Here is a 57,671-nt window from a genome sequence, read left to right on the forward strand (position 1 = left end):
CCAGGACAGGCGTACCGGCGTCTCCGGCCGGGAGGTGCTCCCGCGCCGGCAGGGTGCCGGGAGAAGAGTCGGTTCGCATGGGAACGACTCTGGTCAAGCGCCCTGTTGCACCCATGTGGTGGCACTGTGCTGTGCCTGTGAGTGCGATTGCCAGTTCGTTTCGGGGTCCGGCTGCGGGGCCGCCGGGGCAAGCGCGGGCAGATACAGGGTGAACACCGTGCTGCCGGGAACGCTGTCCACGGTGACGGCACCGCCGTGCGCGGACGCGACGGCCTGCACGATGGCGAGCCCCAGGCCGGTGGACCCGGTGGACCGCGACCGCGCGGAGTCGCCGCGCGCGAACCGCTCGAAGACGTGCGGCAGCAGGTCCGGCGGAATGCCCTGTCCGTTGTCCTCGACGTCCACGCACATCCACGGTCCGCGCCGCTGGATACGGGCGGTGATGGTGGTCCCCGGCGGGGTGTGCTTGCGCGCGTTGCCCAGCAGGTTGACCAGCACCTGCTGGATTCGGGCCGCGTCGGCTGCCACCAGGGCCGGCTCGTCGGGCAGGTCGAGGCGCCAGTTGTGGTCCATGCCGGCCGCGCGCGAGTCGCTGATGGTGTCGACGACGAGCGGGATCAGGTCGGTGTGCTCGAACTGCAGCGGACGGCCCGCGTCCAGCCGGGCGAGCAGCAGCAGGTCCTCCACCAGGAGGGTCATCCGCCCCGCCTCGGACTCGATACGGCCGAGGGCGTGCCGGGTGTCGGGCCCGACCTCCTCCCGGCCGCGCCGGGTCAGCTCGGCGTAGCCGCGGATGGAGGCGAGCGGGGTGCGCAGCTCATGGCTGGCGTCGGCGACGAACTGCCGTACCCGCATCTCGCTCTGCTGGCGGGCGTGCAGGGCGCCGTGCACATGGTTGAGCATGCGGTTGAGCGCGGCGCCGACCTGGCCGACCTCGGTGTGCGGGTCGCACTCGGACTCCGGGACCCGCTCGCTGAGGTTGACCTCGCCGGTGTGCAGGGGGAGTTCGGAGACGCGGGTGGCGGTGTTGGCGACCCGGCGCAGCGGGCGGGTGGCCACGCCGACCATGACGGTGCCGGCGAGGGAGGCGGCGATCAGGCCGGCGGCGGTGACGCTGATCTCCACGAGGATCAGCGTGCTGATCGTGCTGTCGGCGTCGGCGGTCGGGATGGCGACGTAGTAGTCGCCCTTGTTCCCCTCCACGTAGACGACCTGGTAGCTGCCCAGACCCGGGAGGTCGACCGTGTGTGTCTTCTTGTCCTGGGCGACCGAGCCGAGGGCCTTCATCTGGGCCGTCTTCAGCGTCTCCGCGTTCATCTGCGGGACGTTCTGGTCGTCGTTCGTCTTGTCGCCGACCTTGGCGTCGGTGATCGAGCCGTTGACGACCCTGGCTCCGATGGTGCCGCTGGGCTGCGGGCCCCTGGTGACGAACTGGGTGAGATCGGTCGGCGTGGTGTCGGCGCCCTTGTCCTTGGCCGCCGCGTTCGCGCCGGACCTGCCCGTGCTCTGCTGACCGGGCGGCAGGCCGCCGTTCTTGATCGAGCCCGGCGGCTCGCCGAACCCGCCGGCGGCACGCGCGGACACCTCACCGAGCTGCTGGTTGAGCTGGTCGTACAGATGGGAGCGCAACGCGAGGGTCGTGACGGTCCCGATCACCGCGCAGACCACGGCGATCAGGGTCACGGACACGACGACGAGCCGGGTCCGCAGGGTGCGCGGCTGTCCCTCCCCCACTCTCGACTTCACTCGAGCGAGGGGACCCCCACGTCGCTTCTGCGCACGCGGCCGTCGTCGCCCGCTCATGACGCGGCGGGCTTGATCAGGTAACCGGCCCCACGTCGGGTGTGGATCATCGGCTCCCGGCCGGCGTCTATCTTCCTGCGCAGGTAAGAGATGTAGAGCTCGACCACATTGGCCTGCCCGCCGAAGTCGTACGACCACACCCGGTCCAGGATCTGGGCCTTGCTGAGCACGCGCCGCGGGTTGCGCATCAGGAAGCGCAGCAGCTCGAACTCGGTGGCGGTGAGGTGGATGCCCTCCCCGGCCCGCGAGACCTCGTGGCTGTCCTCGTCCAGGGTGAGGTCACCGACGACGAGCACCGAGTCCGACCGCCGGTCGGCGGCGCCGGAGCGGCGGATCAGCCCGCGCAGCCGGGCCACGACCTCTTCGAGGCTGAAGGGTTTGGTGACGTAGTCGTCGCCGCCCGCGGTGAGACCGGCGATCCGGTCCTCGACCGCGTCCTTCGCGGTGAGGAACAGCACCGGCACGTCGGGCAGCTCGCGCCGCAGGCGACCGAGAACGGTGAGACCGTCCATGTCGGGCAGCATCATGTCGAGGACGACGGCGTCGGGGCGGAACTCCCGGGCGGTCTGGATGGCACCCGTGCCATCACCCGCGCTCCGGATCTGCCAGCCCTCGTAACGCAGGGCCATGGACAGGAGTTCGGTGATCGACAGCTCGTCGTCCACCACAAGCACTCGGACGGGGCTCCCGTCCGGCCTCAGCAGTTCGGTGCGCCCCTGGGGCGAGGTCGTGGTCATGGTGGACACCTTGTCGGTGTCCTCTGAGAACACGCTTTCACTAATCTGTGATTTCCCTAAGAAACACACAGGCACCTCTCAGGGAACGCCTGGGAATCCCCTCACCTGCGCACGAACTCGCGACCGCCACCGCCCCCCGGCTGTGCGGATCATGTACGTCCGGTGTGCGCCCCGGCCCGCTGATGAAACCTCGATGAACCGCTGATGAGAGCGTACCGAGGTGGATGGTCGGGCGCCTGTCGGGTGGGTGTGGGTGGGTGTGGGTGGACCTTGGCGGGTCCGTCCTCGGGGAACTTTCCCGGGTGTTGGGCACGCGTCAGAACAGCCCCTCCTGGGGGGCGGTGAACTCCCGGACGGGTACGCCGAGTTCGCCCTCGTCCCCCGCTCCGGCGGCGGTCAGCTCCCACCCGGGCAGCAAGCGCGTGTCGAGGACGACGACCCCTCGCCGGGTGGCGAGATGCAGATCCGGCCCGGCGGCCGCGACGAGCTCACCGCTCACCGCGCCACCCGGGACCAGTTCGGCCACCTCGCCGACGGCGGCGGGCGCCCCGTCCAGGCCGAACACCCGCACGTGGTCGACGACTTGGCAGGGCTCGGGAACGAGCGCCTCGGGCCAGGCCCCGAGCGCCAGGGCGCGCGCGTGCAGGACGACGACCTCGGCGGCACGCTCGGCATCGCTTCCCGGCAGGGCGGCCCGTACGACGCGCTTGTCGCCGTAGGGAATCCGGTCGGGCACCCTGAGCGCGGCCCGCAACAGCTCCTCGGTCCGCCGCGCAGCCATCAACGGCCCGGCGCCCAGCCAGCTGAAGCACACGGCCCCCTGCTCCAGCAGCCGCGCCGACCCGCGCTCGACGGCGGTGATCCCGACCTTGACCATGCCGGGCCCGAACCAGGCCAGATACACGTGGTACGGCCGAGGATCATCGGCGATGCCGTCGGCCGCCACGGAGTGCGCACGGTCCAGCCGGGCACACTCTTCGCAGCGCGCGCCGGTACTGCGCCCGGACACGGACGCGCGCACCGCGCAGGGATGCCCACGCGCCCCCACGCACTCCCGCACGGCTCCGTCGGCCGTCCTGAAGGCGACGCGCTTCCCCGGCCCGAGCACACTGCGCCGCCCGCCGCTCCACACCAGCACGGGCCCGTCGTCCGACCATCGCAGCCCCGAGCATTTCCACACCTGTGCCATCACTCTCGAGCGTAGAGGGCGGCAGTGACAACGGTGCGGGGTGGAGCGGAGCGGGGGGCCTGGAGGGGGTGCCGGCTCCTGGTCAGCCGCCGGTCCGGGCGGTCGCGGGCTCGGCCTGACCGGTGGCCGTCACCGGCTCGAGCACGGATCCGGTACGTCGTCCCCGACCCGCCAGCCGGCACCCCACGCATCCGGGGTGGCCGTCGCGTGCGCCGGTGTCCCGGGCCCTCAGGGGCCACTGCGTGCGGGGCCGGGGGCCGGGCGGCTTGCCCCAGCCGGCGAGGTGCAGAGACCAGGTGACCAGGATGCTCGCGGCACCCACCGCGCCCCCTCCGACCAGGGCGGGGACCGAGACGGCGCACACCCCCCAGCCCAGCAGACCGCTTCCGACGGTCGCGATCGCGGTACCCGTCCACCCGGCGACCGTGTGACCTTCATCGTGCAGGCTCACGTACCCGCCTCCCCTTCCTAGGCTGCGGCAACTTCACTTGCGGCGGAAACACCACATCCGGCGTGAGGACGACTAGAATCCCTCACGGGCTAAGAAATTTACCGCCTAGATCTCTCACGCGCTAAGGGATTCGGCGAATCTCCCAGGATCGACGGATCTCCAGGGACCCGCGAACACCCAAGGAATCGGGAACGACCATGCTCGGCAAGCCGCGACCGCCCGCGGACCCCGCCCGCGCCCTGTCCGCGATGGACCACCTCATCGCGGCCCATGTGATCGGCCAGCAGGAGCTGGCCCGGCGGCTCGGGGTCAACGTCACGGACCTCACCTGCTTCGGCTTCGTCCTGGAGGCCGGCGAGGACCTGCTGACGGCGGGCGACCTGGCCGCCCGCGCCCATGTGACGACGGGCGCGGTGACGGGCATCCTCAACCGCCTGGAACGCGCGGGCTACGTGACCCGGCGCCCCGATCCCGACGACCGCCGCCGGGTCCGCGTGGCCGCGGTCCCGGACGCGGTCAGCCGGGTCGAAGCGGTGTACGCCGGCCACTACAGACGTCTCACGAACCTGTTCGCCGACTACGCCCCCGACGAACTGGCCACCCTCACCGACTGGTTCACCCGCGCGACGGAGCTGGCCCACGAATACCTGGAACGGCTGAACCACAACGAGTCCGGGGCGTCCGGCGACTCTCCGGGGCCGTGCTGAGTCCTCCCCGGGGTAGAGCAGCCGCATCCACCCGTTTTCCACCCTGCTTCCACCCATGGGTCCAAGTGCCGGACGGGGCCGGAACCGGATAGTCGGGGCATGACGATTTCCGACTGGATCATCGATGTGGCGCTCATCCTCGTGGTCATCAAGCAGATGCGGGAGGAGCGGCTGACGGCCTTCAGGCTGCTGCTGCCCCTGGGCCTGGTCACCTGGGTGGCGACGAGCTACCTGCACGACATCCCGACGGCGGGCGACGACCTCTCCCTCATCGCGGCGTTCGCCGGAATCGGCATCGCCTGCGGCGTGGCCGGCGGCCTGCTCACCCGGGTCCGCTTCGCGGACGGGCACGTCCGGGTCAAGGCGACCCTGGGCGCGGCGGCCCTGTGGGTGCTCAGCATGGGCTTCCGCCTGGGCTTCGCGATCTGGACCTCCCATCCCTCCGGCGAGACCCGCATAGCCCACTTCTCCGCCACCCACCACATCACCGGCGGACAGGCATGGGTCGCCGCCCTGGTCCTCATGGCCGTCAGCGAGGTCGTCATCCGCCTGGGCATCATCGTCGTACGCGGCCAGGCTCTCCGCGGCCGCCAGCGCACCGGCGTCCTCACCACGGCGTGAGCCGGAGCCGTCACGGCGGGCCACGCATCCACCGCCACGACCCCCGGCCCCCCACGCTCCTTGTCAATTCCCTGTGTTAAGTTGCGCGCCTTGATCGTGAAGGTGACGTGGGGGGCCGTTCATGAAGTCGGCGAGATTCTCGCTGCCAACCGCCGCAGCGCTTCTCGTGGGGCTGACGACCGTCATCGGTCCGGGCGCCGTCGGCTCGTACGCGGCATCGGACACACCGCTGCCGATCGCGCACTTCGCGCACATGGTCGTGGACGCTCCGCACGGACACCTCTTCATCAGCGGCGGCGCCGGCACTGACGGCATTCTCGTCACCGACCTCGACGGCGGAAACCCGACGCTGATCGACGACGAGCCCGGGACCACCGGCCTCGCCTTCTCCGCCGACGGATCCACGCTGTACGCGGCTCTCCCGGGCCAGGACGCGATATCGGTGATCAGCACGGAGAAGCTGACCGAGTCGGCCCGTTACGCCACGGGCGCGGGCACCCGTCCGGACTCGCTGGCCGTCGCCGGGGGCACCCTCTGGTTCGGATACGGCACGGCGGGCGCCGGCGGCATCGGATCCGCCGACAGCACCGGCGCGGTCACCCTCCAGCAGGATCCGGGCAGTTGGACGGCACCGCCGATGCTGGCCACGACACCCACGCCCTCCGGCGTCCTCGCGGCGGCCGCGCAGACGGGCGACACCTCCGCCTTCGTGACGTACCGGGCCGAGCACGGTGCCCTGACCCGACAGGCCGCGAAGCAACTGCCCGTCCCCGACCTGAGCGACCTCGCGGTCACGGCGGACGGACAGCATCTGGCGGTCGCGTCCTGGCTGAGGGCGACCTCCAACCGGTACCGGACCTCGGACCTGGCCGTGGACGGGCAGTTCCCCGAGGCACTGGCAGGCAAGTCCGTCGCCGTGGCCCCGGACGGCACCCTGGCCGGCTGCGGCTGCAACTACGGGTTCGAGGCCTTCCCGGAAACCGGCAGGGGCAGCTACAACCTCTACGAGATCGACGCTCCGCTGCATCTGGCCCCGGCCGGCCTCGCCTGGGCCCCGGACGGCAGCCGGCTCTACGGCGTGGCCGTGGACGCCTCCGGCGGAACACCGACGCTGCGGATAGCCCGCAACCCGGAATCCGCATGGGTCAGGCTCTACGGAGGCCCGACCACCACCCCGCTCGCCCCCGGCGAGGCCTACTCGTTCCGGACGCGCTTCGATTCGGACCTCATGCTGAGCCCCGGTCAGACCCTGCTGCCGGGCACCGTACGGATCACGCGCTACGACGACGCCGACCCGGACGGCGTGCTCGTCCCGGACCCGACGACCACCCCGGCGAGCATCGCCGACTTCTTCGGCTCCTACTACGTCGCCGGCACCGCTCCCCTCACCGGCCCGCTGAGCCTCCACGTCGACTACTCCGGAAGCGGCCACTACGGCCCGGCCGCCCAGACCTTCACCGTCCCCGTCGCGAAGTACGCGCCCACCCTGACGCTGACCGGTCCGGCCACCTCCGGCCGTGCCGCGCCGCTGACCGTCACCGGGCGGCTCACCTGGCCGCACGCGCATGTGAGGACGGGCGCGGTGCACGTCGTCAAGACCGACCTGGCGCACCCCTCCGGCTACTCGGTGGGCACCGCGTCCGTCGCCGCCGACGGCACCTTCGCCTTCCACGACACCCCGCGGGTCGGCGGTACGAACACCTACGCCTTCACCTACGACGGCGGCACGTCCTACCTCCCGGTCACGGCGTCGGCGAGGGTCCAGGTGTCCCGGGCCGCTCCCGCCCTGACCGTGACGACCGACGCGAAGTCGTACCGCTCCGGCGCGACCGTCAAGGTCACCGCCCACCTGGGGAACACGTACAACTCCCGCACCGTGACGCTCTACGACCAGCCCGCGGGCAAGCCCCGGGCACAGCTCAGGAGCGGCAGGGCCGACGCGCACGGCAACCTCGTCACGTCGTTCAAGGTCACCCGCAACACCGTCTTCAGCGCCGCCTTCGCGGGTGACTACCGTTACGCACCGCGCACGGTGACCACCACCGCAACCGTCACACCGACGACCCGGACGCAGATGCAGTGGCCGCTCTCGACCACCCGCATCGGCTCCACCACCTACCAGGTCTTCTACAAGCCCCAGGTCAACATGGGCTTCAACGTCCAGGTCACGCCCCGTCAGTCCAGCGGCTGCACATCGGTGTTCGTCGAGCACTACCACTCGGGGTCCTGGCACCAGGTCACCTCGAAGAGCTGCGTCCCCCTGTACGCCGACGGCTGGTACGGCTACGGCCGGTCTCTCAAGCTCTTCACGAGCAACGACCGCTACCGCATCCGGGCCCACTACACACCGCCGGCCAAGGGCGTCCAGACCGGCAGCACCTGGACCCGGTGGACCTACCTCACGGTCCGCCCCGGCAATCCGTCGTAAGCCCTGGCCCCTCGGCCCCCCCGCCCCGAAACGCCAAAGGCCCCGGACCGAACCGGGGCCTTTGCTGTCGGTTGCCGAAGCTGGGGACGTTGGGGGGGGGTAACGGGCGCCGGCTCCGTCACGCCCTTCCGGGGCGTCCAGACGCCCGCGCTCCACGCGGCACCGCAGCGCCACGACACTCAGCGGTCATCCGTCGAACCGGCCGCTAGGCAGCCTCGGGCCGCGCCGCACGTGTGCCAGGGGCGGGCTCCTGTGCATCCTCGGACGCCTCGGACGCATCGGACCAGGAGATCTCGTCTTCTCCGAAGTCCGGGGCCTGGAAGGGCTTTGTCGTCGGAGGCGGCGATACAGCGGTGGAACGGCGGGGTTGCCCTTCCATGGCGGAGAACAGCGACGTCGAGTCGATGAGAGGTCTGCCTTTCGTTACAGGTCCCTGACGGGGCCTGGCGTGCCGCGACCGGGCACGGCGGTCCTACAGCTTGGTCATCTTGGCGTACGGGCTCAAGATCCGCATTTGCGCCGAACCGAAGTCGACGAGCGCCGCGGTTCCCTCTTCGATGCCGATGACCCGGCCGAGGCCGTACACATCATGGGTGACCTGATCGCCCATCGCAAAGTGCTTGGGAGCTGGTGCGACCGGGGCTTTGAAGGGGCTGGTAGGCAGGTGACGCTTCGGTGCCGCAGGCTTTGTCATGGCTCAGTATGAGCCTATGCGCGGCCCATTTGCTGTGGCCGTCGGCACAGATCCACCCGCGAACCCTCGCGCCAGACCGCTGACCTGCTGTTTCGAGAGGCAGCGTCGTCAGAACCTCCATCGAGCCGGAGCCGCCTCACTCGCCTGTTCGCCCCGCGTTCGGCTCAGGGCATGTCGGCCGGGGGTTTCGGCAGCCGTCCATGCCGATCGGGCGGGCAGGGGGCGCGTCATGCGCGTCGGACGATCAGCACGGCGACGTCGTCGAGGTTGTTCGAGGCGATGGCGGCGTCGAGGATGCGGCCGGCGGTCTCCTCGGGGCTCAGTCCGTCGTGGAGGGCTTGGGCGGCCAGCGTTCCGGTCTGCTCGAGCCCGGCGTCCAGTGTGAGGTCCGCCCCTTCGACCACGCCGTCGGTGACCATGACCAGCGCGGTGTCCTTGTCCAGGGTGAAGGTCTCCTGCGGGTACTCGGCGTCCGGCAGGACGCCCAGGAGCGGACCGCCCGACAGCCGGCGTACGTCATGGCTGCCGTCGTCGTGGGCGCACAGCAGGGGCACATGGCCGGCGCTGGCGCCGGTGACCTGTCCGCTGCCCGAGTCGATGCGCAGCATGCTGCAGCTGGCGAACCGTGGCGCGTCCATCGCGACGAGCAGCTGGTTGGCGCTTCTCAGCATGGTTCCGGGGTCCGGCTCGTGGGCGGCGATCGCGCGCATGGACCCGCGCAGCTGCCCCATGAAGGCGGCCGCGTCCGCGTCGTGCCCCTGGGCGTCGCCGATCTCCAGGACAACCGTGCCGTCCGGCATCAGGAAGGCGTCGTACCAGTCTCCGCCGATGTCGAGCCCGGAAACGCAGGGCCGGTAGCGGGCAGCGACACGCAGGCCCGGCAGGTGCTCGGGCAGCTTCGGCAGCATGGTGCGCTGGACCGCCGTGGCCAGCTCGACGTGGGCCTGCTGGGATCTGATGCGCACCAGTGCCTGGCCGGCCAGCTCGGCCAGGGTGAGCGTGAACGCGGTCTCGTCCAGGGAGGGGCGGTGCCCGATTTCGTAGGTCACCACCCAGGCCCCGAGGGGGTGGACGGCGGCGGGGCCGAGGGGGGTGATGGACAGGGCGACGTCGGGGTCGACCCGCCGCGGGGGCGCTGCGCACACCTGCGGCCAGCGGCGCAGAAGCTCCTCACGGTCGGCGATGAACTGCGGCTCGCCCGTGCGGATCACCTGGGGCAGCGGATGCCGCTCGTCCAGGTCCATGCTGCGCACCTCGTCGGCGTGCCATGCGGGGAACCCGCCGTCCGAGGAGACGGAGAGGTGCCCGTGGTCGACGAGTGCGAGTGCGGCGCTGGTACCGCCGAAGGTCGCGGCGAGCCGTGTCAGAACGGCCTGCTGAAGCTCCTGCTCGGAGGCGGTGCGGATGAGGGCGGAGGAGAATTCGGCGATCTCGCCGGCGCGGCGCCGCTCGGCCCCCAGCCTGGCCAGCATCTCCTTGCGGCGGGCCTCGTACCGGGTGTCGTCGCGGATCATCCCGAAGACCTCCTCGGGGCCGTCGTACCCCAGCCGGACTCTACGGGTCTGGCAGGCCAGCTCGTACCGGTCACCGTCGTCGGTGTGGAACCGCAGTTTGGTCCAGGTGCGCTGGAGAGTCTCCGCGGCCAGGAGCCGTCGCAGGGAGATCCGATCGTCGGGGTGGACGTGCCGGACCACCCAGGGCAGGGACACCGAGGCCTCCGGGAACAGCGCGCCCACGTTGGCCGCGCCTCCCAGCCATTCGAGCTCCTGCGCCTCGGGGTGGTAGATGGACAGGCCGAGGCCGGCGGCCCTCGCCGACAGCCGGAACGGCATCAGCAGGCTGCCGAGGTCCTTCTGCACGTTCAGGGAGTGCATCCAGACGAGCTGCTCGCCCCCGTCGGTGGTCATGGGCCGCGCCTCGACGAGGAAGGCCAGAGATGCTCCATCGGGACTGGGAAGGTCCAGCACCCGCATCGCCAGCCGCTGCCTGCTCGCGTGGGTCACCAGGCGCTCGACCACGGGGCGCTGGCTGTCGGGCACCAGCTCCCATGCGTACCGGCCCACGCACTGCTCCGCCGGCCTGCTGAGCGCCGTGGCCATCGCCGTGTTCAGGGAGCGGACGATGCCGTCGAGATACAGCAGAGCCGACGGCTCAGCCCTTCGCAGGAATTCGTCCGCCGCATCCACCTGTCGCTCCTCGCGATCATCGAGGGATCAGCCGGTAGTACCCATCATTGCATTCCGGTCATTTCGTGGCGCCGTCAACGCTTTGGGGCAACGCTCTCCGGCAACGATTGGGGGCAGCGCCTCGCGGCCCGGGCACCGAAGCCCCATTGACCTGCTCTTTCCGTCTTGGTTCCGGACGGCTGCCGCGCGCACCGTCCGCCCAGACGAACGACACGGGGCAGGCAGCGGCCAGGAGCGGGTGCGGTGGACCAGGAGCGGGTGCGATGGACCAGGAGCGGGTGCGATGGACCAGGAGCGAGGACGCTGACCTGCGTGTGACAATCGGTTGGTGGATCGCGGTTCCGCGTCCGAGGCGCGCCCCTCGCCGCGATGGGAGGCTCTCCGTGAGCGACCGTCTCCCTGCGTGGCCGACGCTGGTCCAAGCGGAACTGGCGCCGATGCGCCGCCACGTTTCGAGGACGATCATGTGGAACGCGTCTGGGACGACCACGCCGCCCGGCTGATCTGGACGGCGCTGGACCTTGCCGCTGACGGGCTCGAGGCGTGACGCCGTCTACGACGCCGCCGTCGAGACAGCGGGCTGGCCGTCAGACCTCGTCAGACCCCGTGTCGAGGGTTGGTACATGAGCAGGACACCGCCCGGGTCCGTCCAACACCGGCACGGCTGACCCACCGGCTGCCGTCCATCCGTCCACGTGGTCGCAGGAGTTCGAACCGGGCCCTTTCACTTCGCCGCCGTACGCCCTCGAAACAACAAAGGCCCCGGACTGATCCGGGGCCTTTACTCTGTGTGCACTCGGCAGGATTCGAACCTGCAACCTTCTGATCCGTAGTCAGATGCTCTATCCGTTAAGCTACGAGTGCTTGTTCACTTGTTTTTTTGTCTTCGCTTTCGGCCCTTCCGGCCCGCTCGCGGCGACAGGAAGAACACTACATGACTGCCGCCGCCATGTGAAATCCGTTAGGTGCACCCATTGTGACCTGCGGAAACGCCATATCTCGGGGTCCTGCACGCACCGGCCGACGGGAGTGGCGGTGATCATGACGGAGCGAAGGCGGAGCCCGTAAACGGCTCAGGGAGCCCTGACCGAAAATGGTCGGGCTCCCTGAGTCAGGTGCGGAGGCGGAGGGATTTGAACCCTCGATGGGCTTGAAGGCCCAAACCGCATTAGCAGTGCGGCGCCATAGACCGGACTAGGCGACGCCTCCCGCACAGCCGCCCGCGCGAGCGCGAGTGGTGCGTGCAGATGATGACACAGTCGAGCGTGCTGTCACCAATCGGCTCCCACGGTACTAGGCAGCCGGGCCGCAGGGCAAAGCACTTCCCCTCGCCGGGGCGCGCCGCAACGTCCGGGCGGCCGACGCGTTGAGCAGGGCATGTCGCACTTCGCCGTGCGGGGCGCCCTCGGGGCCGTCGCCGCCGTCCTCGGATCCGTCCCCGCCCTGCCCGCCTCCGCCGTCGTCCAGGGCGACCACCTCACCGTCACCGTCCGGCACGCCGGGGACGGGCGGGACGGCACGTACGAGCTGTCCTGCCATCCCGGCGCCGGCAGTCACCCGGACGTGAGCGGGGCCTGCCAGTCGCTCGACCGGAACACGCGCTGGGGACGGGACACCTTCGCCCCGGTCGCTCCCGGCACCGCCTGCACCATGCTGTACGGCGGCCCCGCCACTGCCCATGTCACCGGCACCTGGGCCGGCCGCCCGGTCGACGCGACCTATGACCGCAGCAACGGCTGCGAGATCGGACGCTGGAACCGCATGGTGCCCCTGCTGCCCGACCTGGGGTCCCAGGGTCCTGCCCGACCTGGGTTCCTGGAACCTGGCGGCCCGGTCGGGCATGGGGCGATCCGGCCGTCCGGACGGCACAGCGGTTTCACGGCGGAAGCCCCGCTCCCGTAAATGTCTCGCGGAGGTACGACGGAGGTGAGGCGTGTCGGTCACATGTTCACCGTCACTTCGTCGTGCGACCTCCCTCTCATCCGGCGCCGTGAGCGCAACCGGTGCCTTTAGACTCCCTCGCGTGACACGCCGCGGGCCGGTTGGCAAGATGGCTCGAGCGGTCGGCAAGGTGCGGTAACAGGGAGGAAGCGTCTCGTGAGCAGCAGGCCATCCCGAGGCGCTGCTCGCCTCGCAGCCATACTCGATGCGCTGCCGGACGCGTTGGTGCTGGTCAACGCCAACGGGACCGTCGTCAACGCGAACACGATCGCTCTGGAGGCGTTCGAGGCACCGGGTACCGCGCTGGTCGGGCGAGGGCTGCTGGATCTGCTGCCGCAGTTCGACTCCCGGCTCATCCCGGGGTCCATGCGGCGGCCCGATCACATGGACCCGCGCGGGCGTACCAAGCCGACCCGGATGGTGGCGCGGCGGACCGACGGCTCGGAGTTCCCGGTCGAGGTCACCAGCGCCAATCTGGAGAACGGGCAGCAGGCGTACGACGGTTACGGCTACGGCGCCGACGAGCTGCTGATGCTGGTCGTGCGCGACCTGACCGGCACCGTGGACACCGAGGCCGAACTGGCCCGCTCACAGCGGCAGACCGAGATGATCCTGCGGGCCGCGAGCGAGGGTGTCGTAGGGACGGACACCGACGGGCGGATCGTGCTCGTGAACCCGGCCGCCGCTCAGATACTGGGATACCGGGCCGGTGAGCTGGGCGGCAAGGAGCTGCACAATCTGGTGCTGCACGCGCGCGCGGACGGCTCGCCCTTCCCGTACGCCGAGTCGCCGCTCGCCGACACCCTGCGCTCCGGGCGCAAGCACCGGGTGCGCGGCCAGGTGCTGTGGGCCAAGGGCGACAAGAAGGTGCCGGTCGATCTGACGACCGCGCCGGTACGCGACGGCGACCAGCTCGTCGGCGCCGTGATGACCTTCACCGACCGGCGGCCGTACGACGACCTCGCCGAGGAGAAGGACGCCCTGGAGAAGGCGCACGCCGAAGAGCTGGAGCGGCTCTCCGAGGAGCACGCCTCCGATCTGACCGCGCTGCGCCAGAAGCACGTCACCGAGGTCGAGGAGCTGCGCGAGCGGCACGCCGAGGAGCTGGCGTCCGGCGAGGAGCGGTACGCGGCCCTCGGCGAGCGCGAGAAGGACCGGTACGAGGCCCTCCACGGTCGGCACGAGCAGCTGCTGACCCTGCTCGCGCAGTCGTTGCGCGGCCCGCTCGACGAGCTGCGCCGGGAACTGGCCGCGCTCGCCGCCGACGACGCCGGGCAGCTGTGGCCCGAGGCCAACCAGGTGCTCCATCACCTTTCGGCCGGTTACTCGCGTATCACCCAGCTCATCGACAACGTGCTCGGCTACCAGGCGCTGGACGCCGGAACCGAGGACATCAACCGCACGAAAGTGATGCTGGACGCGGTCGTCGCCGCCGGTGTGGACGGGGCGGTGGAGCTGATCGGGCCCGGGCGGGTCCAGTTCGCCGTGCACGCGCCGCCCATCGAGGCCGAGGTGGATCCGCAGCGGCTCGCCGTCGCGCTCGCGCATCTCGTCGCCGACGTGGCGGGTGTCGACGCGACCGGCAACGCGCCCGTCTCCGCCGGCGGCTACATGGACAACACCGTGGTGGTCGCGGCGGCGCAGCGCGGTGAGGTCGTCCGTATCGAGGTGCGCGGGCCGTACCCCGGGGGCGACCCGGTGCACGAGCCGATCGTGCGCGGGATCGTGCGAGCGCACGGCGGTGTGCTGCAGACGCACGAGGTGCCCGGCATGAGCGGCAGCGCGTTCGTCCTGGAGGTGCCGATCGGGGGCGGCGCCGGGGCCGTGACCCCTCCGGCCGGTACCGCGGTGGCCATGATCCCGGCCGCCGACGACAGCGGTGCCGGTGGGCGGCGGCGGGCCCGGCGGTCCTCCGTGGACGCCTTCCTGGAGAGTGACATGCCCGGCGGCGAGGGCGGCGAGGGCGAGGTCCCGGCCGTGGCGCCGACCGGGCGGCGGCGCCGGCGTGCCGCCGGGGCGGCGGCCCTGGAGAGCGGGCCCGCCGCGATCGAGAGCGCCGCGAGCATCGAGAGCGCGGAGTCGGCGTCCGGCGGTACCGGACGGCGGCGCGGACGACCGGCCGACGCGGACGCGGGCGCCGACGGAGGCGCGGGGGTCGCCGGCGTCTCCGAGGGTGCCGTGGTGACGGCGGCCGAGCAGGGCGCCGGTACGGCCGCCGCGGGTACGGGGCTCGGTGGCACCGTTCCGCCGCAGGGCGTGCCCGCCCCGGCTGCGGGACGACGCGCCCGGCGTGAGCCCGACGAGCGGCAGGCGCTGCCGCCGGCGCTGCCCGCACCCGCTGCGGCTGCGGCTGCGGCTGCGGCGCAGGACGACGAGGGGCAGCCCAGCGGGCGGCGGCGCCGTGCGCTGGCCGCGGCGGCCGAGCGGGCGGAACAGCAGCAGGCGGGCCCCCGGCCGGTCTTCGCGCTGCCGCCCGCCGAGGCCGATCGCGCCCCCGAGCCGGTCGCGATGGCGGGTGAGGAGGGCCGGCACGACGCCGTGGCGCACGACCAGGCCGAGGACCACACCCCGCCGCAGCCGCACCCCACCAACGCGCCGACGGGCCGCCGTCGACGGGCCGTGGGCCAGCCCGACGAGGCCGCGCCGGCCGTCGTGCCGACGGTGCCCGCGCAGGCGAGCGCACCGGGCCAGCCCGGTCAGCCCGTCCAGCCCGGCCAGCCGGTACCGCCGGGGCAGCTTCCGCCCGGCCAGCCCGGCCAGGGCATCCCGGCCCAGGCCGGGTCCGCGGCCCAGATCGCCGCGCCCTCCGGCATCCCCGCCGCCCCGGCGGCCGCGGGTCAGCAGCCGGTGCCACCCGTGCAGGCGGGTCAGCCCGGCCGGCCGGTTCCGGAGGCGCTGCCGGGCGTGGCGGCCGTACCGGCGCAGGCACAGCAGCCGCAGTCTCAGCCGCAGATCCCCGCGCCGGCGGCCCCCGGCCAGCCGACCCCGGCCCAGCCAGTGCCCGCGCAGCCCGCCGCGGCCGCTGAAGCCACCCCGGCCGGCGCCCAGCCGCTGCCGGCGGAGGCCGCGCCCGTGGCCCCCGTACCGCAGCAGTGGCCGGGCGGCGCCGACGAGGCGCCCCCCGCACCCGCCGCTCAGCGCGCCCGTGCCGCGCAGCCGTTGCCCGCCGAGGCGGCGGCGACGCCCGCGCCGCCCGACCCCGACTCCACGCAGGGCCGGGCGTTCAGCGTGCGGACGCTGGGGCAGGGGGTGCCGTTCTCCCGGCAGGCCGCGCAGGTGCAGCAGCCGACGGCGACGCCGCCCCCGCACCAGCCGGGCGGCAACGGACGGCGCCGCAAGCTGGGCACGCGCCAGGAGCAGGAGCAGCCCGAGCAGTCGGCCCGGCCGCATCCGCCGGCCGAGCAGCCGCTGCCCCAGCCGTCGCTGGCCGGGCAGTCCCGGCTCACGGGCGCCACCGAGGGCGCCGGACGGTCGTACGCGATAGGCGCACCGGACGTGAACGCCGCCGAGGGCCCGGAGCCGCTGGACGGTCCGGGCGGGGCGGTCGAGGTCGCGGATCCGCCGCGCCCGCAGCCGATGGACGACGAGCTGCCCCCGGAGCCGCTGGACAACCCGCGCCGGCTGCTGGTGTGGCCCGCGCCGGACGTCACCACCCAGCAGGCGCTGAGCGACCGCGGCTACCGGCCGGTGATCGTGCACTCCCGTGAGGAGGTCGACGCGCAGATCGCCGCGTTCCCGGCGGCGCTGTTCGTGGACCCGCTGACCGGGCCGATCACGCGGACCGCGCTGCAGTCGCTGCGGCAGGCGGCGGTGGCGGCCGAGGTGCCGGTGATGGTCACGGCCGGGCTGGGACAGGCGACGCGCGAGGCGGCGTACGGCGCCGATCCCGCCGTACTCCTGAAGGCGCTCGCGCCCCGGGACAGCGAGCAGCATCCGCCGCGGGTGCTGCTCATCGAGGAGCACGCGGAGATCGCCCTCGCCCTGACCGCGACGCTGGAGCGGCGCGGGATGCAGGTCGCGCGGGCGGCGAGCGACGCGGACGCGGTGACGCTGGCCGGGCAGCTGCGGCCGAACCTGGTGGTGATGGACCTGTTGCAGGTGCACCGCCGCCAGGCCGGCATCATCGACTGGCTCCGTGCGAACGGGCAGCTCAACCGGACGCCGTTGGTCGTCTACACGGCGGCCGTCGACCAGGCGGACCTGCCGCGGCTGGCGTCGGGGGAGACGGTGCTGTTCCTGGCGGAGCGGTCGACGAGTTCCGAGGTGCAGGACCGGATCGTCGACTTGCTGGCGCGGATCGGGACGAACTGATGTAGCGCCGTCGGGGAACTGCCGACCGTCGGTTCACGGTGGTCCGCGGCTGGTCGCGCCCACGCGGCGGTAGCCGCAGATCGAATACAGCCCCGCGCCCCTATTGGGGCGCCCCCGCGCGAGGTGTCTTCAGAGGCTGGTGATGTCCAGCTCGCCCGAGGCGTACTGCCGCCTGGGGACCTTCTTAAGAACCTTCACCAAACACACATGTTCTGCTGTACCTTCGTGATCCACGATCAGTGCAGTTCAGGCGCGCAGCCGGCTACATGTACGGCGCCCGGCGGGGAGGGGTCACGGTGGTTGTGAGGCTCGGGGGGTACGCCCGCATCAGCCTGGACAGGACCGGCGAAGAGTTGGGGGTCGAGCGCCAGCGCCACGACTACCGACAGGTTGCAGGGGTGCGCCCGGGGTGGGAGGTGGCGCGCGACTACATCGACAATGACGTAAGTGCGTTCAAGCGCAACGTAGTTCGGCCGGAGTTCGAGCGTCTTCTGGTGGATCTCCAGTCGGGCGTCATAGACGGTGTGATCGCCTACGACCTTGACCGGTTGGCTCGACAGCCGCGCGACCTTGAACGGCTCATCGACGTTTTCGAGGATCGGCCCGAACTGGTCTTCTGCACGGTCACGAACGACATTGACCTGTCGACGTCGGACGGCCGGACCATGGCGCGAGTCATGGTGGCTTTCGCTAACAAGGCGAGTGCAGACACGGGAAGGCGCGTAGCCCGTAAGCACCGTGAACTTGCCGATGCTGGGAAGAACGGTGGGGGCTTCGCTCCGTTCGGCTGGAAGGACGACCGGGTAACTGTTGATCCGGTACAGGCCGAGTTGATCACCAAGGCTCATGACGCCCTGCTGGCTGGCACACGCCTTGCGACTATCGTCATCGAATGGCAAGAGAAGGGAATCCGCACTTCACGGAACACTGGCAAGCCGATCACGCGCGTCGCCCTGAAGGGCATTCTCGTTAACCCGCGCTTGGCCGGTTACCGCGCCATCAAGGGTCAGAAGCACATCGGTGCGGACGGAAAGCCCGTCATGGGTATCTGGGAGCCGATCTGCACCCCCGAAAAGCTTGACGCGGTTGTTGCCGCTCTTGAGGGCGTCAAGACGCAGTACAAGGCGTACAACATGAGCAACAATCATAAGTACCTACTGAGCGGCATTCTTCGTTGCTCTGAGTGCGGCACGCGCATGATGGCGAACATGCGATCTTCCTGGAAGGAAGGCAGCAAGGGAAGCCGTTTCACCTACCGCTGCCCTGCCGCTCAAGATGGCGGCTGCGGAAAGGTGTCTCGGGCCGGTGAACCGCTGGACCAGTACATCATCAATCTCATTCACGATGCCGAGGCGCGACTGAAGGCGCCTGCATCGGAGCCTACCGAGTGGCCTGGGGCGGCCCGTTTGGTCGAGGTCGAGCAGGAGATCAGCGAACTGATTTCCGCGATGAACGGGAAGCGGATTTCCGCCGCCACGGCTATTGCAATGCTGGAGCCGCTGGAGAAAGAACGCGATGAGCTTGCATACGAGCGTGATCGTAACACCATCGAGCAAGTGAAGAACTCGGCGGCTACGGTAGAACTGTCGGAAGAATTCGAGCGGCTACCGATTGAACGTCAGCGGGCCGTAGTGATGAAGCACATAAAGGCGATCGTCGTGCGCCCTGCGGGCCGAGGCGCCCGTAAGTTCAATCCGGACCTGTTGGAACTCGCCTGGTCCGCATAGAAACGCACCGCATCGAACACACGAAATCCCCTGTCGCGGTTGACAGGGGATTTCGTCGTTCTTACTGCTTCTACGAGGGCGATCTGGACGATCTCGAGCCATATCTTGTTCTGGGCTGTTGTGTGGAGGGGCAGGTTGCGCAGGCCGGTGGCCCGGGCGGCCCGGATCCGGTCCTCGGCCCTGGCTTGCGTTGCCGGGTAAGCCGAGGCCCCGGCGTTGTTCGGGGCAAGCCAAGCGGCCTACTGGCCCAATGTGGGCCCGTCCGCCCTCCAGCCGTCCCGAGCAACGGCAGAGCCCCCCGGCGAAGTGCCAGGGGCTCTCTGTGTGGTGCAGCAGGTCAGCGCACCTCGGTCACTTCAAGCTCGCCCAACCTATGTGCTTCACGAATCTTCTTCTTGTCGAACTTGCCGACGCTCGTCTTCGGCACCGCCGCCACCACCGTCCAGCGCTCCGGCAGTTGCCACTTCGCGATCTTGCCCTCCTCGGCGAGGAAGACACGCAGCGTCTCGAAGGTGGCCGTGGAGCCCTCCCGCAGGACGACCGTCGCCAGCGGGCGCTCACCCCACTTCTCGTCGGGGACGGCGACCACCGCGGCCTCGGCGACGTCCGGGTGGGACATCAGCGCGTTCTCCAGCTCGACCGAGGAGATCCACTCGCCGCCGGACTTGATGACGTCCTTCGCGCGGTCGGTGAGGGTCAGGAAGCCGTCGGCGGAAATGGTCCCGACGTCACCGGTCTTCAGCCAGCCGTCCTCGCTGAACTTGTCGGCGGGGCGCAGCGGGTCGGCGTCGGGGCCGTTGTAGTAGGCGCCCGCGATCCAGGGGCCGCGCACCTCCAGCTCGCCGGCCGACTCGCCGTCCCAGGGAAGGCGTTCCCCACCGGGGCCGGTCAGCCGGGCCTGGACACCGGCCGGGAAACGGCCCTGGGTGAGGCGGTAGGCGAACTCCTGCTCCGTGCCGACCGCGTGAGCCGGCGGGCGGGAGACCGTGCCGAGCGGCGAGGTCTCGGTCATGCCCCAGGCGTGACAGACCCGCATGCCCAGCTTGTCGAACGCGGCCATGAGGGAGGGCGGGCAGGCCGAGCCGCCGATGGTCACCTGGGTGAGCGAGGCGACGTCCCGGGGCCGGGCGGTGAGTTCGCCGAGCAGGCCCTGCCAGATGGTGGGGACCGCGGCCGCGTGCGTGGGCCGCTCCGTCTCGATCATCTCGGCGAGCGGGGCGGGCTGGAGGAAGCGGTCCGGCATGAGCAGGTTGACGCCGGTCATGAAGGTGGCGTGCGGCAGACCCCAGGCGTTGACATGGAACTGGGGCACGACGACCAGGGAGGTGTCCTGGTCGGTCAGGCCCATCGACTGGGTCATGTTGACCTGCATGGAGTGCAGGTAGATCGAACGGTGGCTGTACACCACGCCCTTGGGGTCGCCGGTGGTGCCGGAGGTGTAGCACATGGCGGCGGCCTGGCGTTCGTCGAGCTCCGGCCAGTCGTACGTCGTCGGCTTGCCGGCGATCAGGTCCTCGTACTCGTGTACGGCCACGGTCGCGCCGTCCAGCAGGGAACGGTCACCCGGGCCGGAGACCACGACATGCCGCAACGGCTTCAGGTGGGGCAGCAGCGGGGCGAGCAGCGGCAGCAGCGAACCGTTGACGATCACGACCCGGTCGGCCGCGTGGTTCACGATCCAGGCCAGCTGTTCGGCGGGCAGCCGCAGGTTGAGCGTGTGCAGGACCGCACCCATGGAGGGAATCGCGAAGTACGCCTCGGTGTGTTCCGCGTTGTTCCACATGAGCGTGGCCACCCGGTCGTCGTCCTGGACACCCAGGTCGTCGCGCAGGGCGTGGGCCAACTGGGCGGCGCGGACGCCGACATCGGCGAAGCTGCGGCGGTGCGGCTCGGCCTCACCCGTCCAGGTGGTCACCTGTGACTCGCCGTGAACCCTCGACCCATGCGTCAGGATCGTGGAGATCAGCAGCGGTACGTCCTGCATGGTGCTCAGCACGGCGGTCCTCCCGGGGGCGACATTGCCTACTCGGTGGTAAAGGGGCTGCGCTGATTCTGCTCACATACCGGGCGGTATGTCACTAGGGGAGAGCCAACTAACACCGGTCGGCGGCAGCCGGTCGCTATCGGGCGACGTCCAGCTCAGGGTCCTCGCGCAGCTTGCCGAGCGCACGCGACACGGCGGACTTCACCGTGCCCACCGACACCCCGAGCACCTCGGCCGTCTGCACCTCGCTGAGGTCCTCGTAGTACCGCAGCACGACCATCGCCCGCTGCCGCGCGGGCAGCTTCATGATCGCCCGCCACATCGCGTCGCGCAGCACCTGCCGTTCGGCCGGGTCGTCCCCGCCGCCCACCGGCTCCGGCTCGGGCAGTTCGTCGCAGACGAACTCGTCGACCCGGCGCTTGCGCCACTGCGAGGTCCGGGTGTTCAGCAGGGCCCGGCGGACATAGCCGTCGAGCGCACGATGGTCCTCGATCCGCTCCCAGGCCACGTACGTCTTGGCGAGCGCGGTCTGGAGCAGGTCCTCCGCGTCACTCGGGTTCGCGGTCAACGACCGGGCGGTGCGCAGCAGGACCGACTGGCGGGCCCTGACGTACGACGCGAAGGACGGGTACGGCCGGGTCTGCCTCGCCGAGACAGCGGCGTCCGACGCGCTGGTGCAGACGGGTGTGGTCATGGCTCCACGCTATGAGCGAACAGCGTGACGGCGGATCGGCCGCAGGTCCCGAAGGAGAGTCCGCCTCAGGTTGTAGGGGTAGGGCTGGCTACACCTCCTGAAGGTGGAGTACGGGGGCAGTACTCCTGCGGGTTTACCCCTGAGGGGGTACTACGGCCGAGGCGGCGGGCCGCGCCCCGGCGGGCCGCCTGGTCACCCGTCCGAGGTCAGGACCAGGCCTGACGTCGGTACCCCGGTACCGGCGGTCACCAGGACCCGGCCCGCGCCCGGTATCTGGTTCACGCCCGTGCCACGCAACTGGCGTACCCCCTCCGCGATCCCGTTCATCCCATGGAGGTACGCCTCCCCGAGCTGTCCCCCGTGCGTGTTCAGCGGCAACCGCTCCTCGGTCACGAAGTCCGCCGCCTCCCCGCGTCCGCAGAACCCGAACTCCTCCAGTTGCATCAGCACGAACGGGGTGAAGTGGTCGTACAGGATCCCCACGTCGATGTCGGCCGGGGCGAGCCCGGAGGTGCGCCACAGCTGCCGGGCCACCACGCCCATCTCCGGCAGCCCGGTCAGGTCGTCCCGGTAGAAGCTGGTCATCTGCTCCTGGGCCCGGCCGGCGCCCTGCGCGGCCGCCGCGATCACGGCCGGCGGATGCGGCAGATCACGCGCCCGCTCCACCGACGTGACGACGAGCGCCTGTCCGCCGTCCGTCTCCTGGCAGCAGTCGAGGAGTCGGAGCGGTTCGACGATCCAGCGGGATGCCGCGTGGTCGGCGAGGGTGATCGGACGGCCGTGGAAGTAGGCCGCGGGATTGGTCGCCGCGTACTTCCGGTCCACCACCGCCACCCGCCCGAACACCTCCGGGGTCAGCCCGTACGCGTGCAGGTAGCGCTGCGCCGCCATCGCCACCCAGGACGCCGGGGTGAGCAGCCCGAACGGCAGCGCCCAGCCCAGCGCCGCGCCCTCCGCCGACGGCTCCCGGTGCTGCACGCCCGAGCCGAACCGGCGCCCCGACCGCTCGTTGAACGCCCGGTAGCAGACGACGACCTCGGCCACCCCCGTCGCCACCGCCAGCGCCGCCTGCTGGACCGTCGCACAGGCCGCGCCGCCGCCGTAGTGGACGCGGGAGAAGAAGGACAGCTCACCGATCCCGCAGGCCTGGGCCACGGTGATCTCCGGGCTGGTGTCCATCGTGAACGTCACCATCCCGTCCACGTCCGCCGGGGTCAGCCCCGCGTCGGCCAGCGCGGCCCGCACCGCCTCCACGGCCAGCCCCAACTCACTGCGCCCCGAGTCCTTGGAGAAATCGGTGGCCCCGATCCCCACGATCGCCGCCCGCCCGCCGAGCGAGTCCCGGCCCCGCACGCTCATGAGTCCGCCTCGTCGGTGAGGGTGACGGTAACGGTGGCCTCGGTCAGGACGACGGTCACCGTGCCGGTCACGTGGTTGCCGATGCCGTTGGCGCCGACCACCCGGACCGTCGCCGTCCCCGTCACCTCGTCCAGCTCCTCGACCCGGCCGGTCAACACCATCGTGTCCCCCGGGTAGTTGGGCGCACCCAGCCGGATGGCGACCTTGCGGAGCTCCGCCGTCGGGCCGAAGCAGTCGGTGACGTACCGGCCGACCAGGCCGTTGGTCGTCAGGATGTTCATGAAGATGTCGGGGGAGCCCTTCAGCCGGGCCAGTTCGGCGTCGTGGTGCACGTCCTGGTAGTCCCGGGAGGCGATCGCGCCGGCCACGATCAGCGTCCGCGTGATCGGGATCTCCAGCGGCGGCAGCGCAGTGCCCACGCCCGGCCGTGTCGTCTCAGTCCCCACTCGCGATCAACTCCCCCAGTTCCTGGAGCACTTCGCCCCCACTGCCCAGATAGGCGTCCAGTTGGCGCCCCCACAGGAAGTGCCGGTGCACCGGATGCTCGACGTCGGCGCCCGCACCGCCGTGCAGGTGCTGGCCCGTGTGCACGACCCGCTGCCCCGCCTCGGACGCCCACCAGGCGGTGGTCAGCGCATGCGTGGCGTACGGCAGCCCCGCGTCCCGCCGCCAGGCCGCCTCGTACGCCGTCACCCGTATCGCCTCGGTGTCCATATGGGCGTCGGCGGCCCGGAGTTGCACGGCCTGCCGGGTGGCGAGCGGGCGGCCGAACTGCTCACGGGCGTTGGTGTGCGCGACGGCCCGGGCGAGGGAGCCCGCGCAGACACCGGCCTGGAGCCCGGCGAAAGCGGTGCGGGCGGTGGCCAGGATGTCGGCGTAGGCGGTGGGGTCGGGCCCCGCACCGGGGCCGGTGCCGAGGGGCTCGGCGGGGGCCTCGTGGAGTGTGAGGCGCCCCGCCGACCAGGGGGCGGTGAGCTCGGTCTCCTCGATGCCGGCGCCCTCGCCGAGCGGCACCAGCCAGAGCCGCCGACCGGCGTCCGCGAGCAGGACATGCGTGGCGTCGCGCAGCCACGGGACGACGGGGACGGTGCCGGTCAGCCCACCGCGCCCGGAAGGCCGTACACCCTGCTGGGCGGGAAACGCCCCGGCGACGACCAGCGACCCGTCCCCGATCCCCGGCAGCAGCCGCTCCCGCTGTTCGCTCGTGCCGTGGCCGGCGATCGCCAGCTGCCCGTACACACAGCTCGCCGCGAACGGCACCTGGGCCGTGGTGCGTCCCTGTTCCTCCAGGAGCAGCACCAGCCCCAGCAGGCCCAGTTCCTCGACCGCGGCCACCAGCCCGGCCACGGTGAGGGCCTTCCACAGCTCCGGGTCGCTGCCGGTGCCGGCCGCCCGCAGCCGCTCATGGGTGGCGAGGTCGGCGAAGATCCGGGCGGCCAGGTCATGGGCCTCGGCCTGCGCCTCGGTGGGCGTGAAGTCCATGTCAGACCTCCCCGCCGAGACCGCCGAGACCGTCGAGACTGTCGAGACCGCCGAGGCCGCCGAGACCGCCGAGGGTGTCCACGCTCCGGAAGACGGGCAGGGTCAGCGCGCCCTCCTCGTCCTCGTACCGGCGGAACTCCACCCGTACCGGCAGCCCGATCCGCACCTTGTCGTACGGCACCCCCACCACGTTGCTCACCATCCGCACGCCCTCGGCGAGTTCGATCAGGCCCACCGCGTACGGAGGGGCGAAGGCCGGGAAGGGCGGGTGGTGCATCACGACGTACGAATAGACCGTGCCCTCACCGGCCGACTCGACCGTGTCCCAGTCGAGGGAGCCGCAGGCGTTGCAGCCCGGCAGCCAGGGGTGGCGCAGGGTGCCGCAGTCGGCGCAGCGCTGGATGAGGAGGCGGCCCTCGGCCACGCCCTCCCAGAAGCCGACGTTGTCCCGGTTGACCACCGGGCGGGGGCGCCGGGCCTTCGCGGCGGACGGCCGCGCGCTCGGCGCGTATTTGAGGATGCGGAAGCGGTGGGTGCCCGCGAGGTCGTCGCCGACGCGGACGTCCGTGCGGGTCGTGACGAAGTACCCGGTGCCCAGCTTCGTCCGCTTCCGCTCCGACACCGACTCGATCACCGTGTCGAAGACCACCTCGTCGCCCGGCCGCAACGGCTTCAGGTACTCCTGCTCGCAGTCGGTGGCGACCACCGAGGTGCAGCCCGCCTCGTCGAGCAGGGCCATCAGTTCGTCGTACGCACCGGTGCGCCCTCCGTGTCCCGACAGACCGCCCATGGTCCACGCCTGGAGCATGGTGGGCGGGGCGATGGCGTCGGGCCCCTCGTACGCCGGGTTCGTGTCGCCGGTCGCCTCGCACCAGTGCCGGATCATGGGCAGGTTGACCGGATCCCTGCCCACGCCCGAGACCGCGGCGGGCTGCCCCTCGTACACCTTGAGCCGCACCCCCAGCTCGTCAGTCCCCCCGGCCACGGCCACCCCTCCTCATCCCGAGCCGCATCGTCGCGACGATCTCCCGCTGCACCTCGCTCACCCCGCCCCCGAACGTGTTGATCTGGGCCGCCCTGTTGAGCCGCTCCAGCTCGCCGTCCTCGAACGCCCCCGGCGACCCGGATCGGACCAATGCCGCCTCGCCGACGATCTCCTGACACATGCGATACGTCGCGACTGCCGATTCCGTTCCCGCGAACTTCACGCCGCTGGCCTCCGCGGGGGCCACCCGGCCCGCCCCCGCGTCCCCCACCAAACGCCAGCTGAGCAGGCGGTTCGCCGCCAGCCGGGCATGCGCTTCGGCCAGCCGAAAACGCACCCAGGACTCGTCAACACGGCGTCGGCCCGTCACCGGATCGGGGGTGCGGGCGGCGGTGAGCGCGGCCTCGTAGAAGTCCTCGGCCTGCATGGCGGTCGCGGCGAGGGCGACCCGCTCGTGGTTGAGCTGGTTGGTGATGAGCGACCAGCCGTCGTGCTCGGCGCCGACCAGGTGGCCGGCGGGGACGCGGACTCCGTCGTAGTAGGTCGCCGTGGTGATCTGGCCGCCCACCGTCTCGATCGGGGTCCAGGAGAACCCGGGGGCGCCGGTGGGGACCAGGAGGATCGAGATGCCGCGGTGTCTGGGCGCCTCGGGGTCGGTACGGCAGGCCAGCCAGATCCAGTCGGCGTGCTGGGCGCCCGAGGTGAAGATCTTCTGCCCGTCGATCCGCCAGCCGTCACCGTCCCGCATGGCCCGGGTGCGCAGCGAGGCGAGGTCGGTGCCGGCGGAGGGTTCGCTGTAGCCGATGGCGAAGACCAGGTCGCCGCTGAGGATGCCGGGCAGGAAGCGCGCCTTCTGTTCGTCGCTGCCGTACTTCATGAGCGTGGGCCCGACCGTGTTGAGCGTGACCATCGAGACGGGGGCGCCGGCCCGATACGCCTCGTCGAAGAACACGAACTGCTCCTCGGCACCCCGCCCTTGACCGCCGTACTCGACGGGCCAGCCGATGCCCAGCAGGCCGTCCGCGCCGAGGCGGCGCAGCAGGGCGCGGCGTTCCTCGGGCGCCTCGGGGGCGGGGGAGGGGATCAAGGACCGGAAGTAGGCGCGGAGTTCGGCGCGCAGCCGCCGCTGGCGTTCGGTGGGGGCCAGATGCATGGTTTCTGACTGTCCGTCAGCTATGGCTCACTGTCAAGGTCGAACAGGCGGCGCGCGGCGCCGGGAGGCCGGGAGCCGCCTTGGGCTGCCATGGGCTGCCATGGGCTGCCGTGAGGTGCCGTGGGCTGCCGGAAAGCGGGGCGCCGGAGGGCAGTGCGCCGGAACACGCCTGCGCGGCGGTACCGGAGTACCGCCGCGCAGGCGTGTTGCATCCCCACAGAGCACACCCCACCAGGGCTCAGACGGGGACTACCACAGCTCGGTGAAGTGGACGGCCACGTTGTCGTTGCCCTGCTGGAGGGCCGTCCACGCGGAGCCCTTGACCTGCGCGGTGTTGCTCTGGTTCGAGGCGCCGTTGCCCACCGCGTTCTGCTGCGTGGTGGAGGAGTTGCCGTTGTTGTCGTGGCCGACACCGCTGCCGATGATGCCCGCCACACCGGCGTTGGCGCTCGATCCGTTGCCCGCGATCGCACCGTTGTCCGCGGCGGCGACACCGGCGAAGAGAGCGGCGGCGAGCGGAAGGGCGGAGACGGCGGCGAGAACGCGGGCGGTACGGATGCTTGCCATGTTGTTTCCTCTCAGAGCCCGGCTAGGCCGGAAACTACGTCAAGTAAGGCTGTTTCCAGGGCGGTTGGCCGACCGCCTCGGTGGTTGTCATCGACGTCGCGAGATCAGAATTGCCCACCGAATCCCCGGCGAACCACCCCGGACAGGCTCATTCGCCCTCAAGCGTGATGACAAGTCGATAAACCCCTTTCGCCATCTTTGGTTGACTCCATCCCCTGTCATGACGAGTACGGATATCACTTCTCCAAGCACCCCAAGGGGAGAACCGATCCGGCACCTTTTCCGGCCAAGCTGCCGCCCTCGGCGCGTCACACCCGACCCCTCTTCCCTTTTTCGAACGTACGTACGAACATGGATCCATGGCCACCACCGACCGGCAGGCCACGACGCTGGCCCTCGCACACGCCCTGTCAGCCGCCGAGCGCGGCCTGGCCGTCATCCCCCTGTCCCGGACCAAACTCCCGGCCCTGCGCTCCCCCCACCGATCCCTGTCCCCGGACCGATCTCCGTCCCCGGACCGATCTCCGTCCCCGGACCGATCTCCGTCCCCGCACAGATCCCCCTCCCCGGACCGGTACCCGGACCGATCCCCGGACCTCGACGAGCCGCCGCCGGCGCTACCGCCCTGCCACGGCGAGTGCGGCCGCCCCGGCCACGGGGTGTACGACGCCACCACCGACCCGGCCCGCATCCGCGAGCTGTTCGCCGCGGCGCCCTGGGCGACCGGCTACGGCATCGCCTGCGGGCTGCCCCCGCACCGCCTCATCGGCGTCGACCTCGACGTGAAGTCCGGTACGGACTCCACCGCCGCCCTGCGTGAACTGGCACTGCGGCACCTGTTCACGATCCCGCCCACGGTCGTGGTGCTCACGCCGAGCGGCGGCCGCCACCTCTGGCTCACCGGACCGCCGGACGCCGTGGTCCCCAACTCGGCCGGCCGGCTCGCCCCCGGCATCGACATCCGGGGCGCCGGCGGCTACCTGGTCGGCCCCGGCTCCCGCACCGACCACGGCGTCTACGCCACCGCCCCGGGCACCGAACACCTGGTCCCGGCGCCCTGCCCGCCGGCTCTGCTCCGCCTCCTGCTCCCACCCCCGCGGGCGCCCCATCCCGCGACCCACCCCTCGGTCGGCAACCGCGGCCAGGGCCTGGTCCAGTTCGTTCTCGCCGCCCACCAGGGCCAGCGCAACACCCGCCTGTTCTGGGCGGCCTGCCGCGCCTACGAGAACGGCATCGGCCGCGCCCTGCGGGCCCCGCTGATCGACGCGGCGGTCCACACCGGCCTGACGGAACGCGAGGCCCGCGCGACGATCGCGTCAGCGGCCCGCATGACCGGTCACCACCCCTGAAGATCCGGTAGCGCCTCGGACCCGCCGCACCAGCGCATCACCCTGACCGTGTCCAGACGATGCGCATCCGGTGGCGTCCGCACAGGGCCATGGCGTAACCGGTACGACCGCCGGCGACCGATCCGTTCCGATCCCCGGATCAGAAGGCCCGTGCCCCGTCCGTGCCCGGTCCAGCGGAGAACACCGGGTACCGACCGGGCCCGCGCGGACAGCACGCAGCACGTCGGCCCCTGACCGATCTACCTGGTCAGGGGCCGTTCACCTGCGGTGGGTGTGGGATTTGAACCCACGGTGACATCGCTGCCACGACGGTTTTCAAGACCGTTCCCTTAGGCCGCTCGGGCAACCCACCCCGCGCCGACCGAGATCGGCGCGGGGAACAGAGTAACCGGTTCGTGCGGGCGCGTGCGGGTCAGTTGTCGCCGACGCGGGAGGTGAGGGTGACGGTGACCGTGTGTTCGCTGCCGCCCCGCTTGTAGGTGATCTGGACCTTGTCGCCGGGCTTGTGGGTCCAGATCTCGCCGATCAGGGTCGGGCCGCTGTCGATCACCGAGTCGTCGAGCTTGGTGATGACGTCGCCGGGCTTGAGGCCGGCCTTGTCCGCGGGACCGCCCGACTCGACCGCGGCGGAGCCGCCCGTGCCGGCGTCGGTGATCTGCGCACCGTTCGTCGAGTCTTCCAGGGACACCGAGGCGCCGATCTTCGCGTAGACCGGCTTGCCGGTCTTGATCAGCTGCTGGGCCACGTACTTGGCCTGGTTGATCGGGATGGCGAAGCCCAGGCCGATCGAGCCCGACTGCCCGGTGCTGCCCAGGCCACCGCTGGAGGCGGACTGGATCGCGGAGTTGATGCCGATCACCGCGCCGGAGGCGTCCATCAGCGGGCCGCCGGAGTTGCCCGGGTTGATGGAGGCGTCGGTCTGCAGGGCGCTCATGTAGGACGCCTTGCTGGTGGAGCTGCCGTCGCTGGAGGCCACCGGGCGGTTCTTGGCGCTGATGATGCCCGTCGTGACCGTGTTGGACAGGCCGAAGGGGGCGCCGATCGCGATCGTCTCGTCGCCGACCGCCACGTTGTCGGAGTTGCCCAGGGCGAGCGGCTTGAGGTCCGACGGCGGGTTCTTGAGCTTGATGACCGCGACGTCGTAGCCCTGTGCGTGGCCGACGACCTCGGCGTCGTACTTCTTGCCGTCCGGGAAGGTAGCGCTCAGCTTGCCGCCGTCGAGGGCGTCCGCGACCACGTGGTTGTTGGTGATGATGTGGCCCTGGGTGTCGAAGACGAACCCGGTGCCGGTGCCGCCCTCGCCGCTGGTCGACTCGGCCTCGATGGTGACCGTGCTGGGCAGCGCGTTGTGGGCCACCGCCGCGATGGTGCCGGACGCGCGCTTGACCTGGGTGGCGCCGCCGTCGGAGGAGGCGGAGACGGTCGTGGAGCCCGTGTCGTCGTTGTTCTTGGCCAGCGTGTAGCCGAGGCCGCCGCCGACGCCGCCCGCGACCAGCGCGGCCACCAGAACGGCGGCGACCAGACCGCCGCGCCCGTTGCCCTTCTTCGGCGCGGGCTGCGGCTGCTGGAACGGCTGGTGTTGCTGGTACTGCTGGTGCTGCTGGTCGTACGGCGAGCCCCAGCCGGCCCCGGCAGCCGCGCCCGCACCGGCGTCCGCGTAGGCAGGGGTCGCGGGGGGCGGGGGCGGCCAGGAACCCTCGGCAGGGGCCTGCGGCGGGGACGCATAAGGGTCACCCGCGGGCGCACCCTGGGGCGCCGGCGAGATCGGGGTGGTCGGCGCTTCCCCGCCGTCGGACGCGGCTGCCTGCGGCGAAGCAGCGGGAGACGTCGGCGGCACGGGAGGTGCGGACGGGGCCGGAGGTACCGGGTTGCCCTCGTTCTCGGTGCTCACAGCTTCTCTCCTCGGTCCACGGCTTTTCTTCTCGGTCGCACTCGGTCACGCTCTTTCACGCTTGCTGTCGGTCCGGCGCGATTCAGCTGTGCATGTGCTTTTGTATGCCGTCAGCTTTTCCCACAGGCCGTCAGAGCACCATAAGCGGTGGCTGTGGGTACACCGATAACCTTTATATAGGGCCTGTCCGACAAAAGTTCCCTTTGCTGGCATCGAGGATGCCCCCACGCACGCCCGCTCGGTGGCACCATGTCGCGGTGACCCACGCACCACAGCATCGCATCCAGGTCGTCGCGCACCGCGGGGCCTCCGAGGACGCCCCCGAGCACACCCTCGCCGCCTACAAGAAGGCCATCGAGGACGGCGCCGACGCCCTGGAGTGCGACGTACGGCTGACCGCCGACGGCCACCTGGTCTGTGTCCACGACCGACGGGTCAACCGTACGTCCAACGGGCGGGGCGCCGTCTCGGCCCTGGAACTCGCGGATCTGGCGGCCCTGGACTTCGGTTCCTGGAAGAGGGGGCCGGCCTGGCGGGGACGGGACGAGGAGCCCGAATGGGAGGTCCGGCCGGAGGACCGCGGGGACACCTCCGTTCTCACACTGGAGCGATTGCTGGAGCTGGTCGCGGACGCCGGGCGGCGGGTGGAGCTGGCGATCGAGACCAAGCACCCGACGCGGTGGGCGGGGCAGGTCGAGGAGCGGCTGATGCTGCTCCTGAAGCGGTTCGGTCTGGACGCTCCGGCCACGGCGGCCGAGTCACAGGTGCGGGTCATGAGCTTCTCCGCGCGGTCGCTGCACCGGGTGCGGGCGGCCTCGCCGACACTGCCGACGGTCTATCTGCTGCAGTTCCTCTCGCCCCGGCTGCGCGACGGCCGGCTGCCGGCCGGGGTGCGGATCGCGGGCCCCTCGATCCGGATCGTGCGCAACCAGCCCACCTACATCGAACGCCTGAAGCGCAACGGCCATCAGGTGCACGTCTGGACGGTGAACGAGCCGGAGGACGTGGATCTGTGCCTGGAGCTCGGTATCGACGCGATCATCACCAACCGGCCGGGGGCGGTGTTGCGGCGGCTCGGGCGATGAGCTGATCGAGGCTCAGATAAAGAGTCGCGTAAGGAATCTCCGCACCCCTTGACCCGACACCTCTCTCACAGCATCCTCACGTATCGGCCACACCGTCGAAATCCAGCCACACGAAGCCATACCTGGGGGGATATGGCGACGTACCCGTCACAGGGTGTGCTCCGGCGCGTTCGGTCCGCATTCGTCCGTTGCGAATGCGTCATCGGACATTCATTGGCCGGTTTCCGGTTCAGGCCGATGGGGCATCCACACCGTGGCGTGGGGCAAAGGAGGTCTCGGGGGTGGCGTTGGTGGTGGCACAGGAGGTGCCCACGTCGTCGAGCATGGCCGTACCCCATGGCCCTGCGGGCGTGGGGAAGGCGAGGCACCGTATGCGCGATCAGTTGCGCACCGGTGGCGTATCGGAATCGGTCATCGACGATGCCGTACTCATCCTTTCCGAACTTTTGAGCAATGCGTGCAAACACGGGCGTCCCTTGGGGGACGCGCTGGCCGGGGACGGCGACGTCCGGGCCGCCTGGCGGGTGGACACGCACGGTCGCCTGATCGTCGAGGTGACGGACGGCGGCGGACCGACCCGCCCGGCTCCCATGACCCCGTCGGTCACGGCACACGGCGGCCGCGGGCTGAACATCATCACGGCCCTGGCGGACGACTGGGGGGTTCGGGACGACGCCCGGGGCGAGGTGACGGTCTGGGTCGTGGTCCAGAAGGACGTGCGCGATCCCGATGGCACGGTCCGCCGCGACGCCTTCGCTACGCGCGTCATGGCACCCGCGGCCCCGGAGATCGCCGGTCTGGACTTCGCCGACGCGTTCGAGGACCTGGACTGACCGGTACCGCCTCGGACCGACCGGCGCGGGCCAGAACCAACCGGGACCGCCTGGACCGCCCGGGACCGGTACCGACTCGGACCGGCCGGGATCGACCGGGCCGGTACCGACTCGGACCGACCGGTACCGGCATGGGACCGACCGATACCGGCATGGGACCGACCGGGATCGACCGGGACCGGTACCGACTTCGGACCGATCAGTACCGGCATGGACGAACCGGGATGGCCCAGGACCGGGACCGGCCTGGCTGGCCTGGACCGGCCGGGACCGGCCTGGAGCGGGACCGGCCTGGAGCGAGCCGTGCCGACCCCGTCCGGCGGTGCCCGCTCTCGCGGCTCTGTCCACAGGTACCCGTGGTCCAGGGCGTGAACGGCTAGGCTCCCGCCAGTACGAGACGAGCCGTAACCGGGAGACACCCAGATGGCCAAGAAGCGACCCCAGACAAAGGCCACGCGGCCGCAGCTCAGCGATGCGGCCCGGGCCGAAGGCGCTGATGGAGACTTTCCGGTCGTCGGTGCCCGTGAACCCTGCCCCTGCGGCAGCGGCCGGCGCTACAAGGCGTGCCACGGCCGGGCGGCCGCCCACGCGGCGACCGAGCTGGTGCACCGCCCGTTCGAGGGGCTGGCGGGCGAGGGCGACTGGGTGGCACTGCGCGAGCTGGTCCCCGCCGCCACGGCCGAGCTGACCCTGAAGGACGGCCTGCCCGAGGGCGTCCCCTCCGTCACGCTCGCGACGGTACTGCCGATGGCCTGGCCGGCCCTCCGGCGCGACGACGGCACCGTCCTCCTCGGCCTGCAGAACGACACGGCCTCCGGCGACATCAGCCGCGACCTCGCCGACACCCTCCAGCGCGCCCTCGCCGCTGACCCGGGCACCCCCGTGCAGGGCCGCCGCGCCCCCGCCGACAGCCCCCGGCTGCAGGACCTGCTCGACCCCGAGGGCCCGTTCGTGCCGGTCGTGCACGACGGCTTCGAGTTCTGGGTGCAGGACGCGGAGAACGCCACCGCGGAGGTGACCGCCTCCCTGGAGCGGGCCAACGCGGCCGCCATCCCGACGGTGAAGCTGACCGGCGTCGATTCCGCCTACTGGTGCGAGACGCCCGAGAAGAACCATCTGCGATGGGTCATGCCGTATCCCGAGGAGCAGCTTCTGGACGCTCTCGCGCGGCTGCACGCGGCGGGCAGGTCCAGCCTCGGCGAGGGGACCCGGCTGGTCGGTTCCTTCCGCGCCCACGGTCTCACCGTGCCGGTCTGGGACCTGCCGAGCGGGGTCGGTGCCGAGGACGTGGAGAAGCCGGCCGCCGAGTTCGCCGAACGGCTCGCGACCGCTCTGGCCTCGGAGGCACCGCTCACGGCGGACGAGCGCCGGGCCCGTGGCGGGCTGACCAACCGACAGGTCACGCTCAGCTGACGATCAAGGCCGACGGAGGGACGCGGCTGACCGACCGGTCAGCCGCTCCGGACCCGTTGACTCGGGTGACTCCTGTCACAACTTCCCTACACGGCAAGCAAATACGTGTCCGAATAGCCGAGATCGAATTTGCGAACCGCCGATCTCTTGTTACCGTCTCAGTAGCCCGGTTGCTGGTGCATCCCCCGTCGCCAGCAACCGGGCCTTTTCATGCCCGCGTCCATGTCGGCGTCCGGTGTACGGACCGTAGCGATACGTCAACTCCTGCTTGACTCACGGGAGTTGCCCTCGTACGAGGCCCCGGAGCCCTCGGCGGAGTCGCCCGCGGCGCCCCTGCCGAAGTCGCTTCCGACGCCACTCGCAGCCCCGCTCCCGACGTCACCGCCGGAGCCGTCCCCGGAGGCACCGGCCGAGTTGCTCGCCGAGTTGCTCGCGCTGCGCAGCAGCAGCGGTCCGTCGCCGTCGCGCGCCGCGAACTCCGTGACGGCCGTGTAGGCGTCCAGCGCGCCCCGCGTGTGCTCCCGGGGTGTCTCACAGGTGGCGGGCTCGTCGGCGGCGTCCGCGGCGCAGTGCGCCTGCACGGTGCGGCCGTGCGGGCCCATGAGGCTCAGCACGGACTCCAGGTCCGCCCCGGTGGCGTTGCGGTAGTAGGTGCGCGCCCAGGTGTCCGCGCCCTGGGCCATCACGCAGGTCTGCGCCTCCACTCCGCCGGGGGAGGTGAGTTCGGGACCGCAGCGGGCGGCCGTGGCCAGGCCGAGGCCGAGCACCAGCGGGGACCGTACGGGCGCCGGCAGCTTCTCGTCGTCGCTCCGGGCGGGGTGTCCGGCGGCGTCGCCCACCTGTCCCGCGGACGCCACGGTCAGCGGCAGCGCGACCGCGCACACCATGACACCCACGAGGGCGAGCAGACGTAGTCGGGGGTCTGGGGGTTGCCCCCCAGAATTACGCAGCATGTGCGGACGATAACCAGCGAGCCACGAGAAGCCGGGCTCTCGCGCCCGACACCCTTACAACTCGGGTGCGCTCACACCCGTACGGGTGAGGGCGTCGACCACGGCGTCCACCACGGCCTCCACATCGGGCACCCAGGGCTTGGCCGAGCCGGGCAGCGGGGCGCGCTCCCAGCGGATGGCGCCCTGGCCGGTCTCGGAGGGGGGCAGGGCGAGATAGCCGCCCTCCCCGTGGAAGCGGAGCGAGCCGGGGACGAAGTCCTTGGCGTACAGCAGCTCGCCCAACTGCTCCATGGAGTACGGCTTGACGAGCAGCGCCCAGCGGGTGGGCGCCGCGACCACCGGGCCGAGGCGCATGCCGCGGCGGTCGAGAAGAGTCAGGGCATGGGAGGCCGCGAGGGCGGGCAGACTGACCGCGCAGGGCGCGTTTCCGCCGACGGCTCCGGTGGCGAGGATGATCGGCGCGGCCGGCCGGTTGCCCCACCACCAGCGCACCATGCGCTCGTCGGTGGTGGCGGCGAGCAGACCGGGGTCGAAGGGGTGCGCACCGGGCACCGAGCACTCCGGGTCGGGGCAGGCGCAGCGGGCCCGGCCCTGCGGGTCCGGGGCCACACCCGGGAGTACGGGCCACTGCCATTCCGTCGCGAAGGTCAGGGCCGCGCCGAGAAAATCAGGCCCCTTGTCTTTCCGCCTGGACAGGAGCCTGCGTCGCCTTCCGAGGATCTCGCGCATGAGCGCTCGTTCCTTTCCGTTGCACCGCTGGCAACACCGTGGACCACATCACATCATGTGTCGATCACTTCACTGTGCGTACCTGTTGGCGCATCACACCCCTGCACTGGCAAGGGGAACCCCAAAGGGTCGAGCCGGGGGCCGCGCCCGCATCCAATACTGCGTCTATCAAAAGCACGGCCACGGCGTGGGGGTGGCGAAGTCTGGCGTTTTGCCGTTCCGAGTGTTTCTCTGCGCCGCCGCCACGGGAGGATGGGGCACGGTCGTCGGTGGTTAAGACGCCCGGGTCCGTCGCCAGGTTCCGGGTGATCCCCAACCACCCCTGGCCTTCTCCGAGTACGTACCCATCACGACCGCTGTGACGCTCCGTGGAGCAAGGCCAGTCGACCGCAATGAAGCGTTGCCCGAGTCAGTTTTAAGCCAACTTTGCTTTTGTGCAAGCCGTCCGGGAGAAGTCACCGGGAGACCCACGGACACCAGGAATCCCGGCAGGACAATGCTGGACATCCCCTCACGAGTGCGTGTACATGTGGAGACACCGCTAGCGGCGCAGAAGGACATGGGGGTTTGCGATGCTTTTGAGCAATACGCGCAGGTCTGAAAGCCGGACACGATGAACGCCCCGCACCCTCCGAAAGTGGCTGGAATCGATTCAACGATCCCCACGCCAGCACACACTGTCGCGCCGGTCCCCCCCGCCCCGGGCGCACCTCCGGTCCCGAAGGCCCCTGCCGCACCAGCGCCGGGCACGCTCCTCCAGGACCGGCTGGCCGGCTGGGTCTCCGACCTGACCACCCTCCACGAACTGACCGAACGGCTCGCCCGCACCGACGGACTGGAGCCCGCCCTCCAGGAACTGCTGCGCGCCGGCACCGCCCTCGTGGGCGCCCGGCGCGGTCTCGTAGCGCTGGAGCCCGCCGACGGGCTCGGCCCGCACACCACGCTCGGCCTCGGACTCGGCCGCGCGGACCTCGGCCACATGGAGACCGTCCCGAGCGGCGCGCTGCCCTACGACACCACCACCGCCGCCGAGATCGCCCACCCCGACCTGTTCGCCGAGGACGGCCTTGACCCCCGGCACCGCGAGGTCGCCACCCGCCTCGGCTACGCCGCCAGCTACGCCCTCCCCCTGATCACCGACGCGGCCGCCGGCCTCGGCGCGGTCCTGTGGCTGTACGACGAGCCGGCCGAGCCGAACGAGCGCCAGCGCCACCTCATCGGCCTGTACGTCCGCTTCGCCGCCGAGCACCTGGCCCGGCTGCTGGAAGTCGAGCACACGCGCGCGTGCATGGCGACCATCGCCGAGGAGCTGCTCCCCTCCCGGCTGCCCCGGGTGGCCGGCGTCCAGCTCGCCGCCCGGCACCGCACCGGCCCGCGCGGCGGCGGCGACTGGTACGACGCGCTGCCGCTGCCCGACGCCGCCCTCGGCCTCGCGGTCGGCTCGGTCACCGGCTCCGGGCCCAGCGCGGTGGCCGCCATGGGCCGGCTGCGGGCCTCCCTGCGGGCGTACGCCGTGATGGAGGGCGAGGACCCGGTCGCGGTCCTCTCCGACCTCGAACTGCTGCTGCGGCTGACCGAACCGGCCCGCTCCGCGACCGCCCTGTTCGCCTACTGCGAGCCCGCGCTGCGCAAGGTCACCCTGGCCGGGGCCGGACACAGCCCGCCGCTGCTGATCGGGGAGCGCCGCACCGAGTTCGCGGAGACGTCGGTCTCGGCGCCGCTCGGGATGCTGGCCTGCTGGGAGGCGCCCAGCGTGGAGATCGAGGCCGAGGCCGGCGAAACGGTGCTCCTCTACACCGACGGGCTGCTGCACCGCACCGGCGACCCCATGGACCGCGCCTTCGCCCGGCTGCACGCGGCCGCCGCCGGCGTCCCGCGCGCGCTGCGCCACGACCCCGGGGCGATCGCCGACCATGTGCTGCGCACGATGCTGCCGAACGGACTGGACTCGGCCGGCAGCGAGGAGGACGTGGTGCTGCTCGCTGCCCGTTTCGACTGATCGGTCGGTCAAAAAGGCAGGTCACCCGGTCAGGATTCGTCCGGCCCTGGGTCGCCGTTGGGTACGACCGTACGATGGACGGGATCCAGTGCAGTGTCGAGGAGGATGACCGTGTCCGACGAGCTCACCCCGGAGACTCCGGAGACCCCGGAGACCGAGTCGGAAGAGCCGATCAAGCAGCGCAAGAACGGCCTGTACCCGGCCGTGTCCGACGAGCTCGCCGAGAACATGAAGTCCGGCTGGGCCGACACGGAGCTGCGCGATCTCAAGCCCATCGAGCAGGCCGGGCACACCGCCCGCCGCCGCGCCGAACTGTCCGCCCGCTTCCCGGGCGAGCGCCTGGTGATCCCGGCCGGCAACCTGAAGACTCGCTCGAACGACACGGACTACCCGTTCCGGGCGTCGGTCGAGTACGTCTACCTGACCGGCGACCAGACCGAGGACGGCGTACTCGTCCTGGAGCCGAAGGACGACGGCCATGTGGCCACCGTCTATCTGCTGCCCCGCTCCGACCGCGAGAACGGCGAGTTCTGGCTCTCCGGGCAGGGCGAGCTGTGGGTGGGCCGCCGCCACTCCCTGACCGAGTCCGAGGCGCTCTACGGCATCCCCGCCGCCGACGTCCGCGAACTCGCCGACAAGCTGCGCGAGGCCACCGGCCCGGTGCGGGTCGTCCGCGGGTACGACGCCGGCATCGAGGCCGCGCTGACGGACAAGGTCACCGCCGAGCGCGACGAGGAACTGCGCGTCTTCCTCTCCGAGGCGCGGCTGGTCAAGGACGAGTGGGAGGTCGGCGAGCTGCAGAAGGCCGTCGACTCCACGGTCCGCGGCTTCGAGGACGTGGTGAAGGTCCTCGACAGGGCCGAGGCCACGTCCGAGCGCTACATCGAGGGCACGTTCTTCCTCCGCGCGCGCGTGGAGGGCAACGACATCGGCTACGGCTCCATCTGCGCGGCCGGCCCGCACGCCTGCACCCTGCACTGGGTCCGCAACGACGGCCCGGTGCGCTCGGGCGAACTGCTCCTCCTTGACGCCGGCGTGGAGACGCACAGCCTCTACACCGCCGACGTCACGCGCACGCTGCCGATCAACGGCACCTACAGCGAGCTGCAGAAGAAGGTCTACGACGCGGTGTACGACGCCCAGGAGGCCGGCATCGCGGCGGTGCAGCCGGGCGCCAAGTACCGCGACTTCCACGATGCCGCGCAGCGGGTGCTGGCCGAGCGGCTCGTCGAGTGGGGGCTCGTGGAGGGGCCGGTGGAGCGGGTGCTGGAGCTCGGGCTGCAGCGCCGGTGGACGCTGCACGGGACGGGGCACATGCTCGGGCTCGACGTCCACGACTGCGCTGCCGCGCGGACCGAGACGTATGTGGAGGGCGTCCTCGAGCCGGGGATGGTCCTGACCGTCGAGCCGGGGCTGTACTTCCAGGCCGACGACCTGACCGTTCCGGAGGGGTACCGGGGGATCGGGGTGCGGATCGAGGACGACATCCTCGTGACGGCCGACGGGAACCGGAACCTCAGCGCCGGGCTGCCGCGGCGGTCGGACGAGGTCGAGGCGTGGATGGCTTCGCTCAAGAGCTGACGTGTGGTGTGCATGGCCGGGTACCTGGATGGGTGCCCGGCCATTGCTGTGTTCCGCGGGTGGGTGGGGGCCTGTCGCGCCCACCCGGCGGTAGCCGCACATCTGTACAGCCCCGCTGATGGGCGCTTGGACGGGCGGCGGTGCGGGGCAACCGCAGGGCCTGGTCCTCGGGTACGGGGGCGCCCCGGGAGCGGGTCTGCCCGGAGCCCCTGGCGGTGTTCGCAAGGTGCCGGACGGCTGGCTCAGCGTGTCGGGAGGGCGTCCAGGAACAGGGCCCCGGCGAGCAGGCCCGCGCTGCCCCGCGGGCTCCAGCCGCGCTCGTACAGGTCGGCGTCCAGGGCCGTCAGTGCCTCCGCGCCGGCCTCCGTCGCCGTACCGCCCGCTTCCAGGACGCCGCGGGCGCCCGCCTGGACGTGGCGCAGGCCCAGGGGGCCCGCGGTGTAGAGGAGTTCGGTGTCCTGGAGGGTGGACATCACGGTGAGCAGGGCGTCGAGACGGGCCTGGTTCTCGGTGGCGCCCCCCCTGCGGGCCGTCGCCAGTGCGTCCAACGCCCTTCGTACGTGCGGGAATCCGGCCCTGGCCTCGCCCCGGGCGCCGGCCGCGCCGTACTTCGCGGAGATCGACGAACCCCGGGAGGGGCGCTTGGGGGCGCCCTTGTCGTTGAAGGCGGCGATCTTGCGCGCCGTGGCGGCGATCTCACGGGCCTTGGCCCGGGGGTCCAGGGCGGCCGCGGCAACCAGGAGGCCGAGGGCCCACAGAGCGCCCTTGTGGCCGCCGCCGGCCAGGCCGACCGAGTGCTCGGTGGACCGGCCGATCGCGCCCAGCTCCGCCCGCAGCACCGGCGAGGCTTCGCCGGTACGGCGGGCGGAGGCGGCCATCGCCGCGAGGCCGGGCGCCAGCGCCCTGGCCGACCAGCGCAGACTGTCGTGCTCCCGGCGCGTGCTGCGGGCGTCCAGGTCACGCGGGTCGGGCAGCCCCGGCTTCGGGGCCAGCGCCAGCTGGCCGGTGAGCGCGGCCACGGCGGCCTGCGCCAGCGCGTCGTCCTCGCGGCTTGTCATGTCCCTTACCTTACGAGGAGGCGGAGGCCGAAGGGGAGGCGCTGTCGGTGGGCGGGGCGCCCGTGGGGGCGCCGCTCGGCGGGGTGCCGCCCCCGCCGCTGCCGGCGCCGGTGTTCTCGGCGTCGGGGTCGATGCCCAGGGTCAGGGAGCCCTTGTAGCCCTTCGAGGGGTCCTTCTTGTGCACGGCCTTCAGGGTCAGCAGACCGCTGGAGGCACCCCCGCCGTCGTACACCATGTCGTCGGCGAGGACCGTGTAGCTGCCGGTGTGCTTGGCGTACGGGTCGAGGGTGAAGATCTCCTCGGCGATGGTGTCGTCGAAGAACAGCTGACCGGTGTAGTTGACCTTGCCGCCCTCGTAGGTGCCGTCCTCCTTCTCGCCGCCCGTGTGCACCTTGACGTGGATGTGGCAGGTGCGCGGGGTGTACCAGCCGGGGAAGATCGTCTCGAACTTGACGACCCCGTTGGCGTGGGCGATCTGGTAGCCGCGCAGATAGGTGTTGTCGTCGGCGGAATCGCCCTCCTCACTCTCCGCGGGGGCGGAGCCGCCCGGGTTGGCGGTGGTGTAACCGGAGTAGTAGCCCCAGGCGTCGCAGTGCCAGATCTCGACCGCGGCACCCTTGACCGGGGTGCAGCCGTCGGTGGCGTCCACCACGGTCAGGCGCAGGGTGAGCGGAACGCCGGCCTTGCCCTCGGTGATGTCCTTGCGCACCAAGGCACCATCGAGGTAGTACGGGCCTTCCGTGACGCTGCTCATCAGCGTCATGCACTCACCGCTGGTGGAACTGGCGGAGGCCGTGGCGTCCGCGTCGGTACTGGTGTCGGTCCCATCGGCGAAGGCCGACTGGAAGCCGGCGACCGCGAGGCCGCCGGCCGCCACCGTGCCGCCGGACACCACGAGGGCGCGGCGGCGGGTGATCGACGTGTCTTTGTGGTTTCCCGTCATGGGTGACGAAGCTAGGAACGCCGTTTGTCAGGGGCATGGGCAGAGACTGGCAACAGGCTGTGAACGCCCAGGAAGCTGAGGTCGGCGGAAAACGCTGGTCACAGGGGCGGGGTGACGCTCTCACAGAGCCGGGTCGCGGTCGTGCAGAACCCTCTGGAACAGCCGGCTGTCCCGCCATTCTCCATTGATGTGCAGATACTGCGGAGCATCGCCGATCGTCTCGAATCCGCATTTCTTCAGCACCCGCTGCGACGTCGTGTTGTCGATCAGGGTGGACGCCTCGATCCGGTGGAGTCCCACGACATCCCGGGCGATCTCGCAGACCCGCTCCAGCGCGGCGCTGGCCAGCCCGCGGCCCTGCTGATCACCGGCCACCCAATAACCGACGTACGAACTGCAGAAAGGTCCCAGGGAAATTCCGGAAAGGGTGATCGCGCCGACGATCCGGCGGTCCTCGGCCGACTCCATGACCCACGGGACCATGATCCCGTCCGCGGCCTGTCGCAGCAGGCCATCGATGCGTTCGGTCTGTCCCTCGACGGTGAAGAAGGACTCGGGTCTGACCGGCTCCCAGGGTTCGAGATGCTTTCGGTTGCCCGCGTACGCGGCGGACAGCGGTTTCGCGTCGCCCACGGCAATGGGACGCAATATCACGCCGGGCAGGATTGCGTTTTCTTTAATCTTTCCGAGAATCATGCGCGCACCCTAGCGCGCGGGTTATGCACGTGGGAGAGTCATGCCGAAAGCAGGGAAGGATCTTTGGTCCACTTGAGGATCTTGTCGAAGCTGACCACCGTGCCGCCACGGCCCGGCTTGTTCCCGATGTGGACGTGATCGGCGAGTTCTCTGATCAGACAGAGCCCTCTGCCGTGCTCGGCGTCCGGGCGGGCGGGTCTGATCTCCTGGGTGCGGGCGAACCCAGGGCCGAACCCCGGGCCGGAATCGGCCACTTCGATACGGCACTTCTCACCGTCCAGATAGGCGGTGACCCGGTACGCCTCCGAGGCACGGCCCGCCCCGCCGTGCTCCACGGCGTTCGCACACGCCTCACTGAGGGCGACCGAGAGGTCGTAGGAGATCTCGGGGTCGACGCCTGCCGTCTCCATCGTGCCGATCAGCAGCCGCCGGGCGAGCGGGACGCTCGCGGCCTCGCGCCGCAGATGGAGTGACCACCAGATGCTCATGCTCCAGCCTCCTGGCTGCGGCTCGACATACCGATACCTATTGCCATCCGTGCGCGGGTGTAAGCACTCCGTTCATGTGAGAACGCCCATCCGGGGGATGCGCCTTAGGAGGTTTCGGTGTATGAGCGGGTGGTTCACTGCAAGGACGATCTTCCGCTTCTTTCACTCCTCTCACCTGTAACCGAACCTTGTGGACCTGCCGTATGGCGGCCGTGAGCCCAGTGCGATGATGAGCGCGCCATGAACGCCCCCCATCCGCGCACGGCGCGCACCGGAAGCGGACTGCGGCTCCTGCGGGCCGCGGTGTTCGCCGCGCTCTGTGTCGTGCTGGCCGCGGCGGGGCACACGCTGGCATCCTGCGCGACCGTTCCGCTGTGGACGCTCGGCGCGGGCTTTCTCGGCACCCTGACACTCGTCGCCCCGCTCACCGGGCGGGCCCGCACGCTGCCGGGGATCGTGGCACTGCTCGCGGTCATGCAGACCGTGCTGCACACGCTGTTCGGGCTCGGCCAGCACGGCGGCGCGGCGATGTCGGCCGGCACGATGTCCACCGGCTCGACGTCGATGTCTTCGATGTCTTCGATGTCCTCGATGTCCTCACTGTCATCGCTGTCGACGAGTGACGCCTCGCTGGTCGAGCGGGCCGCGCGGCTGGTGTGCGGGGCCGGGGCGGCGCAGATCAGCCCCGCCCACGCGTACAAGATCCTCTCCGACGCGCATCTCGGCACCTCCGGTCCCGCCGCCGGCCTGAGCGGGACGGCCCATGCGGCGGACGCCACGGGGGCCTCCGGCTCGCTGCTGCCCTCCGTGCCCATGCTGCTGGGACACCTCCTCGCGGCCGTGGTCGCCGGATGGCTGCTGCGCCGGGGCGACCTGGCGCTGCTGCGGCTGATCGAGCTGTCGGCGCACGGGGTCGCCGAGGGGGCGCTCGTCCGTTCCCTGCGCGGGGCGCTCGCACTGGCGCGCGCTCTGTGCGCCGGGCTCGTGGCCATACCCGAGGCGCCCGCGCACAGCCGTCGCAGCACCCGGGACGAACCGCCCGCGCCCCACACCGTCGCACTCCAGCACTCCGTGATCCGGCGCGGGCCGCCCATGGCCGCCGCCGTACTCGTTCTCGCCGCCTGACGCGACGCGACCAGAGCACTTCCCGGGATCTGTCCGGATCCGGAGGGGCCTGCCGCCGTCGCGCGGCACGCGCGCGTGCGCTTCCCGCTGCCCGCGCGCCCCTCAACGACAGAACTCACTCAGAGTGGAGTGCTCCCTGCCATGAAGGCTTTCCGTGCCATGAAGGCTTCTCGTATCGCCGCCGTCACCGCCGTCGCGGGCACGGCCGTCCTGGCCGTCTCCTCGCCCGCGTTCGCCCACGTCAGCGTGCAGCCCGAGGGCACCGCCGCCAAGGGCGGTTACGCGGTCATCGACTTCAAGGTCCCCAACGAGCGCGACGACGCATCGACCACCAAGCTCGAGGTCAACTTCCCCGCCGACCACCCGCTGGCCTCCGTGATGCCACAGCCGATGGCCGGCTGGAAGGTCGAGGTCACCAAGTCCAAGCTGGCCAAGCCGTTGGAGATGCACGGCGAGAAGATCGACGAGGCGGTCACCAAGGTCACCTGGACCGCCGAGGGCAAGGGGATCGAGGCCGGCTACTTCCAGAAGTTCCCGCTCTCCGTGGGCGCCCTGCCCGAGGACACCGACGAACTGGTCTTCAAGGCGATCCAGACGTACTCCAACAAGGAGGTCGTCCGCTGGATCGAGGTCCAGCAAGAGGGCCAGGAGGAGCCCGAGAACCCGGCCCCGGCCCTCGCGCTGTCCGCCGCCGTCACCGACGACCACCACGGGACCACCACGGCCGAGGACACCGCGGCCAAGACCGAGACCACCGCCTCGGACGACTCCGGCTCCTCGTCCGGTGGCAGTGACACCACCGCCCGCGTCCTCGGCGTCGTCGGCATCGTGGTCGGCGCGGCCGGGGTCGCCTACGGCGTCCTCGCGGGCCGCCGCCGGTCCACCGGCTCCGAGGCCTGAGCTCCACGTCCGTAGCGCGCACAGGGGGCCGTGCGAGGCTGTCGTGGCTCCGACAGCTCTGGTACGCCCCCGGTAGTTCTCGTACGCCCCCGGTGCGCGCCGGATCTCTCACAACTGGGACATTTTCGTATGCGCAAGAAGACGTTCGCCGCGGCCGCGCTGCTCGCCGCCGCCACCCTGACCCTCTCCGCCTGCGGCAGCGGCGACGACGGCAAGTCACCCGTCACCGTGGTCGCCGGGGACACCTCGAACAAGGCCGCGACCATCCTGGACCAGCCGTTCGAGAAGCCGGACCTGGTACTCACCGACACCCACGGCAAGAAGTACGACCTGCGCGCCGAGACCAAGGGCCGGCCGACGCTCATCTACTTCGGCTACACGCACTGCCCCGACGTCTGCCCGCTGACCATGAACAACCTCGCGGTCGCCAAGAAGGCGCTGCCCAAGGCCGACCAGGCCAAGCTGCGGGTCGTGTTCGTCACCACCGACCCCGCCCGCGACACCCCGGCCGAGCTCGGCAAGTGGCTCAAGGGCATCGACTCCCAGTTCGTCGGCCTGACCGGTGACTTCTCCACCATCCAGGCCGGCGCCCGCACCCTCGGCATCTCCATCGAGCCGACCCACAAGGACAAGAAGACCGGCAAGACCGTCTCGGTGCACGGCACCCAGGTCATCGCGTTCTCGCCGAAGACCGACGGGGGTTACGTCCTCTACGGCGAGGACGCCACCGTCGACGACTACACCAAGGACCTCCCCAAGCTGATCAAGGGGGAGAACCCGTGAGGCGTCGGGCCCGGGCCTTCCCGGCACTGCGCCGTCCGGCACCGCCCCGCCGGGCGCCGGCCCTTCCGGCGCTGACCCTTCCGGCGCTGACCGGGCGGCGGCTCGCCCTGACCGGCGTGGCAACGACCGGCATAGCCCTCGCGGGCGCGCTGGTCCTGGCGGGCTGCGGCGGCTCGGACTCTCCGGGCTCCTCGGGAACCGGGCTGTCCGTCGGCGCCTCTTACATGCCCCAGCCGGTCTCCGCCGACATGGCCGCCGGGTTTCTGACGATCACCAACAAGGGCGGGACGAAGGACGAGCTGACATCCGTCACCAGCGACTCCGCCGGCGAGGTCACCATGCACGAGACCAACGGCGGGGCGATGGACGAGGTCAACTCCTTCGAGGTGCCCGCGCACGGTCAACTCGTGTTCAAAAGCGGTGGCAACCACCTGATGTTCGAGAAGCTGAAGCGCCGCCCGAAACAGGGCGACACGATCACCCTGAAGCTGAAGTTCGCCGAATCCGGTCCGCTCACCGTCGAGATGCCGGTGAAGTCCGCCACGTACAACCCTTCGACCGGACACTGAGGGAGGGACCGACCTTGACGCGGACCATCACCCCCCGCCTGCGCACGCTGGTGCTGCTGTTCCTCGCCGTCACCGGCGCGCTGCTGGCCGGCGCCGGGCCGGCCTCCGCGCACGCCGCGCTGACCGGCAGCGACCCCGCCCAGGGGGTGGTGGTCCCGAAGGCACCCGACCAGGTCTCGCTCACGTTCTCCGAGAACGTGTCGCTGAACGACAACTCGATCCGGGTCCTCGACCCCAAGGGCAAGCGGGTCGACCTGGCCAAGCCGGACAACCTGACCGGGACGACCTACGGCGTCCAGCTCAAGAGCGGGCTCGGCAAGGGCACGTACACCGTCGCCTGGCAGGTCGTCTCCGCGGACAGCCACCCCGTCGCCGGCGCCTACACATTCTCCGTCGGGGCGCCCTCCAAGACCGTCGCCTCGGTCGGGGACCAGGACGCGGGCGGCGGGGTCGTCGGCTGGCTCTACGGCTTCGGGCGGTACATGTCGTACGCCGGGTACATCGTGCTCGTCGGCGGCGCCGCCTTCGTGCTCGCCTGCTGGCAGCGCGGCTCCGGCGTACAGGCCCTGCAACGGCTGGTCGTCGGCGGCTGGCTGACACTCACCGCGGCCACCCTCTGGCTGCTGCTCCTGCGCGGGTCCTACGCCACCTCCGGCAGCGTCGGCGACATCTTCGACCTCAACCTGCTCGGCCAGGTCCTCCAGACCAAGACCGGCGCGGCCCTGGTCTCCCGGTTGCTGCTGCTCGCGGCCGCCGCGCTGTTCATCGCCGTCCTCTTCGGAGCCTACGACAAGCGTGAGGAGGGCGCGGAGAAGCGGGACCTGACCTTCGGGCTCGCCATCGGCGGGACCGTCGTGGCCGCCGGGCTCGCGGCGAGCTGGGCCATGGCCGAGCACGCCTCCACCGGACTCCAGCCGGGCATCGCGATGCCGGTCGACGTCATCCACCTGCTCGCCGTCGCCACCTGGCTGGGCGGCCTGACCGCCCTGCTGGTCGCCCTCTACCGGGCGCCCGCGGACACGCCCGTCGGGGCCGTCGCCGTGGGCCGCTTCTCCCGCATGGCCTTCGGAAGCGTGGTGGCACTGGTGGCCACCGGCATCTACCAGTCCTGGCGCCAGCTCGGCTCCTGGTCGGCGTTCACCGACACGGCCTACGGGCAGCTGCTGCTGGTCAAGATCGCGCTGGTGGCACTGCTGGTCGGCATCGCGTCCATCTCACGGCGGTGGACGCGACGGCTCGCGGACACGGCGGAGACGGTGACGGAGGCCGAGACCGAGACCGGGACCGGGACCGGGACCGGGACCGAGGAGTCGGCCGGGGAAGTCGCCGACGCGGAGGAAGAGAAGGAGACCGTCAAGGCGTCCGCCGCCACCAAGGAGGCGTCGGTCAGGTCCGGCGTTTCCAGCGCGTCCGCCGCTTCTGACACGTCCGGCGGGTCCGGCGGGTCCGGCGGGTCCGGCGTCAAGGGCTCCGGCAAGGACGCCTCCACCGGTGACGACTCCGAGGACCCCGAGCGGGCCGCCCAACTGGCCCGGCAGCAGGCCGCCAAGGACGCCGCCCGGCAGAAGCGCGTCCGGGACGCCGACCCCAACCGCTTCGGCCTGCGTCGCTCGGTGCTCGCCGAGGCCGGGGTCGCCGTCGCCCTGCTCGCGGTCACGACCGTGCTGACGCAGACCGAGCCGGGCCGTACCGAGCAGGACGCCAGGGCGACTGCCTCGGCCGCGTCCTCCTCCTCGTCCTCGGCATCGAACTCGTCCTCGGGCGCGCTGACCCTCGACATGTCCTTCGACACCGGCGGCAAGGACGGCAAGGGCGTCGTCCGGGTCGACCTCGACCCCGCGGCGGTGGGCATCAACGAGATGCACGTCTACGTCCAGCGCCCCAACGGCCGGGCCTTCGACATCCCCGAGGTGAAGGTCGCCTTCACCCTCGCCGCCAAGAAGATCGGGCCGCTTCCCGTGACCCCCGACCACGTCACCACCGGCCACTGGGCCGCCAACGGTGTGCAGATCCCCATGGCCGGCGACTGGCAGATCGCGGTGACCGTGCGGACCTCCGACATCGACCAGGTGACCGTCTCCAAGAACGCGCAGATCGGCTGAACCGCACCATGGCTGAACCGTCCCAGTCCCTCCGTCCGCAGGTCACCGAGGAAAGCCCGTCGGCTCCCCCGGCCGGAGGCGTCACCCGGCGCGCGCTGCTCGGTACCGCCGGGGCCACCGGACTCGCGCTCGGCGCGGCAGGCGCGGGCGTCGGCTACGCGGCCGCGCCCGCACAGGCCACCCCGCTCAGCTCGGTGGGCTCCGACCAGGCGATGTTTCACGGGAAACATCAGCCCGGCATCACCGAGGGTCTCCAGGCGCGCGGCCATCTCGTCGCCTTCGACCTGGCGGCGGGCGCGGGGCGAAAGGAGGCCGCCGCGCTGCTGCGTCGCTGGTCGACGACGGCCGAACGGCTGATGGCGGGCGAGGCGATGACACAGGACGACACGGATGTGGCCCGTGACGCCGGCCCCTCGTCACTGACGATCACCTTCGGCTTCGGCAACAGCTTCTTCGCCCGCACCGGCTTGGAGAAGCAGCGCCCGTCCGCCCTGGACCCGCTGCCCGACTTCTCCTCCGACCACCTCGACAGGTCGCGCAGCGACGGCGACCTGTGGGTACAGATCGGCGCCGACGACGCCTTGGTCGCCTTCCACGCCCTGCGCGCCATCCAGAAGGACGCGGGCAGCGCGGCCAAGGTCCGCTGGCAGATGAACGGCTTCAACCGCACCCCGGGCGCCACCGCCCACCCCATGACGGCCCGCAACCTCATGGGCCAGCTGGACGGCACCCGGAATCCGAAGCCGACGGAGTCCGACTTCGACCAGCGGATCTTCGTACCGTCGTCGGGCGAGCCGACATGGATGGCGAACGGCTCCTATGCCGTCGTACGCCGGATCCGCATGCTCCTCGACGACTGGGAGAAGCTCTCGCTCGCCGCCCAGGAGGACGTGATCGGGCGCAGGAAGTCCAACGGAGCGCCGCTGTCCGGAGGTACCGAGACAACGGCGATGGACCTGGAGAAGACCAGGTCCGACGGCGACTACGTCGTCCCGATCAACGCCCACGCCCGGATCACCCGGCCCGACCAGAACGGGGGCGCGGCCATCCTGCGGCGCCCGTTCTCGTACCACGACGGCATCGATGCCGACGGGACGCCGGACGCGGGGCTGCTCTTCGTCTGCTGGCAGGCGGATCCGCTGCGTGGGTTCGTACCGGTGCAGCGGAAGCTGGACCGCGGGGACGCGCTCTCGCAGTACATCCGGCACGAGGCGAGCGGACTGTTCGCGGTACCCGGCGGGGCGGCCGACGGGGAGTACGTGGGGCAGCGCCTGCTGGAGGGCTGAGGCCGGACAGCCGGGGCCGGGTATCCCGTGTAGTGGATTCCGCGCCTGCGGTGGATTCCGCGCGGTGGCCGCGTTACCACTGTGGATAACGATCACTATTGGCGCGTTTCCGGGTTTCAAACCACCCGGTCGAGTGGTTCCGACCCGACAGGTGAGCCCTGCTGCCTTGCGCCCATTAGGGTGAGGGACATGCCAGCGAGCTATGCGTATCTCGGTCCCGAAGGCACCTTCACCGAAGTCGCCCTGCGCACGCTTCCGGAGGCGGCCACCCGGGAGCTGATCCCGTACATCTCCGTGCAGTCCGCGCTGGACGCCGTGCGGAGCCGTGAGGCCGAGGCCGCGTTCGTGCCGATCGAGAACTCCGTCGAAGGCGGCATCACCACGACGCTGGACGAGCTGGTCGCGGGCGAGCCACTGATGATCTATCGCGAGGTGCTGCTGTCGATCACCTTCGCGCTGCTGGTCCGGCCGGGCACCAAGCTCTCCGACATCAAGACGGTCACCGCCCACCCGGCCGCCCAGCCACAGGTCCGCAACTGGCTGCGGACCCATCTCCCCGAGGCCGTCTGGGAGTCCGCCGCCTCCAACGCGGACGGCGCCCGCCTGGTCCAGGAGGGCCGTTACGACGCCGCCTTCGCCGGCGAGTTCGCGGCCGCGCGCTACGGCCTGGAGGCCCTGGAGACCGAGATCCACGACGCGGAGAACGCGCAGACGAGGTTCGTGCTGGTGGGCCGCCCGGCCCGGCCGGCCGCCCCGACCGGCGCGGACAAGACCTCGGTCGTGCTCTGGCAGAACGACGACCATCCCGGCGGCCTGCGCGATCTGCTCGGCGAGTTCGCCACCCGGGGCATCAACCTGATGCTGCTGCAGTCCCGGCCCACCGGCGCCGGCATCGGCAACTACTGCTTCTGCGTCGACGCCGAAGGGCACATCTCCGACCGCCGGGTGGCGGAGGCCCTGATGGGGCTGAAGCGGATCTGCCGCCAGGTGCGGTTCCTGGGCTCGTACCCGCGTGCGGACATCAATCCGGGCGAGACCGCGGGGCCGACGCGGCCGGGAACGTCGGACGAGGAGTTCATGGCGGCCTCGGACTGGGTGGCGCGCTGCCAGGACGGCCGTTTCTAACCAGCCATACGTTCCTATCTTCGTTATCCACAGGAGTTATCCACAGGTCCTCAACTCGACCTGGGGACAAGTCGACAGTGACACCCGACCCTGTCGACAAATCGGCCTACAGCCCCCAGGCGGGCCGTTGATCGCTCACGTCACCCTTCGTCCACTCGTTTCCCATGGTTCATCTTTTGGAGCGACTCCTTTCCACTCGAAAGTGGGTGTTGTCCAGGTTTGGGCGGGGAATTCCTCTCTTCAGGCACCGGCCCCGAAGTGATCAATTCCGAAGTCCACACCCCATCCACACAGCCTGTGGATAACTCTCGGGAGGGTGTGGATTCCTGTGGACAACCCGGCCCCCAAGTCCCGCTCTCCACAAGGGAATCGAGTCAACCGCGGGCCGCGCACGTGCCCCGTCTCGGGGAGTGAGACACTTTTTATTGACACGTTCGGCAATTCCCCCATAACGGAGCGTAAGCCGCGATTCGGAACACGGGTCAATAGTGATTCGTGGGGGCAACCCCACACCGGTAGCCTTGGCTCCGTGATTGACCTACGCCTGCTCCGTGAGGACCCCGACCGTGTGCGCGCGTCCCAGCGCGCCCGTGGAGAGGACGTCGCGCTCGTCGACGCCCTCCTCTCTGCCGACGAGCGGCGCAGGTCCTCCGGCGTCCGCTTCGACGAGCTGCGCAACGAGCAGAAGTCGCTCGGCAAGCTCATCCCCAAGGCCGCCGGTGACGAGAAGGCCGAGCTGCTGAAGAAGGCGGGCCAGCTCGCCGCCGACGTGAAGACCGCCGACGCCGAGCGTGACGCCGCCGCCGCCGAGACCCACGAGCTGCTGCTCAGGCTCGGCAACCTCGTCCACCCCGACGTGCCCGTGGGGGGCGAAGAAGACTTCGTCACCCTTGAGACGCACGGCACGATCCGCGACTTCGGCGCCGAGGGCTTCGAGCCCAAGGACCACCTGGAGCTGGGCCAGCTGCTCGGCGCGATCGACGTCGAGCGCGGCGCCAAGGTCTCCGGCTCCCGGTTCTACTTCCTGACCGGTGTCGGCGCCCTCCTGGAACTGGCACTGGTCAACGCGGCGATCGCGCAGGCCACCGAGGCCGGTTTCACGCCGATGCTGACCCCGGCACTGGTCCGGCCGCAGTCCATGGCGGGCACCGGCTTCCTCGGCCAGGCGGCCCAGGACGTCTACCACCTCGACAAGGACGACCTCTACCTGGTCGGCACGTCCGAGGTGGCCCTCGCCGCGTATCACATGGACGAGATCATCGACGCCGAGCGCCTCCCGCTGCGCTACGCCGGCTTCTCGCCCTGCTTCCGCCGCGAGGCCGGTTCGCACGGCAAGGACACCAAGGGCATCTTCCGCGTCCACCAGTTCGACAAGGTCGAGATGTTCTCCTACGTCGCCCCCGAGGACTCGGAGGCGGAGCACCAGCGTCTGCTGGCCTGGGAGAAGCAGTGGCTGACCTCGCTGGAGCTGCCGTTCCGTGTGATCGACGTCGCCACCGGTGACCTCGGTTCCTCCGCCGCCCGCAAGTTCGACTGCGAGGCGTGGATCCCGACGCAGGGCAAGTACCGCGAGCTGACGTCGACGTCGGACTGCACCGAGTTCCAGTCCCGCCGGCTGTCGATCCGGGTCCGCGACGGCAAGCAGGTCCAGCCGCTGGCCACGCTGAACGGCACGCTGTGCGCCGTACCGCGCACGATCGTGGCGATCCTGGAGAACCACCAGCTGGCCGACGGTTCGGTCCGGGTCCCCGAGGTGCTGCGCCCGTACCTGGGCGGCCGAGAGGTCCTGGAGCCGGTGTCCCGGTGAGCTTCCCGTACGGACTGATCGCCACCGACCTCGACGGAACGCTGCTCGGCCCCGACGAGTCGATCTCGCGGCGCACCCGGGACGCGCTCGCCGCGGCCACCGCGGCGGGCGCCGCGCACATCGTCGTCACCGGCCGCGCCGCCCCCTGGACCCGGCCCATCCTCGACGACCTCGGCTACCACGGCCTCGCCGTGTGCGGTCAGGGGGCGCAGGTGTACGACGCCGGGGCACACCGCCTGCTGACGTCCGTGACGCTGGACCGCCAGCTGGCCGGGGTCGCCCTGGCGAAGATCGAGGCGGAGGTGGGCCCGCTGTACCTCGCCGCGAGCCGCGACGGCCTCGACGGCGAGGTGCTGGTGGGGCCGGGGTACGCGGTGACGGGCAAGCTCCCGTCGACGCCGTTCACGGACGCTGCGGATCTCTGGGCGGCGCCGCTGAACAAGATCTACATCCAGCACCCCGAGCTCTCCGACGACGAGCTGGCCGAGGTGGCACGTCATACGGCCGGCGGTTTCGTCACGGTCGCCATGGCGGGCGCGGGAATCGTGGAGCTTCTGCCGCTGGGGCTGTCGAAGGCGACGGGCCTGTCGCTGGCCGCGCGCCGGTTGGGCCTGAAGGCCGCCGACACGATCGCCTTCGGCGACATGCCCAACGACATCCCGATGTTCGCCTGGGCGGCCCGGGGTGTGGCCATGGCCAACGCCCATGACGAGCTGAAGGCCGTGGCCGACGAGGTGACGTCCTCCAACGAGGAGGACGGGATCGCGGTGGTGCTGGAGCGGCTGCTCGGCTGAGGCACCTTCAAGGCGTTGCGACTCGGGCGCCTTCAAGGCGTTGCGACTCGGGCGTCTTCAAGGCGTTGCGACTCGGGCGTCTTCAAGGCGTTGCGGAGGATGCACGGATCGAACGTGCGCGGGCTTTCCAGGCCCGACCATGACTTGCTCCTGAGGGAACTCAGCGCGAGCCAGTGCCTTACCACTCGGCCAATCCTCCGGGTGGGCGGCCCACGCGAGAGCGACATCGCGTGCTCGAAGCGGCCGCCCCGGGCAGCTACATCGCGATCCGCCGCGGGCTGCCCTGAAGGGAGCGGGACGTACTGTCGTGCATGGACATCGTCCGGCTCCTCTCCCGGTTCGGGGGCTGACACGACAACTGTGCCTGGCGACCGAGTGGGAAGCTACCGAATTAAGACGCCTACCGACGCCACCACCTGCGCCGCGCCTTGCTGAAGAACCACCCGGCGGGCGGCTCGTCCGACCGCCACGGCTGAGGCTCCGGTGACTCCGCCCGCCACTTCGCCGCCAGCATCCGCGCCCGCGCGGACGGCTCCGAAGTCCCCGCGGACCGTATGAAGTCCTCGTCCAGGACGAGCCCGTCCCAGTCCCCGTCTCCGAAACCCTCAGCCATCCCGCGCCTCCTACGCAGTACACCCGCTTTGTCCAGTGTGCCCGGACAGAGGTGAAGCCCCCGTCAATAAGCCGGGCGTCTACTCCTCGCCCGCCAGCGTCAGCGAGCGCAGCTTCTGGCCGGCGTACCAGGTCGCCAGGACCGTCACCGCGATCAGCAGCACCGTGGCCGTCGCCAGCGACACGTCCGACGTGACCAGCTCGCCGCCCGTCACCTTGTGGGCGACCGCCAGGGACCACTGCTGGACGCTCAGCGTCCGCGCGCCCGGGACGAGGGAGCCGAACAGGGCCTCCCAGACCAGGGCGTAGACGAGCCCGAAGACCACCGCGTGCCGGGACACCGTGCCAAGCAGCAGGAAGAGCGCCGCGTAGGCGATCGACGCGACCAGCGCGGCGACCGTGTAGGCGACGGCGATCTGCTGGCCGTTGCCGTTGAGGATGAAGCCCGCGATCAGCGTCGGCAGAGCCGAGAAGACCATCGTCACGGCGATCGCCACGATCAGCTTGGTGAGGATGATCGTCGGCCGTTTGATCGGCTTGGACAGCAGATACACCACCGAGCCGTCGTCGATCTCCGGGCCGATCGCACCCGTGCCGGCAATGACGCCGATGATCGGCACCATGGTCGCGAGCGCGAGGCCGCCGAGCAGGTCGGAGGCCGTCTGGTCGTCGGCGCCGGCGAGGCCCCGGACGACGACCGCGATCGCGATGAGCAACAGGGGCAACGCCCCCAGGATGAGGGCCCGGCGACGGCCGAGCAGGGCTCGATAAGTGAGCCGGGCGACTGTGGGGTCGTACATCTTCGGCCTCCTACGCCGCGACCAGATACGAGAACACGGATTCGAGGGACTCGTCGGACGGCGAGACCGTGAGCAGCCGGATGCCGTGGTCACGGGCAACTTTCGGCAGCAGGGCGGTGAAGCGGCCGAAGTCGACGGCCTGGATACGCAACGCGCCCTCGGTGAGGTCGACTTCGATGCCCGCGGTCGACGGATCGGCGATCAGCGCGGCCGCGAGGGTGCGGTCGTCGCTGGAGCGGACCAGGTAACGGTGCGGGCGGTCGGTCATCAGACGGCGGATCTTGCGGAAGTCGCCGCTGGCCGCGTGCCGTCCGGCGACCACCACCTCGATGTGCCAGGCCAGTTGCTCGACCTCTTCGAGGATGTGCGAGGAGAACAGCACCGTACGGCCCTCGTCGCCCATCTTCCGCAGCAGATCCATCAGCTGCATCCGCTGGCGCGGGTCCATGCCGTTGAAGGGCTCGTCGAGCAGGAGCAGCGAGGGGTCGTGGACCAGGGCGGACGCCATCTTCACGCGCTGGCGCATGCCCTTGGAGTACGTCGAGATCTTGCGGTCCTGCGCGTACTCCATCTCCACCGTGGCCAGCGCCTTCTGGGCGGCCTTGGCGCCGAGGCCGTGCAACTCGGCGTTGGCGACGACGAATTCGCGGCCGGTGAGGAAGTCGTACATCGCCTCGCGCTCGGGGACGATGCCGATGTGCTGGTAGATGGCCTCGTTGCGCCAGGTCGGCTGTCCGTCGAGGGTGACCGTGCCGGTGGAGGGGGCGAGGAAGCCGCCCATCATGTTGATGAGAGTGGACTTTCCGGCGCCGTTGGGTCCGAGCAGGCCGGTGACACCGGGGCCGATGGTCATAGTGATGTCGTTGACGGCGACCACGTTGCCGAACCAGCGGGAGACGTGGTCGATGGAGAGCGTGGTCACAGTCCCACCTTCTTGTAACGGCGCAGCAGCAGGCCATAGCTCGCGGCGATGAGGCCGAGGACGACGAGCACATACACCGCGCCCTGGGCGTGGGAGGGGCCGTCGCCGCCCGGGAAGGTGTTGGTGCCACCGAGGAGCGCGGTGCTCAGGCCGCCGATGAGGGTGACCGGCGAGAACAGGCCGATCCACGCGATGGCACCGGTGCTGCCCTGGGAGTCCGCGATGGCCTGGAGGGTGGAGACCGCGCCGTAGGAGATGGTCAGTACGGCGATCACGGCGGCGATGCCGAAGCCGCGGCGGGGCGTGATCGAGGCGATGACCAGGCCGATACCGGCGAACAGCAGGGACAGCAGCGCCACCGAGACCAGTCCCTGGCCGAACCCCTTGGACTGGTGGGCGAAGTCCATCTTGGACAGCAGGGCGCCCACGTACAGCACGACCAGCGGGGCGCCGGTGAGGATGAACAGTGCCGAGGCCAGGGCGGCGAACTTGGACTGGACGTAGTCGGCGGTCTCGATGGGCCGCGAGAAGTACAGCGGGATGGTCTTGAAGCGCAGGTCGCGGGAGACGGCCTGGGGTGCCTGCGAGGCGACGTACAGGCTGATGACGGCCTGCATGATGATCGCGTACCGCGTGTAGGACACCGGCAGGTCGTGCGCCTTGGTGGCGACGGCCACGGCCACCATGATGGCCGCGGGCACGCACATCACCGCGAACAGCAGCATCGGCAGCACCTTGGACTTCACCGAGCGGCCGAGGCCGTAGGAGCCGCGCAGGGTCTGCGAGTAGAGGGAGCGGCGGGCGTAGCCGCGGCCCAGGCGCGGGCCGTCGTAGCCGCGGTAGCCGATGTCGTGGATACGGGACTGGTCACCCGCGGGGGTGGCCAGAGGCTGCTCAACCGCCATGGACGGCCGCCTCCTTCCGCTGCTCGTCGCTGCTGGTGAACACTTCGGAGATGTGGTGTCTGCGCTGCTCCATACGCACCAGGCCGAGGCCGAGATCGGCGACGACGTCACGTACCAGGTCGTACGTCTCCTCGCCCTGGGCGGTGAGCAGCAGGATGTGGCCGGCGCCGGGGAGGCCGCCGCCCTCGTGGTTCGTCTCCACCCCGCGCGCGTGCAGCGCGTCGCGCAGCGCGCGGGTGCCGTCGGGGTGCGCGTCGCTGTCGGTGACCTCGATGGCGAGGACGGCCGTGGACTGGGTGAAGTCCGTGGTGGAGCTCGAGCGCAGCAGCTTGCCGCCGTCGACGACGACCACGTGGTCGCAGGTCCGCTCCAGTTCGCCGAGCAGGTGCGAGGTGACCAGGACCGAGATGCCGAAGTCGGTGTGGATACGGCGGATCAGGCCGAGCATCTCGTCGCGGCCGACCGGGTCGAGGCCGTTGGTCGGCTCGTCCAGGAAGACCAGTTGCGGGTCGTGCACCAGCGCCTGGGCGAGTTTCACGCGCTGCTTCATGCCGGTCGAGTAGCCGCCGATGGGGCGGTACCGCTCCTCGTAGAGCCCGACATGGCGCAGGGTGTCGGCGGTGCGCTCGCGCGCGGCGGCGGGCGGCAGGCCGGACATGCGGGCCATGTGCACGACGAACTCGGTGGCCGAGACGTCGGGCGGCAGGCAGTCGTGCTCCGGCATGTACCCCACCCGCTCACGGATGGCGGCACCCTTGGTCGCCACGTCGAGGCCGAGCACCTCGGCTCGGCCCTCGCTCGCGGGGGACAGACCCAGCAGGATCTTGATCAGGGTGGACTTGCCGGCGCCGTTGGCTCCGACGAGTCCGGTCACACCGGGTCCGATGTCCACGGACAGCCGGTCGAGCGCGGTCACCCGGGGGAACCGCTTGCTCAGGCTTTCGGTCGCGATCACAGTCACGCCATCGAAGGTAGTGATGTGGACCACGGAGGTCGTCAGACCCGAGAGCCGTCTTCGCATCACTCTGGAGTATTACGGGACCCTAGGGGATCCCCTGCTTGAGAGCTACGCAGAGTTATCCACAGGCCTTGCACCACCTATTGACGTCACCTCTAACAACTGTCACATTCACCAGTGTCAAGTTACGGACGCGTACCGCAGTCGATGGGGACGGGGCGGATGATGACGACAGCGCACGACGTACTCTCCGAACGCGCCGCGGAGCTCCAGGGTTTCCGGCGGGTGCAGCGACTCGCGTACGAATGCGCGGAGGCGGTCGCGGCCCGGCTGGAGCCCGGCATCACCGAGCGCGAGGCGGCCCGGATGCAGCGCGACTGGCTCCGCGCCCGTGGCGTACGGGACTGGTTCCACCTCCGGGGCACGGGAGCCAAGTTCGAGGAGATCCTCGTGGTCACCGACTCCCGGGACCCCGAGCAGAGCGCCTTCTGGCTGGACGACGATCTGCCATGGGGGTCCCCCCGCGCGAGGTCGTTCGAGCGTGGGGGAGTGCGGCGCTGGGCGGAGGACAAGTGACGGCACTGAAGGGCGCACGCGAGCGCCGGGTGCACACCGGCGGCATCGAACTGTGCGTGGCGGAGCTGGGCGACCCGGCACAGCCGACGGTCGTCCTCGTCCACGGCTACCCGGACAGCAAGGAGGTCTGGTCCGAGGTCGCGCCCCGCCTGGCCGAGCGCTTCCACGTGGTGCTGTACGACGTCCGGGGCCACGGCCGCTCGACCGCACCGCAACCGCTGCGCGGCGGCTTCACACTGGCCAAGCTGACCGACGACTTCCTGGCGGTGATCGACGCGGTCAGCCCGGACCGCCCGGTGCACCTCGTCGGCCACGACTGGGGCTCGGTGCAGTCCTGGGAGTTCGTCACCGTGGGCCGCACGGAAGGCCG

48 protein-coding genes, 4 tRNA genes and 2 pseudogenes (2 of these 54 only partly in view) are annotated in these 57,671 nt (G+C 70.8%); 23 read left to right on the forward strand and 31 right to left on the reverse strand.

The features are described 5' to 3' along the window. The 5 genes from AB0N16_RS16880 to AB0N16_RS16900 all read right to left on the reverse strand — a co-directional run. A protein-coding gene (locus tag AB0N16_RS16880; RefSeq protein WP_365797328.1) for a bifunctional glycosyltransferase family 2/GtrA family protein crosses the window boundary here: on the reverse strand, window positions 1-79 show its beginning. 1,412 nt of this gene lie to the left of the window's left edge; the window shows 79 of its 1,491 coding nt (coding positions 1-79); its start codon is at window positions 77-79; its stop codon lies off the left edge, out of view. A 14-nt stretch (window positions 80-93) separates the two neighbouring features. Further along, complete coding sequence (locus tag AB0N16_RS16885; protein ID WP_365797329.1) at window positions 94-1,803, reverse strand: HAMP domain-containing sensor histidine kinase; 1,710 nt, start codon at window positions 1,801-1,803, stop codon at window positions 94-96. Next, entirely contained in the window at window positions 1,800-2,540 is a 741-nt protein-coding gene (locus AB0N16_RS16890) for a response regulator transcription factor (RefSeq protein WP_026179246.1), read from the reverse strand. Before AB0N16_RS16890 ends, AB0N16_RS16885 begins: the two co-directional genes overlap by 4 nt. 316 nt (window positions 2,541-2,856) lie before the next feature. Further along, a complete protein-coding gene (locus tag AB0N16_RS16895) occupies window positions 2,857-3,729 on the reverse strand; it encodes a DUF2797 domain-containing protein (RefSeq protein ID WP_365797331.1) in 873 nt (290 codons plus the stop codon). Window positions 3,730-3,811: 82 nt separating this feature from the next. Beyond that, window positions 3,812-4,180 (reverse strand): HGxxPAAW family protein, encoded by a 369-nt coding sequence (locus AB0N16_RS16900; RefSeq protein ID WP_365797333.1) that lies wholly within the window; start codon window positions 4,178-4,180, stop codon window positions 3,812-3,814. 197 nt (window positions 4,181-4,377) lie between these two features. Between AB0N16_RS16900 and AB0N16_RS16905 the strand changes: the two genes are divergently transcribed. From AB0N16_RS16905 to AB0N16_RS16915, 3 genes are all read left to right on the forward strand, one after another. Continuing rightward, entirely contained in the window at window positions 4,378-4,887 is a 510-nt protein-coding gene (locus AB0N16_RS16905) for a helix-turn-helix domain-containing protein (protein WP_365797335.1), read from the forward strand. 99 nt (window positions 4,888-4,986) lie between these two features. Then, complete coding sequence (locus AB0N16_RS16910) at window positions 4,987-5,508, forward strand: hypothetical protein (protein ID WP_365797337.1); 522 nt, start codon at window positions 4,987-4,989, stop codon at window positions 5,506-5,508. 121 nt (window positions 5,509-5,629) lie between these two features. Then, on the forward strand, window positions 5,630-7,936 hold the full coding sequence (locus AB0N16_RS16915) for a hypothetical protein (protein ID WP_365797339.1): 2,307 nt from the start codon (window positions 5,630-5,632) through the stop codon (window positions 7,934-7,936). Between the two features lie 472 nt (window positions 7,937-8,408). Here AB0N16_RS16915 and AB0N16_RS16920 read toward each other — a convergent pair whose 3' ends face one another. The 4 genes from AB0N16_RS16920 to AB0N16_RS16935 all read right to left on the reverse strand — a co-directional run bounded on the left by AB0N16_RS16920 (window position 8,409) and on the right by AB0N16_RS16935 (window position 12,025). Next, window positions 8,409-8,630 (reverse strand): hypothetical protein, encoded by a 222-nt coding sequence (locus AB0N16_RS16920; RefSeq protein ID WP_351695681.1) that lies wholly within the window; start codon window positions 8,628-8,630, stop codon window positions 8,409-8,411. 227 nt (window positions 8,631-8,857) lie between these two features. Next, the gene (locus AB0N16_RS16925; RefSeq protein ID WP_365797341.1) at window positions 8,858-10,816 is read right to left on the reverse strand and encodes a SpoIIE family protein phosphatase; all 1,959 of its coding nucleotides are present in this window, start codon (window positions 10,814-10,816) and stop codon (window positions 8,858-8,860) included. Window positions 10,817-11,607: 791 nt separating this feature from the next. Further along, window positions 11,608-11,680 (reverse strand) — tRNA-Arg (locus AB0N16_RS16930). A 254-nt stretch (window positions 11,681-11,934) separates the two neighbouring features. Further along, window positions 11,935-12,025, reverse strand: a tRNA-Ser gene (locus AB0N16_RS16935). A gap of 168 nt (window positions 12,026-12,193) precedes the next feature. On the opposite strand from AB0N16_RS16935, the pseudogene AB0N16_RS16940 reads away from it, so the two are divergent. The 3 genes and pseudogenes from AB0N16_RS16940 to AB0N16_RS16950 all read left to right on the forward strand — a co-directional run. Continuing rightward, a pseudogene (locus tag AB0N16_RS16940) lies at window positions 12,194-12,607 on the forward strand (SSI family serine proteinase inhibitor); the annotation flags it as partial. A gap of 306 nt (window positions 12,608-12,913) precedes the next feature. Next, window positions 12,914-17,068 (forward strand): PAS domain-containing protein, encoded by a 4,155-nt coding sequence (locus tag AB0N16_RS16945; protein WP_365797343.1) that lies wholly within the window; start codon window positions 12,914-12,916, stop codon window positions 17,066-17,068. Window positions 17,069-17,364: 296 nt separating this feature from the next. Beyond that, entirely contained in the window at window positions 17,365-18,795 is a 1,431-nt protein-coding gene (locus AB0N16_RS16950) for a recombinase family protein (RefSeq protein WP_365797345.1), read from the forward strand. A 337-nt stretch (window positions 18,796-19,132) separates the two neighbouring features. Here AB0N16_RS16950 and AB0N16_RS16955 read toward each other — a convergent pair whose 3' ends face one another. The 8 genes from AB0N16_RS16955 to AB0N16_RS16990 form a co-directional block, all read right to left on the reverse strand. Continuing rightward, window positions 19,133-20,779 carry a long-chain fatty acid--CoA ligase gene (locus AB0N16_RS16955; RefSeq protein ID WP_365797871.1) on the reverse strand — a complete coding sequence of 549 codons (1,647 nt, stop codon included), beginning with the start codon at window positions 20,777-20,779 and terminating at the stop codon, window positions 19,133-19,135. Window positions 20,780-20,915: 136 nt separating this feature from the next. After that, the gene (locus AB0N16_RS16960) at window positions 20,916-21,473 is read right to left on the reverse strand and encodes a SigE family RNA polymerase sigma factor (RefSeq protein WP_365797347.1); all 558 of its coding nucleotides are present in this window, start codon (window positions 21,471-21,473) and stop codon (window positions 20,916-20,918) included. Window positions 21,474-21,665: 192 nt separating this feature from the next. Beyond that, window positions 21,666-22,832: a lipid-transfer protein gene (locus AB0N16_RS16965; protein WP_365797349.1), complete on the reverse strand. Its 1,167-nt coding sequence runs from the start codon at window positions 22,830-22,832 to the stop codon at window positions 21,666-21,668. Beyond that, window positions 22,829-23,251, reverse strand: coding sequence for a MaoC family dehydratase (locus tag AB0N16_RS16970; RefSeq protein WP_365797351.1), 423 nt, complete (start codon window positions 23,249-23,251; stop codon window positions 22,829-22,831). The genes AB0N16_RS16965 and AB0N16_RS16970 overlap by 4 nt, the downstream gene beginning before the upstream one ends. Before the next feature lie 16 nt (window positions 23,252-23,267). Beyond that, a complete protein-coding gene (locus tag AB0N16_RS16975; protein ID WP_365797353.1) occupies window positions 23,268-24,314 on the reverse strand; it encodes an acyl-CoA dehydrogenase family protein in 1,047 nt (348 codons plus the stop codon). Window position 24,315: 1 nt separating this feature from the next. After that, complete coding sequence (locus AB0N16_RS16980; protein WP_365797355.1) at window positions 24,316-25,299, reverse strand: bifunctional MaoC family dehydratase N-terminal/OB-fold nucleic acid binding domain-containing protein; 984 nt, start codon at window positions 25,297-25,299, stop codon at window positions 24,316-24,318. Continuing rightward, complete coding sequence (locus AB0N16_RS16985; protein ID WP_365797358.1) at window positions 25,283-26,452, reverse strand: acyl-CoA dehydrogenase family protein; 1,170 nt, start codon at window positions 26,450-26,452, stop codon at window positions 25,283-25,285. The genes AB0N16_RS16980 and AB0N16_RS16985 overlap by 17 nt, the downstream gene beginning before the upstream one ends. Window positions 26,453-26,701: 249 nt before the next feature. Further along, complete coding sequence (locus AB0N16_RS16990; RefSeq protein ID WP_365797360.1) at window positions 26,702-27,019, reverse strand: hypothetical protein; 318 nt, start codon at window positions 27,017-27,019, stop codon at window positions 26,702-26,704. 359 nt (window positions 27,020-27,378) lie between these two features. Between AB0N16_RS16990 and AB0N16_RS16995 the strand changes: the two genes are divergently transcribed. Beyond that, window positions 27,379-28,368: a bifunctional DNA primase/polymerase gene (locus AB0N16_RS16995; protein ID WP_365797362.1), complete on the forward strand. Its 990-nt coding sequence runs from the start codon at window positions 27,379-27,381 to the stop codon at window positions 28,366-28,368. Between the two features lie 265 nt (window positions 28,369-28,633). On the opposite strand, the gene AB0N16_RS17000 is transcribed toward AB0N16_RS16995, so the two are convergent. Continuing rightward, window positions 28,634-28,720 (reverse strand) — tRNA-Ser (locus tag AB0N16_RS17000). Between the two features lie 60 nt (window positions 28,721-28,780). Beyond that, entirely contained in the window at window positions 28,781-30,259 is a 1,479-nt protein-coding gene (locus AB0N16_RS17005) for a trypsin-like peptidase domain-containing protein (RefSeq protein ID WP_365797364.1), read from the reverse strand. 257 nt (window positions 30,260-30,516) lie between these two features. On the opposite strand from AB0N16_RS17005, the gene AB0N16_RS17010 reads away from it, so the two are divergent. From AB0N16_RS17010 to AB0N16_RS17020, 3 genes are all read left to right on the forward strand, one after another. After that, entirely contained in the window at window positions 30,517-31,344 is an 828-nt protein-coding gene (locus AB0N16_RS17010) for a glycerophosphodiester phosphodiesterase (RefSeq protein WP_365797366.1), read from the forward strand. Between the two features lie 194 nt (window positions 31,345-31,538). Continuing rightward, window positions 31,539-32,177, forward strand: coding sequence for an ATP-binding protein (locus AB0N16_RS17015; RefSeq protein WP_365797368.1), 639 nt, complete (start codon window positions 31,539-31,541; stop codon window positions 32,175-32,177). A 423-nt stretch (window positions 32,178-32,600) separates the two neighbouring features. Then, window positions 32,601-33,590, forward strand: coding sequence for a DUF5926 family protein (locus AB0N16_RS17020; protein ID WP_365797370.1), 990 nt, complete (start codon window positions 32,601-32,603; stop codon window positions 33,588-33,590). Between the two features lie 410 nt (window positions 33,591-34,000). On the opposite strand, the pseudogene AB0N16_RS17025 reads toward AB0N16_RS17020, so the two are convergent. Together AB0N16_RS17025 and AB0N16_RS17030 are read right to left on the reverse strand one after the other, a co-directional pair. Then, a pseudogene (locus AB0N16_RS17025) lies at window positions 34,001-34,543 on the reverse strand (hypothetical protein); the annotation flags it as partial. 54 nt (window positions 34,544-34,597) lie between these two features. Beyond that, window positions 34,598-35,272, reverse strand: coding sequence for a bifunctional DNA primase/polymerase (locus tag AB0N16_RS17030; protein WP_365797372.1), 675 nt, complete (start codon window positions 35,270-35,272; stop codon window positions 34,598-34,600). A gap of 613 nt (window positions 35,273-35,885) precedes the next feature. On the opposite strand from AB0N16_RS17030, the gene AB0N16_RS17035 reads away from it, so the two are divergent. Next, window positions 35,886-37,271, forward strand: coding sequence for a PP2C family protein-serine/threonine phosphatase (locus AB0N16_RS17035; RefSeq protein ID WP_365797374.1), 1,386 nt, complete (start codon window positions 35,886-35,888; stop codon window positions 37,269-37,271). A gap of 111 nt (window positions 37,272-37,382) precedes the next feature. Continuing rightward, complete coding sequence (locus AB0N16_RS17040) at window positions 37,383-38,852, forward strand: aminopeptidase P family protein (RefSeq protein ID WP_365797376.1); 1,470 nt, start codon at window positions 37,383-37,385, stop codon at window positions 38,850-38,852. A 242-nt stretch (window positions 38,853-39,094) separates the two neighbouring features. Here AB0N16_RS17040 and AB0N16_RS17045 read toward each other — a convergent pair whose 3' ends face one another. From AB0N16_RS17045 to AB0N16_RS17060, 4 genes are all read right to left on the reverse strand, one after another. Further along, window positions 39,095-39,910 carry a triphosphoribosyl-dephospho-CoA synthase gene (locus AB0N16_RS17045; RefSeq protein WP_365797378.1) on the reverse strand — a complete coding sequence of 272 codons (816 nt, stop codon included), beginning with the start codon at window positions 39,908-39,910 and terminating at the stop codon, window positions 39,095-39,097. Window positions 39,911-39,920: 10 nt separating this feature from the next. Beyond that, complete coding sequence (locus AB0N16_RS17050; protein ID WP_365797380.1) at window positions 39,921-40,853, reverse strand: intradiol ring-cleavage dioxygenase; 933 nt, start codon at window positions 40,851-40,853, stop codon at window positions 39,921-39,923. Window positions 40,854-40,973: 120 nt separating this feature from the next. Beyond that, a complete protein-coding gene (locus AB0N16_RS17055; protein ID WP_365797381.1) occupies window positions 40,974-41,549 on the reverse strand; it encodes a GNAT family protein in 576 nt (191 codons plus the stop codon). A gap of 38 nt (window positions 41,550-41,587) precedes the next feature. Continuing rightward, the gene (locus AB0N16_RS17060; protein WP_351695727.1) at window positions 41,588-42,037 is read right to left on the reverse strand and encodes an ATP-binding protein; all 450 of its coding nucleotides are present in this window, start codon (window positions 42,035-42,037) and stop codon (window positions 41,588-41,590) included. A gap of 240 nt (window positions 42,038-42,277) precedes the next feature. On the opposite strand from AB0N16_RS17060, the gene AB0N16_RS17065 reads away from it, so the two are divergent. The 9 genes from AB0N16_RS17065 (at window position 42,278) to AB0N16_RS17105 (ending at window position 52,528) form a co-directional block, all read left to right on the forward strand. After that, window positions 42,278-43,162 (forward strand): hypothetical protein, encoded by an 885-nt coding sequence (locus tag AB0N16_RS17065; protein ID WP_365797383.1) that lies wholly within the window; start codon window positions 42,278-42,280, stop codon window positions 43,160-43,162. 159 nt (window positions 43,163-43,321) lie between these two features. Beyond that, complete coding sequence (locus AB0N16_RS17070; RefSeq protein WP_365797873.1) at window positions 43,322-44,062, forward strand: YcnI family protein; 741 nt, start codon at window positions 43,322-43,324, stop codon at window positions 44,060-44,062. A gap of 129 nt (window positions 44,063-44,191) precedes the next feature. After that, the gene (locus tag AB0N16_RS17075; RefSeq protein WP_365797385.1) at window positions 44,192-44,845 is read left to right on the forward strand and encodes an SCO family protein; all 654 of its coding nucleotides are present in this window, start codon (window positions 44,192-44,194) and stop codon (window positions 44,843-44,845) included. Between the two features lie 86 nt (window positions 44,846-44,931). Continuing rightward, a complete protein-coding gene (locus AB0N16_RS17080) occupies window positions 44,932-45,414 on the forward strand; it encodes a copper chaperone PCu(A)C (RefSeq protein WP_365797875.1) in 483 nt (160 codons plus the stop codon). A gap of 14 nt (window positions 45,415-45,428) precedes the next feature. Next, a complete protein-coding gene (locus AB0N16_RS17085; RefSeq protein WP_365797387.1) occupies window positions 45,429-47,516 on the forward strand; it encodes a copper resistance protein CopC in 2,088 nt (695 codons plus the stop codon). Between the two features lie 8 nt (window positions 47,517-47,524). After that, window positions 47,525-48,802 (forward strand): iron uptake transporter deferrochelatase/peroxidase subunit, encoded by a 1,278-nt coding sequence (gene efeB / locus AB0N16_RS17090; protein ID WP_365797389.1) that lies wholly within the window; start codon window positions 47,525-47,527, stop codon window positions 48,800-48,802. 189 nt (window positions 48,803-48,991) lie between these two features. Next, window positions 48,992-49,927, forward strand: a complete 936-nt coding sequence (pheA, locus tag AB0N16_RS17095) for a prephenate dehydratase (protein ID WP_365797391.1) — start codon at window positions 48,992-48,994, stop codon at window positions 49,925-49,927. A gap of 529 nt (window positions 49,928-50,456) precedes the next feature. Beyond that, entirely contained in the window at window positions 50,457-51,734 is a 1,278-nt protein-coding gene (serS, locus tag AB0N16_RS17100; protein ID WP_365797393.1) for a serine--tRNA ligase, read from the forward strand. Beyond that, the gene (locus tag AB0N16_RS17105; RefSeq protein WP_365797395.1) at window positions 51,731-52,528 is read left to right on the forward strand and encodes an HAD family hydrolase; all 798 of its coding nucleotides are present in this window, start codon (window positions 51,731-51,733) and stop codon (window positions 52,526-52,528) included. Before serS ends, AB0N16_RS17105 begins: the two co-directional genes overlap by 4 nt. Window positions 52,529-52,621: 93 nt before the next feature. On the opposite strand, the gene AB0N16_RS17110 is transcribed toward AB0N16_RS17105, so the two are convergent. From AB0N16_RS17110 to AB0N16_RS17135, 6 genes are all read right to left on the reverse strand, one after another. Then, window positions 52,622-52,727, reverse strand: a tRNA-OTHER gene (locus AB0N16_RS17110). 201 nt (window positions 52,728-52,928) lie between these two features. Continuing rightward, window positions 52,929-53,141 carry a hypothetical protein gene (locus AB0N16_RS17115; RefSeq protein WP_365797397.1) on the reverse strand — a complete coding sequence of 71 codons (213 nt, stop codon included), beginning with the start codon at window positions 53,139-53,141 and terminating at the stop codon, window positions 52,929-52,931. Between the two features lie 79 nt (window positions 53,142-53,220). Next, window positions 53,221-53,940: an ABC transporter permease gene (locus tag AB0N16_RS17120; RefSeq protein WP_365797399.1), complete on the reverse strand. Its 720-nt coding sequence runs from the start codon at window positions 53,938-53,940 to the stop codon at window positions 53,221-53,223. 10 nt (window positions 53,941-53,950) lie between these two features. Beyond that, window positions 53,951-54,862, reverse strand: coding sequence for an ABC transporter ATP-binding protein (locus tag AB0N16_RS17125; RefSeq protein ID WP_365797401.1), 912 nt, complete (start codon window positions 54,860-54,862; stop codon window positions 53,951-53,953). After that, window positions 54,859-55,767 carry an ABC transporter permease gene (locus AB0N16_RS17130; protein ID WP_365797403.1) on the reverse strand — a complete coding sequence of 303 codons (909 nt, stop codon included), beginning with the start codon at window positions 55,765-55,767 and terminating at the stop codon, window positions 54,859-54,861. The genes AB0N16_RS17125 and AB0N16_RS17130 overlap by 4 nt, the downstream gene beginning before the upstream one ends. Next, complete coding sequence (locus AB0N16_RS17135; protein WP_365797877.1) at window positions 55,757-56,722, reverse strand: ABC transporter ATP-binding protein; 966 nt, start codon at window positions 56,720-56,722, stop codon at window positions 55,757-55,759. The genes AB0N16_RS17130 and AB0N16_RS17135 overlap by 11 nt, the downstream gene beginning before the upstream one ends. A 228-nt stretch (window positions 56,723-56,950) precedes the next feature. Here AB0N16_RS17135 and AB0N16_RS17140 point away from each other — a divergent pair, with 228 nt between their 5' ends. Then, a complete protein-coding gene (locus tag AB0N16_RS17140) occupies window positions 56,951-57,301 on the forward strand; it encodes a hypothetical protein (protein ID WP_365797879.1) in 351 nt (116 codons plus the stop codon). After that, window positions 57,298-57,671: the 5' portion of an SDR family oxidoreductase gene (locus tag AB0N16_RS17145; protein WP_365797405.1), read on the forward strand. The gene runs 1,387 nt beyond the window's last position; the window shows 374 of its 1,761 coding nt (coding positions 1-374); its start codon is at window positions 57,298-57,300; its stop codon lies beyond the right edge, outside the window. Before AB0N16_RS17140 ends, AB0N16_RS17145 begins: the two co-directional genes overlap by 4 nt.

This window comes from Streptomyces sp. NPDC051105, from assembly GCF_040682795.1.
GTDB lineage: Bacteria > Actinomycetota > Actinomycetes > Streptomycetales > Streptomycetaceae > Streptomyces.

Excerpts from the sequence above, each read along its gene's own strand:
- AB0N16_RS17045 (WP_365797378.1), bottom strand. The coding sequence starts at position 39,910 with ATGACAAGCCGCGAGGACGACGCGCTGGCGCAGGCCGCCGTGGCCGCG.
- AB0N16_RS17130 (WP_365797403.1), bottom strand. The coding sequence starts at position 55,767 with ATGGCGGTTGAGCAGCCTCTGGCCACCCCCGCGGGTGACCAGTCCCGT.
- AB0N16_RS17055 (WP_365797381.1), bottom strand. The coding sequence starts at position 41,549 with ATGATTCTCGGAAAGATTAAAGAAAACGCAATCCTGCCCGGCGTGATA.
- efeB (WP_365797389.1), top strand. The coding sequence starts at position 47,525 with ATGGCTGAACCGTCCCAGTCCCTCCGTCCGCAGGTCACCGAGGAAAGC.
- AB0N16_RS16955 (WP_365797871.1), bottom strand. The coding sequence starts at position 20,779 with ATGCAGGACGTACCGCTGCTGATCTCCACGATCCTGACGCATGGGTCG.
- AB0N16_RS17030 (WP_365797372.1), bottom strand. The coding sequence starts at position 35,272 with ATGCGCGAGATCCTCGGAAGGCGACGCAGGCTCCTGTCCAGGCGGAAA.
- pheA (WP_365797391.1), top strand. The coding sequence starts at position 48,992 with ATGCCAGCGAGCTATGCGTATCTCGGTCCCGAAGGCACCTTCACCGAA.
- AB0N16_RS16915 (WP_365797339.1), top strand. The coding sequence starts at position 5,630 with ATGAAGTCGGCGAGATTCTCGCTGCCAACCGCCGCAGCGCTTCTCGTG.
- AB0N16_RS16985 (WP_365797358.1), bottom strand. The coding sequence starts at position 26,452 with ATGCATCTGGCCCCCACCGAACGCCAGCGGCGGCTGCGCGCCGAACTC.
- AB0N16_RS17115 (WP_365797397.1), bottom strand. The coding sequence starts at position 53,141 with ATGGCTGAGGGTTTCGGAGACGGGGACTGGGACGGGCTCGTCCTGGAC.
- AB0N16_RS16895 (WP_365797331.1), bottom strand. The coding sequence starts at position 3,729 with ATGGCACAGGTGTGGAAATGCTCGGGGCTGCGATGGTCGGACGACGGG.
- AB0N16_RS17020 (WP_365797370.1), top strand. The coding sequence starts at position 32,601 with ATGGCCAAGAAGCGACCCCAGACAAAGGCCACGCGGCCGCAGCTCAGC.
- AB0N16_RS16920 (WP_351695681.1), bottom strand. The coding sequence starts at position 8,630 with ATGACAAAGCCTGCGGCACCGAAGCGTCACCTGCCTACCAGCCCCTTC.
- AB0N16_RS16885 (WP_365797329.1), bottom strand. The coding sequence starts at position 1,803 with ATGAGCGGGCGACGACGGCCGCGTGCGCAGAAGCGACGTGGGGGTCCC.
- AB0N16_RS17035 (WP_365797374.1), top strand. The coding sequence starts at position 35,886 with ATGAACGCCCCGCACCCTCCGAAAGTGGCTGGAATCGATTCAACGATC.
- AB0N16_RS17075 (WP_365797385.1), top strand. The coding sequence starts at position 44,192 with ATGCGCAAGAAGACGTTCGCCGCGGCCGCGCTGCTCGCCGCCGCCACC.
- AB0N16_RS16990 (WP_365797360.1), bottom strand. The coding sequence starts at position 27,019 with ATGGCAAGCATCCGTACCGCCCGCGTTCTCGCCGCCGTCTCCGCCCTT.
- AB0N16_RS16905 (WP_365797335.1), top strand. The coding sequence starts at position 4,378 with ATGCTCGGCAAGCCGCGACCGCCCGCGGACCCCGCCCGCGCCCTGTCC.
- AB0N16_RS17060 (WP_351695727.1), bottom strand. The coding sequence starts at position 42,037 with ATGAGCATCTGGTGGTCACTCCATCTGCGGCGCGAGGCCGCGAGCGTC.
- AB0N16_RS17120 (WP_365797399.1), bottom strand. The coding sequence starts at position 53,940 with ATGTACGACCCCACAGTCGCCCGGCTCACTTATCGAGCCCTGCTCGGC.
- AB0N16_RS17050 (WP_365797380.1), bottom strand. The coding sequence starts at position 40,853 with ATGACGGGAAACCACAAAGACACGTCGATCACCCGCCGCCGCGCCCTC.
- AB0N16_RS16975 (WP_365797353.1), bottom strand. The coding sequence starts at position 24,314 with ATGGACTTCACGCCCACCGAGGCGCAGGCCGAGGCCCATGACCTGGCC.
- AB0N16_RS16965 (WP_365797349.1), bottom strand. The coding sequence starts at position 22,832 with ATGAGCGTGCGGGGCCGGGACTCGCTCGGCGGGCGGGCGGCGATCGTG.
- AB0N16_RS16890 (WP_026179246.1), bottom strand. The coding sequence starts at position 2,540 with ATGACCACGACCTCGCCCCAGGGGCGCACCGAACTGCTGAGGCCGGAC.
- AB0N16_RS17070 (WP_365797873.1), top strand. The coding sequence starts at position 43,322 with ATGAAGGCTTCTCGTATCGCCGCCGTCACCGCCGTCGCGGGCACGGCC.
- AB0N16_RS17065 (WP_365797383.1), top strand. The coding sequence starts at position 42,278 with ATGAACGCCCCCCATCCGCGCACGGCGCGCACCGGAAGCGGACTGCGG.
- AB0N16_RS17140 (WP_365797879.1), top strand. The coding sequence starts at position 56,951 with ATGACGACAGCGCACGACGTACTCTCCGAACGCGCCGCGGAGCTCCAG.
- AB0N16_RS16910 (WP_365797337.1), top strand. The coding sequence starts at position 4,987 with ATGACGATTTCCGACTGGATCATCGATGTGGCGCTCATCCTCGTGGTC.
- AB0N16_RS16995 (WP_365797362.1), top strand. The coding sequence starts at position 27,379 with ATGGCCACCACCGACCGGCAGGCCACGACGCTGGCCCTCGCACACGCC.
- AB0N16_RS17015 (WP_365797368.1), top strand. The coding sequence starts at position 31,539 with ATGCGTCATCGGACATTCATTGGCCGGTTTCCGGTTCAGGCCGATGGG.
- AB0N16_RS16960 (WP_365797347.1), bottom strand. The coding sequence starts at position 21,473 with ATGACCACACCCGTCTGCACCAGCGCGTCGGACGCCGCTGTCTCGGCG.